The 57671-nt window shown below is 69.0% G+C and carries 48 protein-coding genes (1 of these 48 running past the window's edge); 25 read left to right on the top strand and 23 right to left on the bottom strand.

Translation table 11 applies throughout. The features are described from left to right. Both BJEO58_RS08255 and BJEO58_RS08250 read left to right on the top strand, forming a co-directional pair. Window positions 1–1170: the 3' portion of an ABC transporter ATP-binding protein gene (locus BJEO58_RS08255; RefSeq protein WP_101589001.1), read on the top strand. Its footprint begins 588 nt before the window's first position; only the last 1170 of its 1758 coding nucleotides appear in the window; its start codon lies off the left edge, out of view; its stop codon occupies window positions 1168–1170. Beyond that, entirely contained in the window at window positions 1167–3197 is a 2031-nt protein-coding gene (locus BJEO58_RS08250; protein ID WP_101589000.1) for an ABC transporter ATP-binding protein, read from the top strand. The genes BJEO58_RS08255 and BJEO58_RS08250 overlap by 4 nt, the downstream gene beginning before the upstream one ends. Here BJEO58_RS08250 and BJEO58_RS08245 read toward each other — a convergent pair. Then, on the bottom strand, window positions 3178–5118 hold the full coding sequence (locus BJEO58_RS08245) for an acetate--CoA ligase (RefSeq protein WP_373270413.1): 1941 nt from the start codon (window positions 5116–5118) through the stop codon (window positions 3178–3180). The two genes, BJEO58_RS08250 and BJEO58_RS08245, sit on opposite strands and share 20 nt — an antisense overlap. A 185-nt stretch (window positions 5119–5303) precedes the next feature. Between BJEO58_RS08245 and BJEO58_RS08240 the strand changes: the two genes are divergently transcribed. Further along, a complete protein-coding gene (locus tag BJEO58_RS08240; protein WP_219617094.1) occupies window positions 5304–6929 on the top strand; it encodes an AMP-binding protein in 1626 nt (541 codons plus the stop codon). A 229-nt stretch (window positions 6930–7158) separates the two neighbouring features. Here the strand turns inward: BJEO58_RS08240 and BJEO58_RS08235 are convergent, their stop codons facing one another. Together BJEO58_RS08235 and BJEO58_RS08230 are read right to left on the bottom strand one after the other, a co-directional pair. After that, window positions 7159–8823 carry an AMP-binding protein gene (locus BJEO58_RS08235; RefSeq protein ID WP_219617093.1) on the bottom strand — a complete coding sequence of 555 codons (1665 nt, stop codon included), beginning with the start codon at window positions 8821–8823 and terminating at the stop codon, window positions 7159–7161. A gap of 63 nt (window positions 8824–8886) precedes the next feature. Continuing rightward, a complete protein-coding gene (locus tag BJEO58_RS08230) occupies window positions 8887–10155 on the bottom strand; it encodes a type 2 periplasmic-binding domain-containing protein (protein ID WP_180951884.1) in 1269 nt (422 codons plus the stop codon). Window positions 10156–10535: 380 nt separating this feature from the next. On the opposite strand from BJEO58_RS08230, the gene BJEO58_RS08225 reads away from it, so the two are divergent. Continuing rightward, on the top strand, window positions 10536–11807 hold the full coding sequence (locus BJEO58_RS08225; RefSeq protein ID WP_180951883.1) for a type 2 periplasmic-binding domain-containing protein: 1272 nt from the start codon (window positions 10536–10538) through the stop codon (window positions 11805–11807). Between the two features lie 102 nt (window positions 11808–11909). Here the strand turns inward: BJEO58_RS08225 and BJEO58_RS08220 are convergent, their stop codons facing one another. The 4 genes from BJEO58_RS08220 to BJEO58_RS08205 all read right to left on the bottom strand — a co-directional run bounded on the left by BJEO58_RS08220 (window position 11910) and on the right by BJEO58_RS08205 (window position 17734). Beyond that, window positions 11910–12923 carry an NAD-dependent epimerase/dehydratase family protein gene (locus tag BJEO58_RS08220; RefSeq protein WP_101589097.1) on the bottom strand — a complete coding sequence of 338 codons (1014 nt, stop codon included), beginning with the start codon at window positions 12921–12923 and terminating at the stop codon, window positions 11910–11912. 8 nt (window positions 12924–12931) lie between these two features. Beyond that, a complete protein-coding gene (locus BJEO58_RS08215; protein ID WP_246076113.1) occupies window positions 12932–15832 on the bottom strand; it encodes an alpha/beta fold hydrolase in 2901 nt (966 codons plus the stop codon). 7 nt (window positions 15833–15839) lie between these two features. Beyond that, the gene (locus BJEO58_RS08210; RefSeq protein WP_101588997.1) at window positions 15840–16874 is read right to left on the bottom strand and encodes a 3-oxoacyl-ACP synthase III; all 1035 of its coding nucleotides are present in this window, start codon (window positions 16872–16874) and stop codon (window positions 15840–15842) included. Between the two features lie 281 nt (window positions 16875–17155). Continuing rightward, entirely contained in the window at window positions 17156–17734 is a 579-nt protein-coding gene (locus tag BJEO58_RS08205) for a dienelactone hydrolase family protein (protein ID WP_101588996.1), read from the bottom strand. Window positions 17735–17790: 56 nt separating this feature from the next. Between BJEO58_RS08205 and BJEO58_RS08200 the strand changes: the two genes are divergently transcribed. Further along, entirely contained in the window at window positions 17791–18552 is a 762-nt protein-coding gene (locus BJEO58_RS08200) for a sulfite exporter TauE/SafE family protein (RefSeq protein WP_101588995.1), read from the top strand. A 21-nt stretch (window positions 18553–18573) separates the two neighbouring features. On the opposite strand, the gene BJEO58_RS08195 is transcribed toward BJEO58_RS08200, so the two are convergent. Then, window positions 18574–19164, bottom strand: a complete 591-nt coding sequence (locus BJEO58_RS08195) for a TM2 domain-containing protein (RefSeq protein WP_101588994.1) — start codon at window positions 19162–19164, stop codon at window positions 18574–18576. Between the two features lie 253 nt (window positions 19165–19417). Between BJEO58_RS08195 and BJEO58_RS08190 the strand changes: the two genes are divergently transcribed. Continuing rightward, window positions 19418–20263, top strand: coding sequence for an enoyl-CoA hydratase-related protein (locus BJEO58_RS08190; RefSeq protein WP_101588993.1), 846 nt, complete (start codon window positions 19418–19420; stop codon window positions 20261–20263). A gap of 73 nt (window positions 20264–20336) precedes the next feature. Here the strand turns inward: BJEO58_RS08190 and BJEO58_RS08185 are convergent, their stop codons facing one another. Next, the gene (locus BJEO58_RS08185) at window positions 20337–20828 is read right to left on the bottom strand and encodes a MarR family winged helix-turn-helix transcriptional regulator (RefSeq protein ID WP_101588992.1); all 492 of its coding nucleotides are present in this window, start codon (window positions 20826–20828) and stop codon (window positions 20337–20339) included. 149 nt (window positions 20829–20977) lie between these two features. Between BJEO58_RS08185 and BJEO58_RS08180 the strand changes: the two genes are divergently transcribed. Both BJEO58_RS08180 and BJEO58_RS08170 read left to right on the top strand, forming a co-directional pair. Then, entirely contained in the window at window positions 20978–21880 is a 903-nt protein-coding gene (locus BJEO58_RS08180) for a polysaccharide deacetylase family protein (protein WP_101588991.1), read from the top strand. Window positions 21881–21952: 72 nt separating this feature from the next. Then, window positions 21953–22909, top strand: a complete 957-nt coding sequence (locus tag BJEO58_RS08170; protein ID WP_180951882.1) for an MBL fold metallo-hydrolase — start codon at window positions 21953–21955, stop codon at window positions 22907–22909. 40 nt (window positions 22910–22949) lie between these two features. Here the strand turns inward: BJEO58_RS08170 and BJEO58_RS08165 are convergent, their stop codons facing one another. After that, window positions 22950–23912 (bottom strand): NUDIX hydrolase, encoded by a 963-nt coding sequence (locus tag BJEO58_RS08165; RefSeq protein WP_246076114.1) that lies wholly within the window; start codon window positions 23910–23912, stop codon window positions 22950–22952. Window positions 23913–24148: 236 nt separating this feature from the next. On the opposite strand from BJEO58_RS08165, the gene BJEO58_RS08160 reads away from it, so the two are divergent. The 5 genes from BJEO58_RS08160 (at window position 24149) to cls (ending at window position 28922) form a co-directional block, all read left to right on the top strand. Then, on the top strand, window positions 24149–24610 hold the full coding sequence (locus BJEO58_RS08160; protein WP_101588989.1) for a MaoC family dehydratase: 462 nt from the start codon (window positions 24149–24151) through the stop codon (window positions 24608–24610). Window positions 24611–24638: 28 nt separating this feature from the next. Further along, entirely contained in the window at window positions 24639–25829 is a 1191-nt protein-coding gene (locus tag BJEO58_RS08155; RefSeq protein ID WP_101588988.1) for an acyl-CoA dehydrogenase family protein, read from the top strand. A 35-nt stretch (window positions 25830–25864) separates the two neighbouring features. Then, complete coding sequence (gene fabG / locus BJEO58_RS08150; RefSeq protein WP_101588987.1) at window positions 25865–26608, top strand: 3-oxoacyl-ACP reductase FabG; 744 nt, start codon at window positions 25865–25867, stop codon at window positions 26606–26608. A gap of 107 nt (window positions 26609–26715) precedes the next feature. After that, window positions 26716–27345, top strand: a complete 630-nt coding sequence (locus tag BJEO58_RS08145; protein ID WP_246076115.1) for a protein-L-isoaspartate O-methyltransferase family protein — start codon at window positions 26716–26718, stop codon at window positions 27343–27345. An 83-nt stretch (window positions 27346–27428) separates the two neighbouring features. Beyond that, window positions 27429–28922 (top strand): cardiolipin synthase, encoded by a 1494-nt coding sequence (gene cls / locus BJEO58_RS08140; RefSeq protein ID WP_101588986.1) that lies wholly within the window; start codon window positions 27429–27431, stop codon window positions 28920–28922. Window positions 28923–29052: 130 nt separating this feature from the next. Here the strand turns inward: cls and BJEO58_RS08135 are convergent, their stop codons facing one another. Continuing rightward, entirely contained in the window at window positions 29053–29541 is a 489-nt protein-coding gene (locus BJEO58_RS08135) for a hypothetical protein (RefSeq protein ID WP_180951881.1), read from the bottom strand. A 140-nt stretch (window positions 29542–29681) separates the two neighbouring features. Here BJEO58_RS08135 and BJEO58_RS08130 point away from each other — a divergent pair, with 140 nt between their 5' ends. Further along, the gene (locus BJEO58_RS08130; protein ID WP_180951880.1) at window positions 29682–31136 is read left to right on the top strand and encodes an FGGY family carbohydrate kinase; all 1455 of its coding nucleotides are present in this window, start codon (window positions 29682–29684) and stop codon (window positions 31134–31136) included. 154 nt (window positions 31137–31290) lie between these two features. On the opposite strand, the gene BJEO58_RS08125 is transcribed toward BJEO58_RS08130, so the two are convergent. From BJEO58_RS08125 to BJEO58_RS08105, 5 genes are all read right to left on the bottom strand, one after another. Beyond that, window positions 31291–32241: an electron transfer flavoprotein subunit alpha/FixB family protein gene (locus BJEO58_RS08125; RefSeq protein ID WP_101588983.1), complete on the bottom strand. Its 951-nt coding sequence runs from the start codon at window positions 32239–32241 to the stop codon at window positions 31291–31293. Window positions 32242–32289: 48 nt separating this feature from the next. Next, window positions 32290–33078, bottom strand: coding sequence for an electron transfer flavoprotein subunit beta/FixA family protein (locus tag BJEO58_RS08120; RefSeq protein ID WP_101588982.1), 789 nt, complete (start codon window positions 33076–33078; stop codon window positions 32290–32292). Between the two features lie 87 nt (window positions 33079–33165). Continuing rightward, window positions 33166–34398, bottom strand: a complete 1233-nt coding sequence (locus BJEO58_RS08115) for a CoA transferase (protein WP_101588981.1) — start codon at window positions 34396–34398, stop codon at window positions 33166–33168. 2 nt (window positions 34399–34400) lie between these two features. Then, on the bottom strand, window positions 34401–35642 hold the full coding sequence (locus BJEO58_RS08110; protein WP_101588980.1) for an acetyl-CoA C-acetyltransferase: 1242 nt from the start codon (window positions 35640–35642) through the stop codon (window positions 34401–34403). A 50-nt stretch (window positions 35643–35692) separates the two neighbouring features. Next, window positions 35693–36595 carry a LysR substrate-binding domain-containing protein gene (locus BJEO58_RS08105; protein WP_101588979.1) on the bottom strand — a complete coding sequence of 301 codons (903 nt, stop codon included), beginning with the start codon at window positions 36593–36595 and terminating at the stop codon, window positions 35693–35695. A gap of 114 nt (window positions 36596–36709) precedes the next feature. Between BJEO58_RS08105 and BJEO58_RS08100 the strand changes: the two genes are divergently transcribed. The 5 genes from BJEO58_RS08100 (at window position 36710) to BJEO58_RS08080 (ending at window position 42780) form a co-directional block, all read left to right on the top strand. Beyond that, window positions 36710–37657, top strand: a complete 948-nt coding sequence (locus tag BJEO58_RS08100; protein ID WP_101588978.1) for a CoA transferase subunit A — start codon at window positions 36710–36712, stop codon at window positions 37655–37657. Beyond that, on the top strand, window positions 37657–38433 hold the full coding sequence (locus BJEO58_RS08095; protein WP_101588977.1) for a CoA-transferase subunit beta: 777 nt from the start codon (window positions 37657–37659) through the stop codon (window positions 38431–38433). The genes BJEO58_RS08100 and BJEO58_RS08095 overlap by 1 nt, the downstream gene beginning before the upstream one ends. A gap of 48 nt (window positions 38434–38481) precedes the next feature. After that, window positions 38482–39729, top strand: a complete 1248-nt coding sequence (locus BJEO58_RS08090; RefSeq protein ID WP_101588976.1) for a CaiB/BaiF CoA transferase family protein — start codon at window positions 38482–38484, stop codon at window positions 39727–39729. A gap of 6 nt (window positions 39730–39735) precedes the next feature. Then, window positions 39736–41151, top strand: a complete 1416-nt coding sequence (locus tag BJEO58_RS08085; protein WP_101588975.1) for an MFS transporter — start codon at window positions 39736–39738, stop codon at window positions 41149–41151. A 201-nt stretch (window positions 41152–41352) separates the two neighbouring features. Then, window positions 41353–42780, top strand: a complete 1428-nt coding sequence (locus tag BJEO58_RS08080; RefSeq protein ID WP_101588974.1) for an MFS transporter — start codon at window positions 41353–41355, stop codon at window positions 42778–42780. 55 nt (window positions 42781–42835) lie between these two features. Here the strand turns inward: BJEO58_RS08080 and BJEO58_RS08075 are convergent, their stop codons facing one another. Continuing rightward, a complete protein-coding gene (locus BJEO58_RS08075) occupies window positions 42836–43591 on the bottom strand; it encodes an SDR family oxidoreductase (RefSeq protein ID WP_101589094.1) in 756 nt (251 codons plus the stop codon). Window positions 43592–43787: 196 nt separating this feature from the next. Between BJEO58_RS08075 and BJEO58_RS08070 the strand changes: the two genes are divergently transcribed. Then, complete coding sequence (locus tag BJEO58_RS08070; protein ID WP_101588973.1) at window positions 43788–44378, top strand: SRPBCC domain-containing protein; 591 nt, start codon at window positions 43788–43790, stop codon at window positions 44376–44378. A gap of 86 nt (window positions 44379–44464) precedes the next feature. Here the strand turns inward: BJEO58_RS08070 and BJEO58_RS08065 are convergent, their stop codons facing one another. From BJEO58_RS08065 to BJEO58_RS08050, 4 genes are read right to left on the bottom strand one after another with little or no spacing between them, the layout of a single operon-like run. Continuing rightward, on the bottom strand, window positions 44465–45976 hold the full coding sequence (locus BJEO58_RS08065) for a sodium:solute symporter family protein (RefSeq protein WP_101588972.1): 1512 nt from the start codon (window positions 45974–45976) through the stop codon (window positions 44465–44467). After that, complete coding sequence (locus tag BJEO58_RS08060) at window positions 45973–46239, bottom strand: hypothetical protein (protein ID WP_101588971.1); 267 nt, start codon at window positions 46237–46239, stop codon at window positions 45973–45975. The genes BJEO58_RS08065 and BJEO58_RS08060 overlap by 4 nt, the downstream gene beginning before the upstream one ends. After that, entirely contained in the window at window positions 46230–47210 is a 981-nt protein-coding gene (locus tag BJEO58_RS08055; RefSeq protein ID WP_101588970.1) for a CobW family GTP-binding protein, read from the bottom strand. Before BJEO58_RS08055 ends, BJEO58_RS08060 begins: the two co-directional genes overlap by 10 nt. Beyond that, on the bottom strand, window positions 47210–48889 hold the full coding sequence (locus BJEO58_RS08050) for an amidohydrolase (protein WP_101588969.1): 1680 nt from the start codon (window positions 48887–48889) through the stop codon (window positions 47210–47212). Before BJEO58_RS08050 ends, BJEO58_RS08055 begins: the two co-directional genes overlap by 1 nt. A gap of 226 nt (window positions 48890–49115) precedes the next feature. Between BJEO58_RS08050 and BJEO58_RS08045 the strand changes: the two genes are divergently transcribed. From BJEO58_RS08045 to BJEO58_RS08030, 4 genes are read left to right on the top strand one after another with little or no spacing between them, the layout of a single operon-like run. Further along, entirely contained in the window at window positions 49116–50000 is an 885-nt protein-coding gene (locus tag BJEO58_RS08045) for a DUF5926 family protein (RefSeq protein WP_101588968.1), read from the top strand. Further along, complete coding sequence (locus BJEO58_RS08040; RefSeq protein WP_101588967.1) at window positions 49997–50812, top strand: glycosyltransferase family 2 protein; 816 nt, start codon at window positions 49997–49999, stop codon at window positions 50810–50812. Before BJEO58_RS08045 ends, BJEO58_RS08040 begins: the two co-directional genes overlap by 4 nt. After that, the gene (pheA, locus tag BJEO58_RS08035) at window positions 50809–51822 is read left to right on the top strand and encodes a prephenate dehydratase (RefSeq protein ID WP_101588966.1); all 1014 of its coding nucleotides are present in this window, start codon (window positions 50809–50811) and stop codon (window positions 51820–51822) included. Before BJEO58_RS08040 ends, pheA begins: the two co-directional genes overlap by 4 nt. A 38-nt stretch (window positions 51823–51860) precedes the next feature. Continuing rightward, a complete protein-coding gene (locus BJEO58_RS08030; protein WP_246076116.1) occupies window positions 51861–52937 on the top strand; it encodes an LCP family protein in 1077 nt (358 codons plus the stop codon). 22 nt (window positions 52938–52959) lie between these two features. On the opposite strand, the gene BJEO58_RS08025 is transcribed toward BJEO58_RS08030, so the two are convergent. Continuing rightward, entirely contained in the window at window positions 52960–53898 is a 939-nt protein-coding gene (locus tag BJEO58_RS08025) for an NAD-dependent epimerase/dehydratase family protein (protein WP_101588964.1), read from the bottom strand. 58 nt (window positions 53899–53956) lie between these two features. Continuing rightward, the gene (locus BJEO58_RS08020; RefSeq protein WP_101588963.1) at window positions 53957–54730 is read right to left on the bottom strand and encodes an enoyl-CoA hydratase; all 774 of its coding nucleotides are present in this window, start codon (window positions 54728–54730) and stop codon (window positions 53957–53959) included. A gap of 127 nt (window positions 54731–54857) precedes the next feature. On the opposite strand from BJEO58_RS08020, the gene clpB reads away from it, so the two are divergent. Then, entirely contained in the window at window positions 54858–57476 is a 2619-nt protein-coding gene (clpB, locus tag BJEO58_RS08015) for an ATP-dependent chaperone ClpB (RefSeq protein ID WP_101588962.1), read from the top strand. Window positions 57477–57671 lie beyond the last annotated feature (195 nt).

The raw sequence follows: 57671 nt of genomic DNA, 5'->3' as shown, positions 1-57671 counted from the left end.
ATGCGCGAGCAGATCATCGGCATCCGCGTCGTGCGCGCCTTCGTGCGGGAGCAGCACGAGACCGCTCGCTTCACCGACGCCAACGCCGCACTCACCAAGACGTCGATCAGCATCGGTCGCCTCTTCGTGCTCATGGGCCCGGTGATCACGCTCGTGTTGCACCTGGCCACCGCCGCAGTGCTGTGGTTCGGCGGCCTACGGGTCGACGACGGGCTCGTGGAGGTCGGCGCCCTCACCGCGTTCATGCAGTACCTCCTGCAGATCCTCATGGCGGTCATGATGGGCACGTTCATGTTCATGATGTTCCCGCGGGCGATCATCTCCGCCCGCCGCGTGGGCGAAGTGCTCACCACCACCGGATCGGTGCAGGAACCGGCATCTCCCACCACCCCGCAGCGGCGCGACGGCACCGTCGAGTTCCGCGGGGTGTCCTTCGCGTACCCGGGCGCCGACGCCCCGGTCCTCGACGACGTCTCCTTCACCGCCGAAGCGGGGAAGACCACCGCCATCATCGGTTCCACCGGGGCGGGCAAGACCACTCTGGTCAACCTCATCCCCCGCCTCTACGACGCGACCGCGGGCGAGGTCCTGGTCGACGGGGTGCCCGTCACACAGATGTCCCGGGAGACTCTGACCGAGGCGGTCGGGCTGGTCCCGCAGAAGCCGTACCTCTTCTCGGGATCCATAGCGGAGAACCTGCGCTTCGGTGACCCGGAGGCCACGGACAGCGAGCTGTGGGCGGCGCTTGACATCGCCCAGGCGACTGATTTCGTCGCAGACCGGACGACCGGTGACGGCGAGGGCGCCCGCAGCGGCTTGGAGTCCTCCGTCTCGCAGGGGGGCACGAACGTCTCGGGCGGGCAGCGGCAGCGACTGTGCATCGCCCGTGCTCTCGTGGCGAAGCCGCGCGTCTACCTGTTCGACGACTCCTTCTCCGCGCTGGACGTCACGACCGACGCGAACCTCCGGGCGGCGCTGCCCGGATACACCGACGGCGCCACCTCGATCATGGTGGCCCAGCGCGTCGCCTCGATCACGGAAGCGGACCAGATCCTCGTGCTGGATGAAGGGCGGGTCGTCGGCCGCGGCACGCACGCTGAACTGCTCGAGTCATCGCGAACCTACCGAGAGATCGTCGATTCCCAGGTGAGAGCGGAGGAGGTGTCATGAGAACCGGCCCGAACCGTCGAGCGCGGCCCGAGGACCTGTTCCCCGAGGTCCGCAGGCCCGCCTACCGCTCCCGCACCTCGGAAGCGCCCGATCGTCGTCGCAGAGACGTCGTGGTGTCCGAGGATGAGATCGCCGAACTCGAGGACAGCTTGGGTTCCGGCGAAGGAGGTGCCGCGCCGCGGAAGGCGAAGGCGTTCTGGCCGTCGCTGGGACGCCTGTTCGCGACGCTCACGGACCACAAGGCCGGGATCGCGATGGTGTTCCTCTTCGGCGCTGTCTCCACAGTGCTGTCCGTCTGGGCGCCCGCTGTGCTCGGCCGGGCGATGGACGTCATCTTCGACGGGTGGCTGGACGGCTCGATCGACTTCGTCGCGCTGGCGGAGATGCTGTTCTTCGTGCTCGGCATGTACCTGGTGGCGTCCGTGTTCGACTGGCTGCAGGGCTTCGTCCTCAACGAGATCGTCATGCGGGTCGTCTACCGGCTGCGCCAGAAGATCGAGGCCAAGGTCAATCGACTGCCGCTGAGCTACTTCGACACGCGCCAGCGCGGCGACCTGCTGTCGCGGACGACCAATGACGTCGACAACGTGCAGACAGCCATGCAGCAGGCCTTCGCGTCGCTGTTCTACGCGGTGCTCACCATCGTCGGCATCACGATCATGATGTTCGCCCTGTCCTGGCAGCTCGCACTCATCGCCCTCGTGGCGCTTCCGATCGCCGCGCTCGTGGTGGGTCTCGTCGGGTCGAAGTCGCAGAAGCTGTTCGCCGCGCAGTGGAAGAACACCGGGCGCCTCAACGGTCACATCGAGGAGTCCTTCACCGGCCATGACCTCGTGACGGTCTTCGGCCGTCAGGAGACGATGCGCGGGACGTTCGACGAGAGGAACGAGGACCTCTACGAGGCGTCCTTCCGCGCCCAGTTCTACTCCGGCATGATCATGCCGATCATGCAGTGGGTGACGTACCTGGGCTACGTGGGGATCGCACTGGTCGGCGGTCTGCGCGTGGCCTCCGGGCAGATGTCGTTGGGTCAGGTCACCGCCTTCATCCAGTACTCGCGCGAATTCAACGCACCGCTCGGGGAGATGGCGGGCATGGCCAACATGCTCATCTCCGGTGTCGCATCTGCTGAGCGGATCTTCGAGCTGCTCGATGCTGATGAACAGGAGGATGACCTCTCCTCACAGGCGGAGGCGGGCCTGCTCGATCCGTCCGGCCCGCAGCCGGGCGAACTGGTCCGCCCGGTGCAGGGCAGGGTCGAGTTCGAGCACGTCGCGTTCTCCTACACCGCGGAGAAGCCGCTCATCACGGATCTGTCGATCGTGGCAGAACCCGGTCAGACGGTTGCGATCGTCGGGCCCACCGGCGCGGGCAAGACCACGCTCGTGAACCTGCTCATGCGCTTCTACGACATCGATGCGGGCAGGATCCTGCTGGACGGCGTCGATATCAGCACGCTCGACCGCGGGACGCTGCGCGGTCAGGTGGGCATGGTGCTGCAGGATGCGGTGCTGTTCGGCGGGACTATCCGGGACAACATCCGGTACGGGCGACTGGACGCCACGGACGACGAGGTCGCGGTTGCGGCGAAGGCCACGTTCGTCGACCGCTTCGTGCAGACGCTTCCGGACGGCTACGACACCGAGGTCGAGGACGGCGGGGCGAACGTGTCCGCCGGCGAACGCCAACTCATCACCATCGCCCGCGCATTCCTCGCCCAGCCCGCCCTGCTCATCCTCGATGAGGCGACGTCTTCGGTGGACACCCGTACGGAGATGCTCGTGCAGGAGGCGATGGCCGCGCTGCGGACCGACCGCACATCGTTCGTGATCGCCCACCGGTTGTCGACGATCCGCGATGCGGACACCATCCTCGTGATGGAGGACGGCGACATCGTCGAGCAGGGCGACCATGAGGAGCTGCTGGCCGCCGAAGGCGCCTACTACCGCCTCTACATGTCCCAGTTCACGCAGGGCGTGGACCTGGACGTCGGCGAGGAGCCGGCTGTCACCCCGTCTGCCGGCTGAGGGCCGTGCGCATCGCGTCGAGCACGGACGGGTCCTCGATCGTCGACGGGACGACCACGTCGGCCTCGCCGTCGGAGATCTGGCGCATCGTCTTCCGCAGGATCTTCCCCGACCGGGTCTTCGGCAGGGCATCGACGACGTCGACCCGCCTGAGGGCGGCGACGGGCCCCACCTCCCTGCGGACCAGCGCGACGAGCTCCTGGGGGACCATCTCCGGATCAGCGCTCGGCGACAGCACGACGAACGCACGGGGCGACTGTCCTGAGGTCTCATCGTGGACGCCGATGACCGCGCACTCGGTGACGGCCGGGTGCGAAGCGATCGCGGCCTCGAGCACGCCGGTGCTGAGGCGGTGCCCCGACACGTTGATGACGTCATCGGTGCGTCCCATGACGAAGACGTAGCCGTCCTCGTCGAGGTAGCCGGAGTCGCCTGTGAGGTACGTGCCCTCGAAGGTGGACAGGTAGGTGGAGACGAAGCGCTCGTCGTCGCCCCAGATGGACGCCATCGTTCCGGGAGGCAGAGGAAGGTCCGCGAGGATCAGCCCCTCCGTACCGGCGCGCACGTCGTTGCCGGCCGGATCGACGACGCGCAGGCGGTACCCCGGTGTCGGCACGGTCGGCGAGCCCGCCTTGAGCGGCAGGCGCTCGATCCCCAGCGGGTTCGCGGCGATCGGCCAGCCCGTCTCCGTCTGCCACCAGTTGTCGACGACCGGGATGTCCCGCCCGGTCGCTTCCGCCATGGTCGCCGTCGTCCACTCATAGGTGTCCGGATCGAGGCGCTCCCCCGCGAGGAACACGGCGCGGAGGGCGGAGAGGTCCGCGGCTCGCGCGTGCTCGGCGTCCGGGTCCTCCTTGCGGATGACCCGCATCGCCGTGGGCGCGGTGAAGAAGACGTTCACGTCGTGTTGGTCCATGACGCGGTAGAACGCGCTGGCGTCGGGAGTGCCGACGGGCTTGCCCTCGTAGAGGACGGTGGTGACCCCGGCGAGGAGGGGCGCGTAGACGATGTAGGAGTGCCCGACGACCCAGCCGACGTCCGACGCGGTGAACATCGTGTCTCCGGGCTGCAAGCCGAAGAGATTGCCCATCGACCACTGCAGGGCGACCGCATAGCCGCCGGCATCGCGCAGGATGCCCTTGGGCCTGCCGGTCGTCCCGGACGTGTAGAGCACGTAGAGCGGGTCTGTCGCCTGCACGGTTACCGGGTCGATCCCGTCGGGCGTGGAGGCCAACAGGTCGGCGTAGTCGAGGTCGAAGCCCTCCTGCAGCTCCGCGCGATGCTGTTCCCGCTGCACCACGACGCTGAACTCCGGCCCTGCTGTGGCGATCCGCAGGGCTTCGTCGAGCAGCGGCTTGTACTCGATGATGCGGGTCTTCTCGATGCCGCAGGAGGAGCTGATGACGGCCTTGGGCTGCAGGTCGTCGATGCGCACGGCCAGCTCGTTGGCGGCGAAGCCGCCGAAGACGACCGAATGCACGGCACCCAGTCGCGCACACGCGAGCATCGCGATCGTGGCTTCCGGCACCATGGGCATGTAGATGACGACGCGGTCGCCCTTCGTGATCCCGCGGTCGGCGAGTGCCCTGGCGAAGCGGGAGACCTCGTCGCGGAGCGCGGTGAACGTGTACTCGCGCACCGTGTCGGTCACGGGCGAGTCGTAGACGAGCGCCACGCGGTCACCGCTGCCCATCTCCACGTGTCGGTCGAGAGCGTTCGCGCAGACGTTGAGGGTCCCATCGGGGAACCACCGGTAGATGGGCGCGTTCGCGTCGTCGAGGGCTCGAGAAGGAGGTGTCACCCAGTCGATCGCCTGCGCTGCGCCCAGCCAGAACGACGCGGGGTCGTCTGCAGCGCTTCGCGCGACCGCTGCATAGGTGCGCGGTGCTTCATCGTGTGCGGCGGATGTGCTGTGCATCATGCCTCTCACTGTACGCTCGGCCATCCTGTGCGTGCCGCGCATCGCGTTGCCCGAGCGTTGCGGGGTCTGGCGCCGCGCGAGGGAGAGGTGGGAGAGGTGCGGAATACTGTTGTCTGAGATCGGCGGACCCTCTAGTCTTGTGGCACAGGCAATACTGAACAATCGTTCAAGGGAGAGCGACCACCATGATGCAGAACCCGCAGCGAGCCGTCAGCACCGCAGTGCCCACTGAGGTGTCCTCCGGAACAGCAGCGACGGCACTCGACGCACTGAGCCCCGAAGAGCAGCTTGGAGCCAGTCGACGACTGCACTGGATGAACATGCTCAGCCTGCACGCGCACAGTCGCACCGATGACGTCGCGCTCACGGGCGCGGAGGGCGCCGTGACCTGGGGGCAGCTCGATGCCCGCGTGAGCGCCGTCGCCGCAGACCTGCAGGAGCGCGGGGTGGTCCCGGGCGACCGCGTCTTCATCCTGAGCCTCAACAGCGTGTCCTATGCGACGGCGCTCCTCGCGATCAACTCCGTGGGCGGGATCGCCGTGCCGCTCAACATCCGATCGGTCGCCGCGGAGATCGACTACCTCGTCACCGACAGCGGTGCGAAGGTGGGCTTCGCGGACCAGATGGGTGCGGGCATCCTCGCGGACGCCCCGGAGGCGGCGAAGATCCCCCTCATCGGCTTCGGCGAGCAGTTCGAGCAGATCGCCTCGTCCGGGAAGGCGCACCGCTTCGTCGATGTCGCAGAGTCGGACACCGCGCTCATCGTCTACACCTCGGGCACGACGTCGGCGCCCAAGGGCGTGATGCTCACGCACCTGAACTTCGCGGCGCAGGCGATCAACACGAACCGCCTCGGGCCGGCCGGGACGGAGCACGAGGTGGCGATGATCGTCGTCCCGCTCTTCCACATCGCAGGGCTGGGCTTCCTCTACCCCGCGTTCTTCAACGGGACGAAGGTCGTCATCGCGCCGCCGCAGGCCCTCATGAAGATGGAGGCACTGGCGGATCTCATCGAATCGGAGCGGGTGACCAAGCTGTTCCTCGTGCCCACGCTGTGGCAGGCGCTGTGCTCCCTGCCGGGCATCCGGGAGCGCAGCCTGCCTCTCGACGCGATCTCGTGGGGCGCGTCCCCGGCCAGCAGGGAGACTCTCCAGCTCATGGCCGACACGTTCCCGGACGCGGTCATCTCCGCAGCGTTCGGCCAGACGGAGATGGCGCCGACCACCTGCGCGCTCACCGGTGAGGACTCGTTCCGGAAGATGGGGTCGGTGGGCAAGCCGATCGGCATGGTCGCCGCACGGGTCATCGATGCGATGGGTGACGATGTGGCGCAGGGGGAGACGGGTGAGATCGTCTACCGCGGCCCCGGCTACATGCAGGGCTACTGGAACAAGCCGGAGGAGACTGTGAAGTCGTCAGCGGGCGGCTGGTTCCACTCCGGTGACCTCGTGCAGGTGGACGACGAGGGCTTCCACTACGTGGTCGACCGCGCGAAGGACATCATCATCTCCGGTGGCGAGAACATCTCCTCCGTTGAGGTCGAACAGGCCGTCGCCGCCCACCCGAAGGTCGCGGACGCGAGCGTCATCGGCGTCCCGGACGCCAAGTGGGTCGAGACCCCGCTGGCGATCGTGGCCGCGGCGGATCCGGCCGATCCGCCCACGCTCGAGGAGATCCAGGCATTCATCTCCGACCGGATCGCGTCGTTCAAGAAGCCCACCCGGCTCGAGATCGTCGAGGAGCTGCCCCGCAATGCCTCGGGCAAGCTGCAGAAGCACCTGCTGCGCAAGGAGTTCGCCCCGGAGGAGTGAGGCACGCGCCCACCCCGCCGCGCCCACTCTCGTCGGGCCCACCCCGCCGGGCCCACTCTCGCGAGGGACGGGCTGAGTGTTCGAAGGACCGTCGAGTACGGCTGTCCCTCGGACACTTAGCCCGTCCCTCGCGATCGTCGGTGCCGGCGGTGTGCACAGCGCGCGGCGTCAGGTGCTCCGTCTGCGTCCTGCCGCCGGGGCCGACGTGCTCGTCGCGCCGGTGTGCTCGTCACACGGATCCCCGCAGGGCCGTCTTGTGGATCTTGCCCATGCCGGTGCGGGGCAGCTGGTCGAGCAGGACGAGGTCCTTCGGATGCTTGTACCGGGCCAGCCGATCATTGAGGAACCCGCGGAGGTCCTCCAGCGTCGGTGTCGCAGCGCCTTCTGCCGGGACGATGCAGGCGACGGGCACCTCGCCCCAGACGTCGTCCGGGCGCCCCACGACTGTCACCTCCGCCACGTCGGGATGCCAGCTGAGAGCGTTCTCGATCTCTGCGCAGTAGATGTTCTCGCCGCCGGAGATGATCATGTCCTTGATGCGGTCGACCACGTAGAGGAAGCCATCCTCGTCGCGACGGACCAGATCACCGGAGTGGAACCATCCGCCGGCGAAGGCCTCGGCAGTGGCGGCCGGATCGTCCCAGTAGCGGTTCATGACGCACGTGCCGCGGTAGACGATCTCGCCCACCTCGTCGACGCCCACATCATTCATGCTCGGGTCGACGATGCGGATCCACGTCTCCGCCGTGGGGCGGCCGACGGAGCCGATCTTCGTGAGCGAGTCCTCGAACGACAGGCTCACTGCGGTCCCGCAGGTCTCGGTCTGTCCGAACACGGCGGTGATCTGTGCCCTCGGCATGCAGGAGGCCATGCGGCGCAGAAGCTTCTCCGTGGCCGGTGCGCCGCCCCACGAGGCGTGGGTGAGGGAGAGGCCGGAGTCGCCTCGGCGCTCGATCTCGTCGCACAGGAGGTGCCACTGCTGAGGGACCATGAATGCGGAGGTGACGTCCTCGTCTCGCATCGTGGTGAGTGTCGTCGCGGCGTCGAACCCGGCGCTGGGGATGACGAGCGACGCCGCTCCGGCCGCCAGAGCGGCGTGGGAGGACATGAACGAGCCCACATGGAAGAGGGGCGGTGCGAGCATGACGGTGCTCGAGTCGTCCGCACCCCAGCGGAGGCCGTTCTGCACTCCCCCGTTGTAGATGTTCAGGTGCGAGAGGACTGCCCCTTTGGGCCGGCCGGTCGTCCCGGACGTGTAGAGGATCGCGTAGTCGTCGTCATCGTGGGGCACGTGGACGTCGTCCACGGCGAGCGCCGTGCCGGCCGCGATCACCGGTGCGAGCCACTCATCGGTGCAGTCGAGCAGGGTGGGGCCGGAAGCGGGGGACTCCGTGGAGGCGGGACCGGTCGGGTCGGTGCGATGTGCCGCCGCGCCTTCAGCCAGGGAGCGGGTCTGCGGCTCTGTGACGAGGACGCGCGGCGTCGAATGCCCGAGGATGAAGGAGACCTCCTCCGCTGTGAGGCGGAAGTTCACCGGAACCGTGATCGCACCGATCGCGGCTGCGGCATGAGTGACAGTGAGGAATTCGGGTCGGTTCGTGAGGAGGAGGGCCACGCGGTCGCCGGGCACCACTCCTCGGTCGCGGAGATCGCGAGCCGTCCTCAGCACCGCATCGCGATGCTCCGCCCATGACGTCGCCACACCCTGGAAGCGCAGTGCCGGGCGGTCGGGGACCTCGTGCGCGTGTCGCAGCAGGCGGGCGACGAGGGATGGTGACCGACTCAGTCGCGATACCCCCGTCGCAGCCGGGTGCGGGGTGCGCGACGCGCCGGGCGGCGCCTGCTCTGCCGAGTCTGCGGTCGGGTGCGGGGCCGGGGTCTGTGCAGTGGGCACCGATCCTCCTCAGGGGTCGTGGACTGTCGGCCGTGGCCTTCTTCGCGGCCACGGCCGGGTGCGTCAGCTGGGGCGGTGGGGGAGGTAGACGTCCTCGAAGACCCGCTGGGCGAAGTCCTCGACGGTGAACGGCTCCTCGTCGAACGTCCGCGCGAACTCGCGGTAGTCACCGCTGGGGGCGTAGCCGAGCTCCTCAGCGATACCCTCCCACTTGTCGAGTGCTGCATTGAAGTCGGCGTTGAGCGCCTCGCCGTCGAGCGCGTCGGTCTCGAGGGTCTGCTGCCGCAACCCGTCGAGGGCGGAGGAGAGGTCCTCCTCCGCGCCGGCGTCCAGCTGCATCACGTCGCCGCCGTGCTCGTCGATGTCCGCGATCGCTTCGCTGTTGTACTTCGCCTTCGCCTCGTGATGTCCGGTGAAGTACACCAGAGCCTGGTCGAAGATCAGCTGCTGCGCGGCCACGGGAAGCGCTTCGATCTGCTGCCCCATGAGGATCGAGGTGGGGTTCCGGGAGAACGAGGACTCCGTGGGGAACGCGACGTAGGGTGCGACCTCGAGGAAGCCCGAGCCGGTCTGGATCTTCAGAGCGCCGAACGTGCAGTCGATCGTGTTGCGCTGCAGCGCCTCGTACGTCTCCACGTACTGCATCGAGACCGGGGTGGCGCCCAGCTCTTCTGCAATCGCGAAGTCTGCGGCGGATGCGACGCGGAGCTGCTTGCCGTCGAGTTCCTCCGAGGATGTCACCGGCTCCGTGCACGCGAGCGCACCGGAGTACTCGAACTCCAGCGGCACGAGCACGTTCGCGCCCTTGTCCCGGTAGTCGTCGAGGATCTCCTCCGTGTTCCACGCGACGTCCTGCGCCGCAGCGGTCGTCACCATCTCGTAGAAGTACGGATCTGCGGGTGCGGTGGGGGCGATGTTGATGAGGGAGGTGATCGCGGGGTACTTGCTGGGAGTGTAGATGGGGATCTCCAGTCCGATGTCTATGCGCCCGTCTGCCACGGCCTCCGTCACCTCGTCGTACGGGGCGATGGGCTGTCCCCAGACCGTGTTGATGGTGATCTTCCCGCCGGAGATCTCCTCGATCGCGTCGGCGAAGTCCTGCTCCCGCAGTCCGGTGTGATCGGTGCCGTTTCTGCTTCCCGCCTGGAAGGTGAGCTCGACGGGGTCCATGTCGGCGAGGGCTTCCTGGAACTCCTGGGGGTCGGAGCCGAATTCGACGGAGTCTCCGCTGCTGTCGTCGGATGAGCTCACACCGCCCGCGCAGCCGCTCACCAGTGCGAGTCCGGCCAGTGAAGCGCCCAGTGCGAAGAAGTGTCGTGTTCGTGCCGCCATCGCCATTCTCCTTTGAATGAGGGGTACTGATTGAACATTCGTTCGATCCTGGTGGACAGTACGCTACCGGGTGCGGAGGCGCTTGTCACGGGTTGCGTCGTCAGGCGGGATGCCGGCTGGTGGGACGGCCGAGGGGCGACCGGTGGGGCGACCTGTGGGGCGGCCGAGGGCGGCCGGCCGGGGGAGTGCCCGGCGATGGCGGCGCCCGCGCGAATTGAACGTTCGTTCTTCGGGTTGATCAGACAAGGGTGTCTGCATTAGTGTTCTGAGTAACGAAATGCTTGCCGAACGATCGGTCAGTGCTTCGGGGGTCGTGCCGTCATCGGCTCAGGAGCCTCGGGTCGAGCCACGACCGCATTCAACGAAGAATGGAGAACTCATTGCAGATCCCTCTCACGCGAACGCTTGCCGTCCTGAGTGTCGTCGCACTGTCCGGTCTCGCCGGCTGTGCCGGCGCCGCGGGAAGTCAGACCGCAGAATCGGAGTCCGGGACCGGAGTCGACTTCGGAGCGTCCCCGGAGCAGTACCAGGAAGCGCTCGCCGACATGGAGCCCGTCACCCTGACCTATCAGCCAGGTGCCCAGTCGGCACAGGGGCACACGGGTGAGGCAGAACAGCAGTTCATCGACCACGTCGCGGAGATGTCCGGCGGCAAGGTCACTCTGGAGCCGGTGTGGGGACAGGCGATCGCGGCATTCGACGAAGTCACCGAAGCTGCTGCGGACGGCCGCATCGACATCGGAGTCGAGATCCCGATCTACACTCCCAGCAAGTACGAGGCGGTCAACGAGCTGATCAACCTCGCGCCGGCCCCTCCCGCAAGTCCGTATGTCACGGAGGTCTCCACGACCGCGGCGATGATGGAGGTCGCGTGGAACACTCCGGAGATCATGGACAACTACGAATCCCTGGGCGTGTCCGTCCTGCGTCCGGTGATGTTCGAGACGTCGAACGCGCTCATGTGCTCCGAACCGGTCACGAGCCTCGATGACTTCTCCGGCAAGCAGATCCGTGTGGGCTCCGCTGCCGACCTCGCGATCGCGGAGGGCATGGGGGCCTCGCCGGTCTCCATGCCGTTCGTGGAGGCGTACGAGGCACTGCAGCGCAACACCATCGACTGCACGCTCGGCGGCCTGCGGATCGGCGCCGAGTACGGATTCCTGGAAGTGGCACCGCACGTGACGCTGCCGAATGACGCAGCGTGGGGTCGGAGTCCGACCGCGGTCGTGGCCGGCCCCGGTTATCGGAATCTGCCGGTGGCGGCGCAGCAGGTCGTCTTCGACGCCTATGCGCAGAGCAATGCGCGGAGTCTGGAAGCGGCGGTGGCGTTCTCCGCAGACGCCATCAACATGGTCGGGGAGAACGGTGGTGAGATCAGCCGACTCGGAGACGATGCGGAAGAGGCTCTGCAGGGGGCCGTCGAGGGTCTGCGTGAGGAGACCATCGGTTCGAGCGCACTGGACGGTGCGGACGCCGCGGAGCGACTCGACGCGTCCTTCGACCGGTGGTTGGCGATCGCTGAGGAAGAGGGCCATACGGACACCGGGGACTACGTCGGGTTCGCAGAGGGCTTCTCGTCCGATCCGGTGGACCTGAGCACGTTCAGTGAGCGGATGTTCGAGGAGATCTACCTGCCTCACCGTCCGAGCTGACCCAGAGCCTCCTCGCGCGGTGCGACCGGGCGGGGAGGGGTGACGAGTGGGAGCCGGGTGCGGCGCGCCGTCGTGGCGATGCCGCACCCGGCTCCGTCGTGCTCAGACTGTGACGCCGCCGTAGTGCGCGGCGAGGCGCTCGAAGCCCTCCTCCATGGACACGCGCGGCGTCCACCGGAGCACGTCACGCGTGCGCCGCTGGTCGAACCAGTGCGCCGTCGACAGCTGCTCCGCGAGGAAGCGGGTGAGCGGCGGCTCCCCGTCGCCCGCGTCCTTCGCGGACTGCGGAAGGCGCGTCCAGATCGCCTCGACCGCAGTGCCCGCTGACAGTCCGACGCCGGTCGGCACGCGCAGTGCGGGTGGCTGCGCCCCGCCCGCCAGGGCCAGCCGGCTGAGCAGCTCGCCGATCATCCGCGGCTGCCCGTTCGTCACGACCAGTGCTTCGCCGTGCACGCGCTCCAGTGCGGGGAGTGCCGCCAGGATCGCGTCGACGGCGTTCTCCACGTACAGCATGTCGACGAGTGCGCCCCCGTCGCCCAGGATCGGCATCCGCCCCGCACGTGCGCGGTCGATGATCCGCTCCGTGAGCTGGGCGTCTCGGGGTCCGAACATGAGGTGCGGGCGCAGTGCGAGCACCCGGAAGTCGTCCGCGTCCGCGTCCAGTGCCAGGAGCTCGCCGGCGGCCTTGGTCCGCGCGTAGTCGCCGCGCGCCCGGGTGGGGCTCGCCGGGCTCGCCCCGTCGCCCATGAGTGCCGAGCCCGCATGCGCGACCGACGGCGAGGAGATGTGCACCCATCGCGTCACTCCCGCCTGCTTCGCCGCGGTGAGCAGCGTGCGCGTTCCCTCGATGTTGATCGCATCGAACTCAGACGGATCGCCGGCCATCGACACCTTCGCGGCCAGATGGATCACCGCGTCGACCGACGGCAGCTCCGCCCCGCCGCTGAGTGCATCGCCGACCGCATCGGCGTCTGTGACGGACCCCTGGACGTCACGGGCCCCGTCGACCCCGGAGGGCCTGCGCTGCAGTGTCGTCACGGTGTGCCCGAGTTCGACGAGCCCTCGGGCGACCGAGGATCCCAGGAGGCCCGAGGCCCCGGTCACCAGCACATGCAGGGGGTTCGTCACGGCGTGCCCGCCTTTCCTCCGGCCAATGCGCGTTCAGCCCAGCGGGCCAGGCGGGTCCGGTCGATCTTCGAATTGTGGCGGATATCGGTGGGGAACGTCTTCGTCACGAGCACCGCCGCGACGTCGGCTCCGGTCCGCTCCGCGACGATGTCCCGCACCAGCGAGCTCAGGGCGAGTGACGCGGGCCCCTCCTTCACCTGCGCGGCGACGTCCGCGGACGGCTCGACGACGATCACGAGCGCCTGCGTGCCGGACGGCCCCACTCCCACGGCCGCTGAGCGGTAGACGTGGGGCAGCGTGTCGACGACGGCCTCGGGCCCGCCGGGTCCCAGAGGTCCCGCGGGAGGGGTGATGAGGTGCTGGACGCGGCCCTCGAGCCACACCCGCCCTGCGGCGTCGATGTGGCCGATATCGTTCGTGCGGTGCCAGAGGAGCCCGTCGAGGGTGTCCCGGGCGGACTCGCGGTCCGTCTTCCACAGCCGGTCGTAGCCCGCCTTGGAATGCGCTGCGTGGACGACGAACTCGCCCAGGATCCCGCGGGCCTCTGCGCCTTCGAGCAGCTCCTCTGACGGCGTGCCCGATGCGTCGATGGGGGCCAGGGCGACCCGCACGCCGTCCACCGGACAGCCGACGCACACACCCTGGGCGCCGCCCGGGCCGCCGTCGCTGTCCGTCAGCGCGTCCGCGACCTCGGCCCGTTCGATGTCCGTGAGCAGCAGACCCTCGGTCATGCCGTAGGGGGAGCGGATCGCAGCGTTCGGGAAGAGCTTCGCCAGCTCGTCCATGAGGGCCAGCGGCACGGGTGCGCCGGCGGACAGGGCGAGCGTGATGCGGGAGAGCGACTCGCGCTGGACGGATGTGAGCTCATCCGCTGTGGCGACGATGTTGTGATATGCGGCCGGCGAGGCGAAGACCATCGTCGCCTCCCCGTCGATGACGGCGTTCGCCAGCGCGTTCGCGGTGAGCGTGCGCGGCTTGGTGACCTCCATGTCAGGAGTGATCGACACGGTCGAGATGCCCGGTCCCAACAGGGCGAACGGCGCGAAGCCGGCGACCAGCGAAGTCCCCGGGCGCACCTGGAAGAAGTCCCTCAGCACGCCCATGAGCGCAGCCATGCGAGCGTGCGTGTACCGCACGCCCTTGGCCGGGCCCGTGGATCCGGAGGTGAAGAGGATGGCGGCGTCCGCGTCCGGGTCCGGCAGCGGCACCCGGTCGGGGGAGACGACCGTCCCCGATGCTGATGCCGGGGTGCCGCTCGCAACGAGTTCCTCGATGCTCGTCTCCACAGCCAGGAGCCGACGCTGGGCGCTGCCCAGCGCGTCGACACTGATGCGGCGCCCGGGCCAGCCGGCGACGCGCGAGAGGGTGAGGCCGGGGACGGCCCCGATGATCCACTGCGGATCCGCGGCCTTCACAGCGCGGGTCATCCCCTTCGGCCCCAGCCCGGCGTCCGCGACGACGGCGACGCCGCCGGCGCGCAGGACCGCGTAGAGCACGATCGTGAGGTCGTTGCCCGGGGGCACGAGCATCGAGACGCGGTCACCGGGCTGCAGGCCGCGGTCGTGGAGCCCCTCCGCGAGCGCGCGGACGCGGTCGTTCACCTCGCGCCATGTGAGCTTCGCGGGCGGATTCTGAGACATGTCGACGCTGGCGAGGTCGTCGGAGGCGGCGTTCTCCTCGAGCGCGGTGAACATGTAGCGCGGCGTGGAGGCCGCGGAGGAGTCCGCAGATCCTGAGCCGGCCGCAGTGGTCGGTGCCGCGTCCGCGGGAGTCGCTGCGGCCTCGGCGGCGGTGGCGTCGACGGTGTCGTCCGACACGGTGCCGCCGGGGAACTGCCGGGCGAGCCAGTCCAGGGCGACTCCGTGGACGTCCTCCTGCTCGCTGAGCATGTGACCGGACTTCTCGAAACGGTGCAGATCAGCCTGCGGCAGGCGCTGCCGCAGGTCGCGCAGGAACCTCTCGATGAACACGGGGTCCTTGGGGCCCCACAGGACGAGGGCCGGCTTGCGGAAGCCGGCGATGTCCTCGCCCAGCTGCACGAGCTCCGAGTACGACGGGTGCGTGTCCGGGTGCGGGATGTCCGCGACGAATCCGCCGATCCCTCCGCGACGTGCGGCGGAGAGGTAGGGGGCGCGGAACCCGGTCCGGGCGGCCGGCGTCAGCGAGTCGCCCGCCAGTGCGAGGGTGGCCCGGAGGAACAGGTCCGTGTGCACCGTGGAGGTGGGCAGCGCGGGGCCTGCGAGCACGGCGGCGAGCGACGCGGGCAGGGGCTTGTCCGCCGCCTGGTGCACGGCCGTGTTCAGCGTGATCGCCGCAGCGACGCGCTCCTGGTTGCGAGCGGCCCACGTGAGCGACATGACCCCGCCCCAGTCGTGGCCGATCGTCACGACCCGGTGGGATGCGCCCTCCGCCAGCAGTGCGGTGACGACGGCGTCGAAGTCGGCGACCCGATCGGCGATCCGGCGGAGGCCCGCGTCCGCCGGGCGCGGTGCGCGGTCGTGGGGGAGGCGCTCGGAGAAGCCCATGTCCAGATGGTCCGGGGCGATGACGCGCCAGCCGCGCTCGAGCGCCTCGGCCGCGAGGTGCCGCCACAGGTAGGACCAGGTGGGGTTGCCGTGCGCGGCGACGATGGTGCCGACGGGGGACGTGCCCGCCTCCTGCAGAGCGGGACCGGTGTCCAGGACGTGGAAGGTGCGGGGACCGTCGAGGGTGTCGACGGTGAGCAGCCGCGACCACGCCGGGTCGAGTCCGTCGAGGGGAGCGCCCACGGCCTCGTGCGGCAGCTGCGCCTCCGCCGCCGGGATCCCCGATCGGGCCGATGAGGGGAGGGCGGGGCGCGGGGTGGGCAGGCTGGGGAGGCCGCTGCGGGCAATGGGGCTGGAGGCGCTCGGATTCACGGAGGGGTCACCACTCGATCTCTGTCAGTGCGGCGTTGAGGCCGCTGCCCACGCCGATCGTGAGGACGCTGTCGCCCTTCTGCAGGGTCTCCGCCTGCCGCGCCAGGGTGATCGGCAGGGCCGCCGGGCCCACATTGCCGAGCGTGGGGTAGCTGACGGGGACGCGGTTCATCGGCAGGTCGAGAGCCTTGACGAGCGCGCTCGTGTGGCTGGAGGACACCTGGTGTGTGACGTAGCTGGTCATGTCATCCCAGTTCCATCCATCCTGCGCGGCCTCCGTCCAGGCGTCCATGACGAGGGCGACGCCGTTGTCCATGAGGGCCTTGGAATCGGTGTACATGCCGTCCCAGCCGCCCACGCACAGGTCGTGGTTCCAGGTGGCCGCACGAGTGACACCACCCTTGATCCGGTGGCCCTCCGGGTGTGCGTCCGCACGTCCCAGGACGGCGCCGACCGCGCCGGAGCCCAGAGTCAGCGAGGCGAACTCCTCGAGGTACTCGGCGCGCGTGATCCCCTCGCGGTGCAGGTGGCGGACGGTGTTCTCCCGCAGGCGGGAGGTCTCCTCTGCCGCGACGACCATCGCATAGTCGGTCTGGCCCGAATCGATGAGTGTGGCCGCCATCGTCATGCCGTTGACGAAGCCCAGGCACGCGTTCGTGATGTCGAAGTTCATGGCGTGGGTGCCCAGACCCAGCTCGTTGTGGACCGACACCGCGACGGACGGCTCCATCGATGCCCGCGACACGGACCCGTTGATCATCAGCCCGATCTGCTCGCGCTCGATGCCCGCCTGCTCCAGGGCGAGACGACCGGCTTCAGCGCTCCCCTTGATGAATCCGTCCGGAGAGTCCCACTGGCGGCGGGATTCGACGCCCGCGACGCGCTGGAACAGTCCGGTGGGCAGCCCCAGCTTCGTGAGCACATCACCGAGTTCCGCATCGAGCTCGTCGGACGTGACCACGACGGGTGCTTCGACCTCTGCGATTCCCAGGAGCGCGACGTTCTGGTGCCGGAAGGTGGTGTTGCCGTTCATCTGGTTCATGCCGTTCAAGAGGTCCGTTCCGTGTCGGGTCTGTGCTGAGCGGCCCGAGAGGTGTGCTTCCGGTGCCGATCGCGACGGTGCTGCGACCAGCGAGGACGCCGGGGCCGAGGGGGCAACGGCGGTGCTTCGGCCGGCGGGGCAGAGGGATGCTGCTGATGCACGGTCGGCTGAAACGAGGTCGTGGCCCGGATACATCTTAGTATCCGAGCGGTCGTGCGCGTGTCAGCGGTCTATCAGGTGTGACTGGACGAACAGCCGGGTCGTGGTCCTCGGCGGCGTCGTCAGCTCTCGTCGAGGTGGGTCAGCAGGCCCAGCACGCGATCCCACATGAGGTCTGCCGATTCCTTCACGTAGTCGGACGTCGTCGGATCCGCGAACAGGTGCGAGGCGCCCGGGTACAGGTAGTGCTCCGTGCGCGCGCCGGCCCGCGCCGCGGAGCGGAGCAGGTGCTCCGGCATGCCCTCGTCGATCCACGGGTCATCGACCGAGTAGTGCATCTGCAGGGCGCAGTCCGGGGGCCACTCGACCGGCTTGGCCTCCCCGCCGGCATGCAGGAGGATCGCGGCCCGCACGCGGGGGTCCTTCTTCCCCAGCCGCTGAGCCATCGCGGAGCCCAGAGAGATCCCTGCCGCCACGACGGGTCCGTCGATGCCGTCGACCGACTCGTTCACGCGGTCGACGAGCGTGCGGAACCCCACCTCGTCGCGGTAGGCGATCCCCTGCTCCGCCGATTCGAAGGTGCGGCCGTCGTAGTAGTCGGGCGTCGTGACGGTGTGGCCGGCGTCGCGCAGCGTCTGGGCCATCGCGTGGACGCCGTCGTCCAGGCCGACTGCGGAGTGGAAGAAGAGGATGTGGCTCATGCCACTATCCGACCACAGGTGGGGTCAGAGGTCCACCGAGGTCTAGTCTCGGAGGTGTGGACATCGGCATCGTAGTGATCGCATTCCTCGCGGTCCTGGTCGGCGCGACGCTGCAGCGGCTGTCCGGCACCGGCGTCGGGCTGGTCGTCGCGCCCTGCCTCGCGCTGGCGATGGGCCCGCATGTGGGGGTCTTCGTCGCGAATTCGACGACGGTGGTGTCCGGATTCCTCATCATGTTCGCGGTGCTGCAGGATGTGGACTGGCGGCGCTGGGGAGTGTTCGTCTCGGTGGGGGTCGCGGGCGCGCTTCCGGGAGCGCTGCTGGTGCGCGAGCTGTCTGCGGGATGGCTCGACGTCATGATCGGCGGCGTCGTCCTCCTCGCGCTGGTCCTCACGTTCTCCGTGCCGCGGGTGCCGCACGTCACCGGTGCGCGCCGGCCGGCCCTCACGGCAGCGACGGGCGCGGCGGGAGGGTTCCTGAACACGGCCTCGGGCGTGGCCGCTCCAGCGATGGTGATGTACTCCCAGTTCACCCGCTGGCCGCAGCGGGACTTCGCGGCGACGATGCAGCCCACCTTCATGATGTTCGGCATCATGTCCGTCCTCATGAAGCTGTTCACCGGCGCGACGTCGGTGGATCAGCTGCCGCATGCGGGGCTGTTCGGTGCGATCGTCCTGGCGGTCATCGCCGGCATCCGCTTGGGCGGACTGCTGGCACGGAGGGTGAGCGCGGACAGGGCGCGGCGGGTCGCGATCGCGCTCGCCGGCGCGGGTGCGCTCAGCGCGCTGGTGCGCGGCGTGCTCACCCTCGTGGGATGAGCCGGTCGGCCGCGCGGTCGGTCAGCCGATCGTCGAGGACCCTGCCGCACCGGCCACCCCGATGAGCGTCGCGAACACCGCCGCGATCAGCGCGAAGAGCAGCAGGTAGACGACCACGACCAGCACGATCTGCGCGATGATGATGCAGACGGTCACCCAGATCGCCATCGTCTTGTTCTGCTCGTAGCCGGCGAGTGGTCGGCCCAGGGAATCCCGCATGCTCCCGGCCAGGATCATGATGAGGTCGATGAGGGCCCAGATGCCGAATCCGCCGCCGGTGAGGAGTTTGACGATGCCCAGGCCGGGCTGGCCCAGGTAGAAGCGGTCGACGCCCCAGCCGCCGAGGAAGAGGGAGAGCAGCCAGGTGGTGACGAACGACTTCAGCGGCGCGGCGAACGGCGTGGGCCCGCCGGGGCCGCCGACTGTCCCGTGCTGGGCGTATGCGGGGCGTCCGTAGCTCGTCTGCGGGACCGAGGCGGGTGCCGGGGCCGAGGCGGGTGCCGGGGCCGGAGGCCGGTGGCCACTGGCCCGTGCCCCGTAGTGGATCGTGCCCTGCGGGCCGGCGCCGCGATCTGCCGTGTACGGACCGGAGCCGAACTGCTGCTGCGTCATGGAGGCTCCCTGGGGTGTGCGGGCGAGTGGGCTGTGCTCCTATCGAACCACAGGCTCGACCGGTGCGGGCAGGCCTGCCGCTGCAGGGCCGCAGCGCGGGCGTGTCCGCGGGGACGGGTAGTGTGATGGACGACTCGATCGTTCGTTCGGTCCGCGGGGAGTGCGACGCCTCTCTGCGCCTCCGTGCGAGGAATGATCGTGCGATCTGCAGCGGCGTCCCCGCGGGGACGCGACCTCGAACTTTGGGAGAGCCATGTCAGACACTGTCGTCCCCACTCCGGACTCCTCCGCCTCGATGCCGCACGGGACCGTGCGGTTGGAGAGGTACGGCTCCGTCGCGCACGTCGTGCTCGACCGGCCCGACTCGCTCAATTCGATCACGCCGGACATGTTCTACGACCTGCTGGATGCGGGTCGCGGACTGGTCGAGGATGACAGCGTGAACGCCGTCGTCATGCGGGGCGAGGGCCGTGCCTTCTGCGCCGGGCTGGACATGGGGCAGTTCAAGCGGATCCTCGAGGGGACCATGGCCGGGGAACCGATCGACATGCCCGGGGCTTCTGCGGCGCTCGCCCAGCAGGCCGTCGAGGTCTGGTCGTTGGTGCCGGTCCCCGTCATCGCCGCGATCCACGGGCCCGCGCTGGGCGGCGGCTTCCAGTTCGCACTGGGAGCGGATATCCGCATCAGCACCCCGGATGCCTCGCTGTCCGCGATGGAGATCGCGTGGGGCCTCATCCCGGACATGATGGGCACGCAGCTGCTGCCCCGGCTCGTCGGGGCCTCGCGTGCCAAGCAGCTGATCTTCACGGCGGAGACGTTCAGCGGCGAGCGGGCGCTCGAGTGGGGCGTCGTCGACGAACTCGCGGATGATTCCGTCGCGCGTGCGCACCAGCTCGCCGCAGAGATCGCGGACAAGTCACGCTCCGCGCTCGTGTGGTCGAAGAAGCTGATCGACATGGCGGGCGTCGAGAGCCTCGACGAGGGGCTCGCGGCGGAGCAGCGGGCGCTGAGCGAGCTGCGCGGCACGGATGAGCAGAAGCTCGCCGTGCAGAAGCGCATGGAGGTCCTCGCGGCGCGGAAGGCCGCGAAGCAGGTGTGATGCCTGTGCCGCGGCCGTGCGGGGGCGATGCGGTCGCGCGGCACGGTTCGGGGCGTCGGCGGGGCGGGACTGCTCAGATGGGGTCGGCGCGTCCGATGCGCGAGGGGACCAGCGCCTCGACGATGGAGGCGACCGAGTCGCCCAGTGCCTGCTTCTGCTCCTCGTCCAGTCCGTCGAAGACGTAGTGCCGCACTGCCTCCACGTGACCGGGGGCGGCCGCGACGACGCGGTCGTACCCGGAATCGGTGAGGACTGCGAGTGTGTAGCGGCCGTCCGCGGGGTCCGGGGTGCGGCGGACCAGCCCCGCCTTCTCCATGCGTGACACGACCCGTGACAGGTGCGAGAGCGTCATGTTCGTGACTGCGGCCAGTTCGCTCATGCGGAGTGTGCGGTCCGGGGCCATGGAGATCTGGGACAGCGAGTGGTATTCGGCGAGGCTGATGCCCGCATCCTGTCGCAGCTGGGCGTCCAGCCGGGAGGGGAGCCACACGGTCATCGTCCACACTGACAGCCATGTCGAGGATTCGTCCGGCTCCAGCCAGCGGGTGTCATCGCGATTCGCCATGGGCTCAGAGTAGCAATTGCTTGACGTGGAAACCTGTAGGAGATGCGGCTCACCTTCTGAGAAGTCGATGACCGCGTGGACTGTCGACACGTACCGTGGGATGCGCCCCCGTGAGGGGCGATGAGTCTGTGACTGTGAGGAGCGGAATCGTGGCGAAGAAGGTATACGCATCATTCGGAGTGGACATCGACGCCGTCGGCGGCTGGCTGGGCTCGTACGGCGGTGAGGATTCGATCAACGACATCCAGCGCGGGATCTACGCCGGAGAGCTGGGTGTCCCCCGGCTTCTGAAGATGTTCCAGCGCGAGGACATCCGGGCGACCTGGTTCACGCCGGGGCACTCGGCGGAGACGTTCCCCGACCAGCTGAAGATGATCGTCGACGCGGGCCATGAGGTCGGCGCTCACGGCTATTCGCACGAGAACCCCAAGGACATGACGGCGCAGCAGGAGCGGGACGTGCTGGAACGCTCCGTCGAGGTGCTCGAGAAGGCCACCGGTGCCGCCCCGCGCGGGTACGTCGCACCATGGTGGGAGATGTCGCCGCGAACGGCGGGCCTGCTGCAGGAGTTCGGCTTCGACTACGACCACTCCCAGTCCCATGCTGATTTCATCCCGTACTACGTGCGCCTCGGCGAGACGTGGACCGCCATCGACTACTCCAAGGACGCGGCGGAGTGGATGAAGCCGCTGGAGTTCGGCGAGTCGATCGACATGGTGGAGATCGCGGCGAACTGGTACGTCGACGATCTCCCGCCGATGATGTTCATCAAGGCCAGCGCGAACTCCCACGGCTTCGTAAACCCCCGCGACATCGAACAGCTGTGGAAGGACCAGTTCGACTGGGTCTACCGCGAGCTGGACTACGGCGTCTTCCCGATCACGATCCACCCGGATGTGGCGGGCCGTCCCCAGGTGCTGCTGATGCTCGAACGGCTCATCGAGTACATCGGTGGTCATGAAGGGGTCGAGTGGGTGACCATGGGCGAGATCGCCGACGACTTCAGAAAGCGCTACCCGTTCCAGGGTGCAGCGCGGCCGCCGATGTACTGAGGGCACGGGGGCCGACGCACGGAGAGCACGGGGAGACGTGCGGAAGACGAGTGGAAGACGAACGGAGGCGACGTGGCGACAGAGACTGGGGCTGGAGACGGCACAGCTGCCGGGGCCGAGGCCGGGGCTGGTGCGGCGACTGAGGCTGGGGCTGAAGCTGGGACCGAGGTCGTGCGGCTGGGGCCGCACACCGTGCAGCTGAGACCGGAGAACGGCGGCAAGTACCCCTATGGGAACCCGCTCGTCGTGCAGGGGACCGAGCGCACGGCGATGCTCGATGCCTGCCTCCATGCGGCGCCGGTCGACGTGGACCTCCTGCTCATCAGCCACTACCACGAGGACCACACGGCCGATGCGGGGCGCTGTGCGGGCGAGGTGTGGGCCCACGAGCGCGATGTGGAGGCCGTGCGCTCAGAGGCCGCTTTCGCGCATGCGATGGCGGTGCCGGAAGCGCAGATGGGAACGATGCGCGACGAGTTCCGCTGGTCGCCCGTCCCGGATGCGCGGGCCTTCGCGGACGGCCACGTCTTCGAGCTCGGCGGCGGGGTGCGGATCACGGCGCTCCATCTCCCCGGCCACACCCCGGGGCACTCCGGATTCTTCATCGAACCGGACGGGGTCGTGTTCCTGGGCGATGTGGACCTCTCCTCCTTCGGGCCGCTGTACAGCGACGCGGAATCGCGCATCGCGGACTTCCGGGAGACGCTCGAGCGCTGCGCACAGATCGATGCGTCGGTCTATGCGGCGGCCCACCACAAGGGCCCGTACTGGGACCGTGAGGAGTACCGTGCGGCACTGCGCGTCTACGCGGGGGTGATCGAGGAGCGCGAGCGGAAGGTCCTGGACCTCGTGCGAGCCGGTGTGACGACGGCCGAGGAGATGGTGGGGCGGGGCGTCGTCTACCGCCCGGGCAGACGGCCGGCGTTCGCAGATCAGGTCGAGGTCAGTACGTGTGCCAAGCATCTGGACGACCTGGTGCAGCGCGGAATCCTCGCGGCGGAGGCGGGCGGCGCGCACACGACCGTGTGAGTGCCCCTCGGCCGTCCGCCGAGCACGGAGGGAGCGGGGCTCAGTGGACCCCGCGGATCACCGGGCGGATCGACTCGATCGTGCGCGATCCGTCGGCGGCATGCGCGAGCACGGCGTCGAGCGACCCCAGCGACTGCAGCTCGGTCAGCAGTGCGAGCGTCGGCCGCATGAGCCGGTAGCGTCCCTCGGTCTCCCCGGTGAGCAGCGCATCGACGCCCAGCCACTCGGAGTTCGTCGCCTCCGTCGTCTGGTGGGTCAGCTCCACCAGTTCCTCGCCCGCGGCCAGGAAGAAGTACGTGTCGAACCGCTTGGTCCTGCCGGGAGGAGTCACGAGGTTCGCCCAGGGGTGCAGCAGCGCAGGGTCGATCCGCTGCCCGGTCTCCTCCTCGACCTCGCGGATGGCGCACGCGAGCAGAGTCCGGACGCCCTGTGTGGCCTGCGTGTCCGAGGCATCCCCGGGGGCGGGCTGCGTGTCCGGTGCGACGAGGCTGTCGCCCAGCCCCACCGTCGATGCATCGGTCTGTCCCCACGCGCGCAGCTGCGACGCGAGGAGCTCTTCGTCCAGCCGCAGGCCGTCGGAGAGCTTCACATCCTCGGGGTCGACGCGTCCGCCGGGGAACACGACGACGCCGGCTGCGAAGTCCATCGTCGTCACGCGGTGCTGGACGAAGACCTCGAGGCCCGCCGACGCGGTCTCGCGCAGCATGATGACGCTCGTCGCCGGCCGTACCGGGACGCTCTGCGAGTAGTCGAGCGGCGCTCCCGTGGAGGAATGCGTGGGTCGGCCCTCGGCGTCGGTGCCGACCCTGCCCGATGCCTCCGCGTGCGTCTTCACGGCTCCGCCGGACGTCCCGTCGGTGTCGTGTCCGTCTCCGTTCGAGGCCGCCTGCGCATCCGCGCGGAGCTTGTCATGGTCCGCAGGGGCGGACAGATCCGCACGATCGTCGCCGTGGACGAGTGCGGCGAGGTTGAAGCCGTTCGTCGGCGCTGACTCGGAACTCATGGGTTCTCCTCCGTTCACGGCCCGCTTCCATGAGGGCCCTGGGGCCGATGCTATCCCCAGCGGGACGGTCGTTCGTTCAGTGTCCACGATCCGTCCGCAGGCAGCGGGGCGCCACCGCTGACAAACCGGTAGCCCAAACGGTACACTGTTGCTGAAACAGTCTTAGGCAATATCGCATTTGTGCCCCAATGGAAAACAATCGAGCGGGTCGTCCGCGCGAGGAAACGGAGTACGCAATGGCGCGAGTCATCAATGGAGCAGCGGAGCTGGAGCAGCTGGTCGGCCAGGAGCTGGGTGCCAGCGAATGGATCCAGATCGACCAGGAGCGGGTCAACCTCTTCGCGGACGCGACGGGCGACCACCAGTGGATCCACATCGACGAGGAGAAGGCCGCGGACGGCCCCTTCGGCGCGACGATCGCCCACGGGTTCCTCACGCTGAGCCTGCTGCCGATGCTGGGTGCGCAGGTCACCGACGTGACCGGCATGAAGATGAAGATCAACTACGGCCTGAACAAGGTGCGCTTCCCCAACCCGGTGACGGTGGGGTCGAAGGTCCGCGACGTGGTGAGCCTCAAGGAGGTCGCGCGGAAGGACTCCGGCATCCAGGTCGTCATGAGCCATGTCCTCGAGATCGAGGGACAGGACCGCCCCGCCGCGATCGTGGAGGCCGTCACGCTGATGGTCGAAGAGGGCTGAGACGGAAGAGCAGGCAGGAAGAACGAGCATGGCAAACACGAACCCGTATCCCGTGACCGATGGCGTCGACGAGGAGACGCTGCAGGAGATCCTCGCGACCGTCCGCGCCTACGTGCGCGAGAAGGTCGTTCCGCGAGAGCTGGAGATCGAGGACACCGACGAGATCCCGCAGGTCGTCCGCGACGAATCGGCGGAGATGGGACTGTTCGGCTGGGCCATCCCGGAGGAGTTCGGCGGTCTGGGGCTCAACGCGCGCCAGGATGCACTCCTGTCCTTCGAGCTGGGATACACGACACCGTCCTACCGCTCCCTGTTCGGCACGAACAACGGGATCGCCGGTCAGGTGCTGGTCAACTACGGCACGGATGAGCAGAAGCAGGAATGGCTGCCGAAGATCGCATCCGGCGAGGCGATCGCCTCCTTCGCCCTCACGGAGGCGGATGCGGGTTCGGACCCGTCGGGGCTGACGACCAAGGCCGTCAAGGACGGTGACGACTACGTCATCAACGGTGCGAAGCGCTTCATCACCAACGCCGCGATGTCCGATGTCCTCATGGTCTTCGCACGTACGGACCCGAACGCCACGGGCTCCAAGGGGATCTCCGTCTTCCTCGTCCCGACGAAGGCCGAAGGCGTCACCGTCGGGCCCAAGGACAAGAAGATGGGACAGGCCGGCGCCTGGACCTCGGAGATCTTCTTCGACGATGTCCGCGTCCCGTCCGCCTCCCTGGTGGGCGGCGAGGAGGAAGTGGGCTTCAGGGCCGCGATGGCCTCGCTCAACAAGGGCCGCCTCCACATCGGCGCGATCTGCGTCGGACAGGCCACCCGGATCCTCGACGACACCATCGAGCACGCGAAGAACGCCCAGCAGGGCGGTCGTCCCATCGCGGACTTCCAGCTGGTGCAGGCCATGCTGGCGGACATGTACGCGGACCTGCAGTCCGCGCGCGCACTCGTGCTCGCCTCCGCTCAGCGCTGGGACGAGGGCACCGACCGCAAGCTCGGACCGTCGTCCTCCAAGCTCGTCGCGTCGGAGATGCTCGGCCGAGTCGCCGACCTGGGTGTCCAGGTCCACGGCGGTATGGGCTACATGCGCGAGACCAGCGTGGAGCGCTTCTACCGCCACGCTCGCCTCTTCCGGATCTACGAGGGCACGTCGGAGATCCAGAAGCTCGTCATCGCCCGGCAGCTTCTCAAGGGCGCGCACAAGCAGAAGTGACGCCACCCCTCACACATCCTCAGAAGGAGACACACATGGCACTTCTCGAAGGCCGCACGGCCGTCATCACCGGAGCCGCCCAGGGACTGGGCCTCGCGATCGCAGAGGCGTTCGTCGCCGAAGGCGCGAACGTCGTCCTGGGCGACCTCAACGAGGAAGCGGTCGTCGAGGCCGCGACGGGCCTCGGGGTCGGCGACCGGGCGATCGGCATGGCCTGCAACGTCGTCGAACTCGAGCAGGTCGACGCGCTCGCCCAGAAGGCCGTCGAGGTCTTCGGCAGCCTCGACATCATGGTCAACAACGCCGGCATCACCCGTGACGCGACGATGCGGAAGATGACGGAGGAGCAGTTCGACCAGGTCATCGCCGTGCACCTGCGGGGCACCTGGAACGGGCTGAAGTCCGCGTCGGGCATCATGCGCGAGCAGGAGCAGGGCGGCTCGATCATCAACGTGTCGTCGATCTCCGGCAAGGTCGGAATGCTCGGACAGACGAACTACTCCGCGGCGAAGGCCGGCATCGTCGGCATGACGAAGGCCGCCGCGAAGGAGGTCGGCTTCAAGAACGTCCGCGTCAACGCGGTCCAGCCGGGCTTCATCAAGACGGCGATGACCGCGGCCATGCGCCAGGACGTCATCGACTCGAAGCTCGCGGAGATCCCGATGGGTCGTGCGGGCGAAGCGTCCGAGGTCGCCTCCGTGGTCGTGTTCCTCGCCTCCGACATGTCCTCGTACATGTCCGGCACCGTCCAGGAGATCGCGGGCGGCCGCCACATCTGATCGGCGCTCCTCCGGGAATCGCTTCGGCGTTCTCCCCGGGGACCGCTGTAGACACCGGCTCTCATCAGGCTGACAATGAAGGAAGTCCGTCGGCCGGATGAGAGCCGGTGTCGTCTGCCCGTGTGGGGGTGAGCAGCGTGGTCGCTGTGTCCGAGCGCATCCGCGGGGCCATGTCCCGCCGCGTGCGCACGGACTTCCTGCCGCCGGAGGCGCACCGCGGTGCGGCGGACGACCGTCCACTGCCGATCGGCCACGGTCAGACGAACTCGCAGCCCAGCACCGTCGCCGCCATGCTGGAGCTGCTCGACGTGCGGACCGGTCAGCGGGTGCTCGACGTGGGCTCCGGCTCCGGCTGGACGACGGCGGTCCTCGCAGACCTGGTCGGGCCCGACGGCACCGTGACGGGCGTCGAGCGCGTTCCCGCGCTGGTGCGCAGATCCCAGCACGCACTCGCCGCGCAGCAATCGTCCGGCGGTCCGATGCAGTGGGCGGAGATCCGGCAGGCGACCGCGGACGTCCTCGGTGCGCCGGACCTCGGGCCGTTCGACAGGATCCTGGTCTCTGCGGAGGCTGCCGAGGTCCCGGCCGACCTGGTCGGCCAGCTCGCGCCCGATGGGGTGATGGTCGTACCCGTGCGCGGGGAGATGCTGCGCATCGCGCGCAGCGGTCCGCGCACGGAGGACCATGACATCACCCGCCACGGTTCCTTCCGCTTCGTCCCGCTCATCGAGCACTGACACTCCGCAATCCCCATTGCCGATAGGATTCCGGACAGCGGTGCAGGTGATCGCGGCTGTCGTTCGGGGGAGGAGGCTGCGCGGTGGACCCGAGCGGGATATTCCTGTGGATCCAGTCCCAGCTCCCGGGGTGGCTGGCTCTCGGGCTGCTCATCATCGACTTCTGCGTCCGGGTCGTCGCGCTCGGCACGATCCCGTATCGACGGAAGGCGTCCGTCGCGCTCGGATGGCTGATCCTCATCTTCATGCTGCCGTTCGTCGGCATCCTCATCTTCCTGGTCTTCGGGTCGCCGAAGCTGCCGGCCCGCAGGCGGGAGAAGCAGCATGAGATCAATCAGCGGGTGAAGGCGGCGACAGGGCACCGGGCGATCATCGGGGAGTCGAGCCACCTCGCCGAACCGCTCAGCACCGCAGCCCAGCTCAACTACGAGCTGGGCGCCCTGCCGATGGTGCACGGCAACGAGTTCGGGCTGATCACCGATTCCGTGCACTGCGTCGACCGGATGGCCGAAGAAGTCGCGAAGGCGCGGCGCTACGTCCACTTCGAGTTCTACATCGTCGCGATCGACGACACCACGCGGCCTCTGATCGAAGCACTCATCGCAGCGCACGAGCGCGGCGTCGTGGTCCGCATCCTCATCGACCACGTGGGCTCCATCGGCTATCCCGGGTATCGGAGCCTCGTGAAGCTGCTCGACGAATCCGGGCTCATGTGGCGACGCAGCCTTCCGATCCGCCCCTGGAAGGGCGAGTATCAGCGGCCCGACCTCCGGAACCACCGGAAGATCCTCGTCGTCGACGGGCAGACCGCCTTCACCGGCTCGCAGAACATCATCCACCCCTCGTACAACACGAGGAGGAATCGGAAGCGCGGTCTGGTGTGGAAAGACCTCATGGTCCGGTGCACGGGCCCGATCGTCGACGAGCTCGACGCGGTGTTCGCCTCCGACTGGTACTCGGAGACGGATGACGCACTGTTCGGCGAGTTCGACGAGGAGCTCGACGCGCCGCCCGAATCGGCGGGGATCATGGCCCAGGTCGTACCGTCCGGCCCGGGATTCGACCACGAGAACAACCTGCAGCTGTTCACCCATCTCATCTACAACGCGAACCGCACGGTGGTGGTCTCGTCACCGTACTTCGTGCCGGACAACGCCCTGCTGACGGCGCTGAAGACGGAATCGCAGTCCGGAGTGGACGTCCGGCTGTACGTGGGGGCGACGAACGACCACTGGGTCGTGGGGAAGGCGCAGGAGTCCTACTACGATGAGCTCGTCGAAGCGGGCGTCACGATCTACCAGTACCGCGCACCGACCGTGCTCCATTCGAAGTTCATCCTCGTGGACGATCACGTGACGGTCATCGGCTCCTCGAACATGGATGAACGGTCGTTCGCGATGAACCACGAGGTCTCGCTCTTCATCGTCGATGAGGAGTTCACGCGGCAGATGTACGCGCTGGAGCGGGAGGACTATCAGGCGCACTCCGCTCCGCTCGACGCCGCACGGTGGCGGGAGCGCTCCTGGGTGCGCAAGTACGTCGAGAACGTCTGCAGGCTCGGCTCCTCACTCCTGTGACAGCCGTCCGACCGCGGTCGCTCTGACCACCGCCCGCCGCTCCCGGACATGCCGGAGGCGCGCACCTGCGGACGGCGCGCGCCTTCGGTGAGCGGGATCCGCTTGCGTGCGGAATCTCAGACCCGGTGGTTCAGCGGGTCTGCGCCGGTCCCTCGTCCGCGGGGTCCGTGGACGGATCGGACACGATGTCCGGATCTGCGCTGTCGGTGGAGAGCGCCTCGTCCTCCGGGGCGTCCAGGCCCGCCTCGTCGACACCGTCGGCATCCGCCGCACCGGCTGCGGCGGCAGCAGACGCCGCGTTCTCCGGCTGGACCCGGTCCTCGTCGTCCTCACCGTGCGCGAGGTCCTCGAACTTCTCCCGACCTGCGGAGACGGCATCCGCGGCAGCGCTCTGCACCCCGGCAGCGACCTCGGGTGCCCTGTCCCTGACCGCCTGAGCGACTTCCGGCCCCTTCTCGCGGACCGTGTCGCCGGCCTTCTGGAACTGCTCCTGCACGCGAGGATCCGACCACAGCTGGTCGACCTGTGCGCGCAGCTTCTCGTAGCTGGAGCGTCCGGAGTACGAGCCCAGCACGAATCCCGCACCCAGGCCTGCCAGCAGAATCAACCGCTTCTTCATGCGTTCCTCCCCATGGTCCCTGCGTTCACGATCAGTCTATCCCTCCGCGTGACCTGCGCCATAGCGGTGAGCGACTTCTGCCCGGCACACGTGCTCGACACTCGTGCTCGCAAGCGCCGCACGCTCACTACGATGAAGCAGTGACCTTCCACGCAGCGCCCGCGCTCCATGCTTCGCCCGCGGTCCGCACTCCGTCGCGAGCGCACCCGGGAGCGAACCCGTCCGGCAGTCCGGTCCTCGCGATCGACCTCGGAAGCAGCCACGTCAAAGCCGCTCTGATCGGTCGTGACGGCTGCGTCGTCGGCGAAGCGGAGGCGCCGCTGACGACTGACCGGGGGCCGCACGGCGTGAGGCAGCAGTCCATCGGCGAGTGGCGCAGTGCGCTGCGCGAGGTGATCCTCGCGTGCACCGCGGCTGGGCCCGACGTCTCCTCACGGTCGTCAGGACCCGCAGCACAGCCACTCGCAGCGATCGCGCTCACGGGGCAGATGCAGGACCTCATCCTGCTCGATGACCACGGTGACCCCACCCATCCGGTCGTCCTCTACTCGGACACGCGGGCACGTCGTGAGCTCACCGAACTGCTCGCGGCGAACCCGTCGTGGGCACCCGGCATCGCTGTCGCGCCGCACCCCGACTGCGACTCCGTCCCGCCCAAGCTGCTCCATCTGGCGCGCACGGAGCCGCAGGCCGTCGCAGCCTCGTCCACGGCCCACTTCTCCGCCGCGGGCTGGGCTGCGCACGCACTGTGCGGCGCGCACGTGTGCGACCGGTTGACCGCGAGCACGACCTCGGCGTACGACCCGCGGACCGACGAGTGGCTTCGTCTGCGGACTGCTGAGGGGCGTCCGCTCGTCCCCGCACATCTGAGCCTGCCGCGTCGTGTGGACCCCGGGACGGTGGGACACGCGTCCGCTGCGGCCGCGCGCACCTTCGGCGTCCCCGCGGGGACGCCCGTGGTCATGGCGCTGGGCGACGCCGGATCCGCGACGGACGGGATGGTCGGCAGCGCAGCCGGCAGCGTCTACCTGCACCTGGGCACGACCGGGTGGGTCGCCTACGTCGATCCGGAGCCCGCAGAGGATCTCCAGCGGCCTGCGGACACGGGTGAGCTGGTCGACCGACATCGTCTCGCGCACCCTGCGGGGCATCTGGTGATAGCGCGGCTCCCCGAGGCGGGTGAGGCGCTCGAACGCGCACGTCGCACTCTGCCCGGCACCGCGGCACCGCATTCGCCCGCAGCCCACGATCTCGCGGAGGCGGCTCTCGCAGCGGCCGCTGACGATGACGGCGCCGGGCAGGCCAACGCGCGGGACTACGCTGACGCGGTCGCATCCATGGCGTCTGCTGTGGCCGGGCTGCTCGAGCGCCTGGGCGTCAGGCCGTCCCGTCTGCCCGCGACCGGGGGAGTGGTGCGCTCACCGGGCGTCCGCAGGATGCTCGAAGACGCGGTCGGCGTGCCGCTCGACCTGATCCCCGATGCCGAAGCCGGGCTGGTCTCCTGCGCACGCACCGCCTTCGACGCGCTCGGAATCCGCCACAGCGTCCTTCCGCTGGTCGACCGGGCCGACGAGGCCGACCGCTGGACGTGCTGAAGGCCCGGGCGGCGGGGACGCACCGACCCCTGAGGGGAGATGCGGACCCGACGCCCGGGCCTTCACGACTGAACAAGTGTAGGAAGGGCCGCCGTCTACTTCAAGCCGACGACGGCACCGCCCACCGCCGGGTCACACGGGCCCGGCGTGCGGCTCACTTGCGCGCGTTGACCGCGTCGGTGGCCTGGGGGAGGACCTGGAACAGGTCGCCCACGACACCGAAGTCGGCGAGCTCGAAGATCGGCGCTTCGTCGTCCTTGTTGATGGCGACGATGTTCTTCGAGGTCTGCATGCCGGCGCGGTGCTGGATCGCACCGGAGATGCCGGCTGCCACGTAGAGCTGCGGCGACACGGCCTTGCCCGTCTGACCCACCTGGTGGGAGTGCGGGTACCAGCCGGCGTCCACTGCGGCGCGGGACGCGCCCACGGCAGCACCGAGCGAATCGGCGAGTGCCTCGACGGCGGCGAAATCGCCACCGGTGCCGCGTCCGCCGGACACGACGATCGCCGCTTCGGTGAGGTTCGGCCGGCCGGAGGCCGCCTTCTCCTCGACCTTGACGATGCGTGCGGTCTTCGCCGCGTCGGTCGGTGCGAACGACACTGCTTCGACGGCACCGGCGGCCGCAGCGGGTTCCGGCGCGGTCGAGTTGGGCTTCACGGCGATGAACGGAACGCCCTGCGCCACCTTGCTGGTGACGTTGTAGGACGCGGCGAACACCTGCTGCGAGACGGAGCCGTCCGCAGCGACGTCGACGGCGTCGGTGAGGATACCGGATCCGGTCTTGATCGCCGCGCGGGCGGCGATCTCACGGTCCTCCGAACCGGCGGTCACCAGGACCGCGGCCGGCTGACGCTCCTGCACGAGTGCTGCGAGCAGCTCTGCGTGTGCGGAGACGAGGTACTCCCCGTAGACCGGGTCAGAGGCCACGAGGACCTTCTCTGCGCCGTGCTCGCCCAGTGCGGCGGCTGCGGCTTCGCCCGCAGCCGCGTCGCCGACGAAGACGGCGACGGGTGTGCCGATGCGGCGGGCGAACGTGAGCAGTTCGAGCGTGGACTTCCGGACCTTGCCGTCCGCGTGGTCGACGAGAACGAGAACTTCAGACATAGTGCGCTTCTCTTCCTTCGCGTATGTGGTCGATGGTGGGCGGACGGCTCAGACGAGCTTCTTGGATGCGAGCCAGTCGACGAGCTTCTGCCCGCCGTCGCCCTCATCCGACACGACCTCGCCGGCAGTGCGGCCGGGGGCCGGTGCCAGCTCGACGATCTGCGTGAGCGCACCCGCACCGCCGGCGGACGCATCGAGGCCCAGGTCGCTCAGGTCGTACTGCGCGACGGGCTTCTTCTTCGCCTTCATGATCCCCTTGAACGAGGGGTAGCGGGGCTCGTTGATCTGGTCCGTGACGGACACGAGCGCCGGCAGGGACACCTCGACGAACTGCGAAGCGGCGTCGCCATCGCGACGGACGGTCGCGGTGGTGTCCGTGACCTCGAGCGTGGAGCCCTGCGTCGCCGCGGGGCGGCCGAGCAGCTCCGCCACCATTGCAGGCACGACGGACATCTGGCCGTCAGTGGAGGCCAGGCCGGTGATGACGAGATCGACGGGACCTTCGTCCTCCTCGACCTTCTTGACGGTCGCGGCGAGGATCTTCGCGGTGCCCACTGCGTCGGCGCCGGAGATGGCGTCGTCGTTCACGTGCACGCCCTTGTCGGCGCCCATCTGCAGGGCCTTCCGAACGGCATCCTTCGCGTCGTCGGGGCCGACGGTGACCGCGATGGTCTCCGCGCCCTTGTCCTTGTCGGTGAGGCTCAGAGCCTCTTCGATGGCGTATTCATCGAGCTCGGACAGCAGGCCGTCGGTCTCACGATCGACGGTGTTGTCCGATTCGAAGGAGCGGTCGCCGGCGGCGTCCGGGACGTACTTGACAAAAGTGACAATCCGCATGGGGGTGATAAATCCTTCCTGGGAACCGCGTTTCCCCTTCCACGGCGCTGTGGCGCACCGCACTTCCGGGTCGGTCCCCTTACGTTATCAACTGTTCAGGACACCGGAGTCGGAGAGTCTTCCCAGGTCCGTCTGTGAGAGTCCCAGCTTCTCGCTGAGCACCTCGTGGGTCGCTTCGCCCAGCACCGTGGGCTTCTCGCCGGAGAGGTACTCTCCATCGAACCTGATGGGGTTCGCGCCGACGAGCATGTCGCCCAGCTGCTCGGACGCCAGCCCCCGGATCGCTCCGGTCCCAGCACCGTCCGAACCCGCCGAGGTCCCGGCCGCCTCGCGGGCGACCTCCCCGATGCTGCGGTACGGCGCCCACAGGACGCCGGAGCCGGCCAGCTCCGCGGACACCTGGTCGAGAGTCCGCGCGGCGAACCACGGCTTGAACAGCGCTTCGAGGGTCTCACGCTGCGCGTACCGGGCCTCCTCCTGCGACAGGTCGATGCCCAGCGCAGACTGGAGCGCTTCGACGACGGCGGTCATGCCGGTCGAATCGACGAGCGCCTGCCACTGGCGTCGCGTGATCGCGGTGATCATGACGGAGCGGTCGTCGGACGTCGTGAAGTCCGTGCCGAAGGTGCCGAAGATGTGGTTGCCGTGCTTCGTGCGCTCACCGGCGGGCTGGAGGGCCTCCGTGTACCAGCCCAGGTTGGCGACGGCGGACAGCGCGATGTCCTGGAGCGCGATCTCCGCGTAGGTGCCCTGTCCGGTCGTCGACCGCTGGAGGAGGCCGGAGACGACAGCGGTGACCGCAGCCTGTCCGCACAGCAGGTCCCACGCGGGCAGCGCGTGGTTGGCCGGCCGCGGCGATTCCGCGGGTCCGGTGATGCCGGGGATGCCGGTCTCCGCGTTGACGGTGTAGTCCACGCCCGGTCCGCCGTCGGCGGAGCCCTGGACCTTCACGTGGATGAGGTCGTCGCGCTTGGCGCGCAGGACGTCGTCCGCGAGGAAGGAGCGGCCCACGTTGTTCGTCATGAAGATGCCGGTCTTGGCAGGCTCGTCACCGGTGGCGGTGATGAGTGCCTGCGCGAGCTCCCGGCCCTCGTCGCTGCGGAGATCGATGGCCACGGAGCGCTTCCCCCGGTTGAGGGTGCCCCAGTAGATCGACCTCCCCTCCGCCGTGATGGGCCAGCGGTCGATGTCCGGTCCGCCCTTCAGCGGATCGATCTTGATGATCTCCGCGCCCATCTGGCTGAGCGCCAGGCAGGCGGACGGCGCGGCGACGAAGGAGTCGTTCTCGACGACGGTGAAGCCGGACAGAGGCTGCGTCATGCTCAGGCCTCCACGCGCTCGAAGATCGCAGCGAGCCCCTGGCCACCGCCGATGCACATGGTCTCGAGGCCGTAGCGGGCGCCGCGGCGATCCATCTCACGCGCGAGCGTGGTGAGGATGCGCACGCCGGTCGCGCCGACGGGGTGGCCCAGCGAGATGCCGGAGCCGTGGACGTTCGTGCGCTCGAAGTCGGACTCGCCGAAGCCCCATTCGCGGGTGACTGCCAGTGCCTGCGCCGCGAACGCCTCGTTGAGCTCGATGAGGTCGAGGTCCTTGATCTCCAGTCCGGCGCGCTCCAGGGCGACCTTGGTCGCGGGCACCGGGCCGATGCCCATCGTGCGCGGCGGAACGCCGGCCACACCCCAGCTGACGATGCGGACGAGCGGCTTGAGGCCCAGTTCGTCGGCCTTCGCGCGGGTCGTGACGATCGTGGCGGCGGCGCCGTCGTTCTGGCCGGAGGCATTGCCCGCGGTGACGGTGGAGTTCTCATCGAGCTTCGCGCGCATCGCCTTGAGCTTCCCCAGCGATTCGAGGCTGGCGCTCGGGCGGATGTGCTCGTCGAGGGTGATCTGCTGCTCCGGCTGCTTGCGCGTCGCGGGGAGTGTGATCGGCGCGATCTCCTCTGCGAACACGCCGCTGTCCGTGGCAGCGGTCGCGCGACGGTGCGATTCGACGGCGAGGCGGTCCTGCTCCTCGCGACCGATCGAGTACTCCTCGCGGAGGTTCTCCGCCGTCTCGATCATGCCGCCGGGGACGGGGTGGTTCTTGCCGCCGGCCGTGAGGCGGCCGCGCACCAGTCCGTCCTTGAGCTCGACGTTGCCTCCGCGGATGCCCCAGCGGATGTCCTCGTTGAAGAACGGTGCGCGGGACATCGACTCGGCGCCGCCGGCGACGACGACCTGGGCGCCGCCGGTCGCGATCGCGCCCATGCCGTCGAGGACGGCCTGCAGGCCGGAGCCGCAGCGGCGGTCGACCTGGCGACCGGGGACGGTCACCGGCAGGCCGGAGTCCAGGGCGACGACGCGGCCGATGGCCGGTGCCTCCATGTGCGGGTAGCACTGGCCGAAGATGACGTCGTCGATGGCCTCGGGGCGGATGCCGGACTTCTCGATGAGAGCGGTGACGACCTGTCGGCCGAGCTCCTCGGGAGCGATGTCCTTGAACTGTCCGCCGAAGGCGCCCACGGGTGAACGGAGCGGTTCGCAGATGACGATGTCGTTCGCGGATGCGGGTGTCTGGGTCACAGTGACTCCTCGTTGGGTTGTGAGCGGTGTTCTGCGTGTGTGGTCGGTGGTCATGTCCTGGTCGCGGTCGGGACGACGGCCTCGGCCGCGGCGACGACTTCTCGGAGCGCCGGTTCCAGTTCGCCCTCGCGGTGCGCCAGGTAGACGGTGATCGGATCGTGCTCGACGGAGAGCGGCACGGCGACGAGGTCGGGGTCGTGGATGTTGGCCATGACCGAGTCGTACGTGATGGTGATGCCCATCTCCGCAGAGACCAGCGCGCCGACGAGCTGGGTGTCCGGCGCCTCCTGGACGACGCGGGGGGTGAACCCTGCGGCGTAGCACCACTGGAGCGTGAGGTCGCGCATCGTCGACCCGGGATCGGCCGGGAGGAGGATGAAGGCCTCATCGCGCAGCTCGTCGACGGTGACGGACGAGCGGCCCGCCAGGCGGTGGTCGGCGTGGACGGCGACCATCGGCCGTTCGATGATCACCGGGCGGCCGATGACTCCGGGCGGCTGCGCCTGCCAGCGGACCAGGGCGAGGTCGAGCGTCCCGTCGTGCAGGCGGGCGATCGCCTCCTCCGAGTAGACGTTGCTCTCCATCTCCACGGTGATGCCGGGCTTGCGGCGGTGCGTCGCGGCGACCATCCGGGAGGCCGCGCGGTGGGAGGACAGCGTCCCCAGCCCCAGGCGCACGCGGCCGATGTCCCCCGCGGACGCCATCTGCACGGACTGCTCTGCGGTCTCCGCCGCTGTGAGCAGGGCCCGGGCGGGGCTCAGGAGCGCGGTGCCCGCAGGCGCGAGTGCGACCTGCCGTGTCGTCCGGTGGAAGAGCTCGGTGCCCAGTTCGTGCTCGAACTGTCGGATCGCACGGCTGAGCGGCGGCTGCGCGATGCCCAATCGCTCTGCCGCGCGTCCGAAGTGCAGTTCCTCTGCAACGGCGAGGAACGCACGTACCTGCTGGAGCTCCATGGGGCGATTATGCCACGATTCATGCCCACTTGGTAAGTATTACCACTGGATTCCCCGTCGAATCTGACTTAATCTGATGGAGTCACAGTTGACCGATGAGGGGTGGAAGAACACATGGCGAAGGACAGAGTCCTGCCGCTGCCGGAAGCGATCGCTTCGCTGGTGCGCGACGGCGACACGATCGCGCTCGAGGGGTTCAGCCACCTCATCCCGTTCGCGGCGGGCCACGAGATCATCCGACAGCAGCGCCGCGGGCTGACCTTCTGCCGGATGACGCCGGACCTCATCGCGGACATGATGATCGCCGCCGGGTGCGTCGACCGGCTGGTCTGCTCCTTCTTCGCGTCGGGATCCGCAGGCAGCCTCTATGAGATCCGCCGCCGGCTCGAGGACCACGATCCCGCACCCCTGGCGGTCGAGGAGTACAGCCACCATGCGATGGTCCTGCGCTACCACGCCGGCGCCTCCCGCCTGCCGTTCATCCCGATCCGGTCGTTCGCAGGCTCGGACCTGCCGAAGGTGAACCCGGACATCCGACTCGTCGACGACCCGTACGGCGACGGCACGACGTACGTCGTGCCGCCGCTCAACCCCGACGTGACGATCATCCACGCGCAGCGCGCGGACCGCCGCGGCAACGCGCAGATCTGGGGCATCACGGGAGTCCAGCAGGAAGCCGTCTACGCGGCCGAGCGCGTCATCGTGACGGTCGAGGAGATCGTCGACGACGAGGTCATCCGCTCCGACCCCAACCGCACGCTCATCCCGGCGCACGCGGTCGACGCCGTCTGCGTCGTGCCGCGCGGCGCGCACCCGTCGTACGTGCAGGGCTCGTACGACCGGGACAACGCGTTCTACCGCATGTGGCCGAAGATGGCGAAGGACCCCCAGCGCCTGCGGGAGTGGCTCGAGGAGCACATCCACGGCACGGCCGACCACGAGGAGTACCTCGCAGCGATCGGCGAAGAGCAGCTGGACTCGCTGCGGGTCGCCTCGAAGCCGTCCCAGCCGGTCGACTACGGCAGGCGCCTGCTCGCGGCTGCGAACGAAGGAGAAGCGTGATGACGACCTCCCCCGATTACTCCCAGACAGAACTCATCGTGTGCGCGGCCTCGAAGATGCTGGCGGACAAGCGCACGGTGTTCGCCGGGATCGGCCTGCCGACCCTCGCGGTGGACCTCGCGCACCGCACCCTGAACCGCGACATCGAGCTCATCTACGAATCGGGCGTCGCCGGGGCCCACCCGGAGGCGATGGCCGAGGGCATCGCCGACTCCGTCGTGGTGTCCGGCTCGGAGTCCGTCGTGAGCATGCAGGCCCTGTTCGGCTACGTCCTGCAGGGCGGCAACGTCGACGTGGGCTTCCTGGGCGCCGCGCAGATCGACCGCCACGGGTCGCTCAACACGACCGTGATCGGCGAGTGGGAGAAGCCCACCGTGCGGCTCCCCGGCTCCGGCGGCGCGGCGGACATCATGGCGAACTCCGGTGAGATCTTCGTGATCATCCGCCGCCACGACCCTGCGTCGTTCCCTGCGGAAGTGGACTTCATCACCTCAGCCTCACCCGTCGCGGCGGCGCAGTCCGGCGACGGCATCCAGCCGCAGGGCCACGGCGTGAGCGTGGTGATCACCCCGCTGGGCGTCCTGCAGCGGGCCGACAGATTCGGCGAGCTCGTCCTCACGCACACCCATCCCGGAGTCACCGTCGACCAGGTGAAGGAGGCGACCGGCTGGGATCTGCAGGTCGCCGACGAGGTGCGCTCGACGATGGAGCCCACCGTCGAAGAGGTGCGCCTGCTGCGCGACGAGATCGACACCGTCCGCCTCTACCTCCGCTGATCCTCAGACGACGACGCGCATCACCACGAGCAAGGAGCACCCACGCACATGAGCACTGAGGACCTCCACGAGATCTTCGACCGGAAGGGCAGCGGTCCGCTGTCCGGGATCGTGGTCGCGGACTTCTCCCGCGTGCTCGCGGGCCCCTACGCGACGATGATGCTCGCGGATCTGGGCGCCACCGTCATCAAGGTGGAGGGTCCGGGCGGTGACGACACCCGGATGTGGCGGCCACCGGTGCGGGACGAGGACGCGACCTACTACCTGTCGATCAACCGCAACAAGTACGACGTGGTGCTGGACTTCAAGGACTCCGGTGACCTGGAGCTCGCACGTGAGCTGGCGCGCCGCGCGGACGTCGTCGTGGAGAACTTCAAGCCCGGCGGCCTCGTGAAGTTCGGGCTCGACTACGACGCGGTGGCGAAGGACAACCCGAACGTCGTCTACTCGTCGGTCACCGGCTTCGGCCCGTCGAACCCCCAGCCCGGCTACGACCTGCTGGTGCAGGGGCTGTCCGGCTTCATGAGCCTGACGGGCGACGCGGACGGGCCCCCCTTCCGTGCGGGTGTCGCGATCTTCGACGTCATCACCGGCCTGCACACGACGATCGGCATCCTCGCCTCCCTGCAGCACCGGCTCACGACGGGCGAGGGGCAGAAGGTCGACACGAACCTCCTGTCGTCGGCGCTGTCCGGGCTTGTCAACCAGACGTCCGGGTACGTCGCGGCGGGCAGCGTCCCGCACCGGATGGGCAATGAGCACCCCAGCCTGTACCCGTACCAGCCGATGCCCACGAAGGACGGCGACCTCATCATCGCCTGCGGCAACGACCGCCAGTTCGGCATGCTGTCGAACGGTGTGGGGCGGCCGGAATGGCTGGAGGACGACCGGTTCGCCACCGCGTTTCCCCGCAACAGGCACCGGAAGGACCTCGAACCGCTGCTCACCGAGGCGCTGTCGCACAGGACGGCGCAGGAATGGTACGAGATCCTCTCTGCCGCTGGCCTGCCGTGCGCCCCGATCAATACGATCGAGCAGGGCGTTCAGCTCGCCGAGTCGATGGGGCTGGACCCCGTCGCCGAGGCCGGATCCGGTGACCGCGTCATTCCCACCGTCCGCAATCCGATCACGATGTCGAAGACGCAGGTCTCCTACGATCTGGCGCCGCCCACACTGGGGCAGGACTCCGAACGTGTCCGGGCGTGGCTGAGCACTCCGGCGGGGGAGCGGGACGCATCTGCGGCCGCTGGGGATTCCGCCGGCGACGCGGCGACCGATTCCGCGCAGGGGGCCTGACCCGGCATGAGCAGACCGCCGGGACGTGGAGACGGGGCACCCGGCGACCCTCCGGACGATGCGGACGGGCGCGGGCCGTCACGGGTGCCGGGGCGGGCGGCGTACCTCGCGCTCTTGGGGACGACCACGGCGGGCACCGTCGGCGGCACGATCATCAACGCGCCGCTGGACTGGATCAAGGAGGACTTCGGGGCGTCCGACAGCCGTGTGGTCCTGAGCATCGCCGCCTACACCGTCGCGATGGCCGTCTTCGTCCCGCTGGCCGGCTGGCTGTGCGACCGCCTGGGCGCCATCCGCGTCGTCGCGCTGGGGCTGGGCCTGCTGTCGGTCGCGCAGCTCGCCGCAGTGTTCTCGACGAGCCTCGAGATGCTGATCGTGCTGCGTGCGGTCCAGGGGATCGCCTGTGCGACGTTCCCGCCGGGTGTGCAGAGGTCCCTGCCCGCTCTGTGGCCTGCCAAGGGCGCCTCTGCGCTGGCCGCGTGGGCGGCCGCGATCGGTGTGGGCCAGGCGATGGGTCCGCCCGTGGGCGGCCTCGTCGCGCAGTTCTTCGGATGGCGCGGCGTCTTCGGCTTCGCCGGGGTCTTCTCCGCGATCCTCCTGGTCGCCGTGCTCGTGACGGTGCCGCACATCCCGGGGCGCAAGGTGCCGATCCATGCGCCGGGCGTCGTCGTCCTCATGCTGTCGATCGGGCTCTTCGTCGTGGCCGCCACGATGGTCGGTCAGCGCGTCGCCTGGGGGCCGGATGTGGTGGTCGGTCTCGCCGCGCTGGTGAGCGGCGTGGTCTTCCTCGTGATCGCGGCGAAGCGACCGGATCGGCTCCTGCCGCCGCGGTCCCTGCTGGAGCGCAGGTACGCGCGGGCGACTGCGATGGCGGCGACGATGATGTTCATCATGGGCATCGTGCTGTCCTCGCTGCCACTGTGGATCGCGCAGGAGCTGCGTCTGGGGCCCGGCCCGGTGGGCGTCATCGTCTTCGCGATGGCGGCTGCGATGGCGACGTCGTCGCGGCTGACATCCGCACTGCGGACGAGGCTGGGCGGCTGGAAGGCTTCGATCACTGTGCTGAGCGCCCTCATCGCCGTCCCGCTGCTCCTGGGCGCGTGGATGGACTGGGGTCCGGACGCCGCGCTCGCCGGCGTGCAGTCGGTGGGCATCATCGTCGCTCTGCTGCTCATGGGAGTCGCGATCAATGCCGGGCAGAGCCTCTCGGCGTTCTCCGTGTCGCTGTCGCAGACGGGGAAGAACTCCCTGGCGTTCGGCATGCACAACACGGCGCGCTTCATGGGGCTCGCGACCGGTTTCGCCTGGACGGCACTCTTCTACCCGCTCGGGTCGATGATGCTGCTGTTCGCCGGTGCCGCGGTCGCTGCTGCTGCGTCGATGTCGCTGGTGATGTCCGGGGGCCCGCTCGCGGATCGGTGAGACGACGACGTCCGACCAGTCGGTGCGAGAGCGCCGCGGTGGTCTAGAGTGACGAGGGGACGCCGATTCTATCGAGTGTTCGACAACGATCGAGTCAGCTCCCGCGCGCTGCATGCCGCGCCACGGTTCCCCATCCCCACGACGAAGGAGTCGTAGTGTTCCTGCAGGTGCCGCGCCCGTCGTGGACGGTGGTCTGACGCGATGACGCAGGAGTCCGCGCGCCCCACCGTCTGGCCGCTCTACGTCGTCACGTTCCTGGCCACGTACACGATCGCCGTGGCCGCGATCTCCGCTCCCGGAATCCAGCAGGGGCTGCAGATCACCGAATCCGGCACGTCGCTGGTGGTCGGGGCGTACTCCGCGACGTTCGCGGCGGGCCTCATCTTCTTCGGTCGGCTGGGGGACCGGTGGGGACGCCGGCGCATGTTCCGCGTGGGCACCCTGGCACTGGCGATCACAGCACTGCTCACGGCCAGCGCCCCGACGGTGGAGTTCCTCGTCGCGGCGCGACTGGTGCAGGGGTGTGCCGCGGCGGTCACCACGCCGCAGGTGCTCGCGAGCATCCAGTCGATCCTCCGGGGGAGTGCGCGTCTGCGCGCGGTGGGGCTCTACAGTGTCTTCGCCGGCAGCGGCACCGTGGCCGGACAGGTGATCGGCGGGCTGGTCAACAGCGCCTTCGGCCCAGACCTGGGATGGCGGGCCGCATTCGCCTCCGTGGGCGTGCTCTCCGTCATCGCGTGGGTGGGCGCGAGACACCTCACGGAGACCCGGTCGCCGAGGCCGCTGGGACTCGACGCCCGCGGCTCCGTGCTCGTGGCGCTGGCGCTGCTGCTCCTCATCGCAGGGCTCACGCATGTCGCCGCGATCGACCTGGTCGCCCCGCTGTCTCCGCCGGGACCCCTGCTGTGGACAGCGGGGCTGCTGGGGGCCTCGGCAGGGTGCTTCGGCCTCCTGGCCCTGCACGCGCTGATGCGGGAGCGCTCGCGGCGGCCCTCGATCCTGCCGCTGGAGGTCATGCGGGAGCCCGCGGTGCGCACCGGGATGGCGCTCGCCTGCCTGCTGTTCATGATGATCGGCGGATTCGCCTACAACTACGCGATCCTCAGCCAGCAGGGATACGGCCTGGCGCCCTGGGAATCGGGACTGGCGACCGCGACGCTGGCGCTCGCCTTCGTCGTCGCATCCGCTCTGGCTCCGCGGATCGTGGTGCGGTGGGGCGGCACGGTGCACGGCGGGCGGCGGACGCTGCTCATGGCATCGGTGATCCAGGGCGTCGGACTCGTCGGGCTGGGCGTCGTCGCCCTCGTGGGGGTCGATCACTTCTTCGTCTGGTACCAGGTCGCCGGGGTGCTGATCGGCGGGGGTCAGGGACTCATGATGGGACCGTTGGTGTCCGTCGTCATGGCTGCGGTGCCAGACGAGGCGGCGGGGCTGACCGGCGGGCTGGTGGCCACGGCCCAGCAGACGGGCATCGGCCTGGGGATCGCCGTGCTGTCGACGGTCTTCGCGGGGCTGACTCAGCTGCTGCCGATGACGACCGCCTATGGGTGGACGACCCTGGCGACCGTGCTTCTCACGGTGTCGTTCGCCCTGTTCGCCGCGCGGATCGTGGAACAGGCCGAGGGGTAGGGGGCCTTCCCGCCTCCCCTGCCCCTCGGCCTGCACGTGCTTCAGCGGAACTCGTTCAGGCGCCTCCGCCCAGGGTCACACCGCCGTCCGCGACGATCAGCTCTCCCGTGATCCACGAGGCCTCGTCCGACAGGAGGAAGGCTGCCAGCGCCGCGATGTCCTCGGGGACGCCGAGCCGCTTGAGGGGGTAGGACGCCGCGACCTTCTCCTCACCCTCCTCGTAGAGCTTCTCCGCGAACTTCGTCTTCACGACGGCCGGTGCGATCGCGTTGACGCGGATGTCCGGGCCGAGCTCCATCGCGTACTGCTTGGTGATGTGCGTGATCATCGACTTCGTCGCGCCGTAGAACCCGATCATGTTGGGCTGGCGGACTGCGGCGACCGAGGACAGGTTCACGATCGACCCGCCGCGCTCCTTCATCGACGCCTCGTAGACCTTGCGGGTCCACTGCATGGTCGAGAGGACGTTCACATCGAACAGCTTCGTGATCGCACGGTCCTCCATCTCGATGAGGGGGCCGTACACGGGGTTGATCCCGGTGTTGTTCACGAGGATGTCGACGGGCCCGAAGGCCTCGGTCGCCTGGGCGATCGCCTCGTCCTGGTGGTCGGCGCTGTCGCCCTTCCCTGCGGCGTAGATGGCCTTGTCGGGTCCGCCCAGCTGGTCGACGGCCTCTGTGAGCGCGTCTTCGCCGCGGGCGGTGAGGAGGACGCGGGCGCCCTCGTCGACGAGACGCTGGGCGATCCCCAGTCCGATCCCTCGCGAAGCGCCGGTGACGATCGCGACCTTGTCCTGGAAACGTGCTGACATGTTCTCTCCTTCGAGCCGGGTCAGATGGAGTGCTGGGAGCGTGTCCCACACTTCTTATCGTTCGTTCAGAATCTTTCACACCTGTGTCGACGGGTCAACGGAATTGAGGACGATCTCAAGTGACGGGACCCGCGCCTGCTGCTCGGATAGGGTCGGACGGAAGACGCGCCCCGCGCACGCACAGAAGGAGTTCCGCATGCCGCTGTCCGACCAGACCGTTGCCGCCGTCACCGGTGCCCTCACCTCCCTTCCGGTGTCTGCGGAGTCGCAGTCGCTGTCGCACGGGACGACGCTGCTGACGCTGGGTCTGACGATCGATGCTCCTGCGTCGCGGGTCTGGGACCACCTCACGCAGCCGGAGCTGCTGGCGCGCTGGTCGCCGATCGTCCCTGACCGTCCCCTCACCGAGGTCGGTCCGGCCCAGTCCCACGAGTCCCCCGACGCACCCGCGGCCGAGGCCCGGGTCATCGAGATCGAGCCGGGCACCGTCCTGCGCCATGCTTGGGGCATGGGCGAGGTGCTGTGGGAGCTCTCGGAGTCCGAGGCCCACGTCGGCGCCGAGGCTGCCGAGGGATCCACCGGGTCGACGCACCTCGCGCTGACCCAGACCTTCGCACAGCAGGAGCTGGTGCCGATGACGGCGGCAGGCTGGCACGTGTGCTTCACGGTCCTCTCGCTGGTGCTCGACGGACAGGACGTCGAGCGGGTCGTCGGTGAGGACGCGATGGAGGTGGGCTGGGACGCCCTGCGCGACGCCTACGTCCGCAACTTCGACCTCACCGACTGACGGCTGCGCGGGCGCGGCGCCTCCCGCACGGCTCGCCTCGGGTCCGCAGAGGACCGGTTCCTGAGGGCCCCGGGGCCGCGAGTGCCTCAGGCGGTCGGTGCGGGCCCCGCGTCGGCAGCGGGTCCTGCGTCCGTGGTCTTCGTCTTCCGCGATGTCGTGAAGTACCTGGCCAGCGTCTCCTGCGACGCAGGCTTCGTGAGCAGCGAGAACACGATGAAGCACGGGATGTTGACCGCGAAGCCCCAGATTCCGGCGTGGATGCCCAGCGGATGCGCGAACACGAAGGAGAAGAGGATCGTCACGATGGAACCGGCCGCCAGACCGATGAGCGCTCCGGTCTTCGTGGCCCGCGGCCAGAAGAAGATCCCCACCATGATCGGGAACGCCTGCCCCGTGAAGCCGTACCCGATCAGCAGGATGTAGACGAGGCTGGCGGGCTCCATGATCGAGATGGGGGCGATGATCAGGCCCATGATCGGGAAGATGAGCCACCGGGTCAGTCTCCCCGTCCTCTCGTCGGACAGTTTGAAGACCGGCTGGAGGATGTCCTTGCTGTAGGTCAGGGCCGTCGCGTGGATATTGGGCTCGCTCGACGACATGGACGCGGCGAGGGTCCCCGCTCCCAGCAGGCCCGCAATGATGACGGGCATGTTGTCCACCGCCATCTGGATGGCGACCTGATCCGATGCGGCGATGTCCGTGTACTCGAAGACTCCGATGAAGCCCACGATGATCATGGGGATGAGCACCAGGTAGTAGAGCGGCAGGTACGTCGTCGCCTGCTTGAGACTCCTCGCCGACTTCGCGCCCATCCACGACACCCAGTGCGACTGCCAGATGGAGAAGAACGAGATGAGGATCGACGTCGTCCAGAACGCGTAGTTCATATCGCCCAGAGCACCGGGCAGCGTGAGGAACTCCGGGGCTTCCTGCTGCAGGCGCTCGAAGATCGGGGTGGCGTCGAACCCTCCCGTGAACCAGTTCATCGCCCACAGGCCGACCATCCACGCCACGACGAACATGAGCGCGCCCTGGAACGCGTTCGTGAAGCCGATCGCGCGCAGTCCGCTGCGGAACAGGTAGATCGAGATGACCGCGAGGGTGATGAGGACGCCCGCCCAGGTGGGGACGAGGCCGAAGCTCATGACGTTGAGGATGTAGGCGGAGCCGATCGTCTGGAGCACCGCGTAGGCCAGTCCGCCCACGGACACGACGAGGGACGTGAGTCCTCCGAGCAGGGGGGACTCGTACCGGTCCGTGATGGTGGTCGACTGGGTGGCGTGGCCGAACCTGCGGCCGAAGTTCCACACCTTCGGTCCGATGTACCAGGCGACGAGCGCCATGAATGCGAGGTACACGACGACGTAGAGCGCGGGCACGCCCTTGTCATGAGCCCATCCCGGCGATCCCATGAAGGTGTAGGCGCTCACCCCGCCGGCGGCGACGAGCAGGTACACGACGACCGGCCCCATGCTGCGACTGCCCACGCCCCAGCCCTCGACGGTCCGCATGTTGTGGCCGCGACCGGCGCTCACGCCGATCACCACGGCGACGACGAGGTACGCGGCGGTGATGACGAAGGGGATGTACTGCATCATGCTTCCTCACCTGCGTCCGCTGCGGCGTCCAGAGGGTCGACGTCACCCATGTCGCCGGTGATCCGGTTGATGACCACCATCGCTGCGGTCGTGATGAAGAGGACTGCGATCGACCACACCATGAGGAGGGGGAGGCCGAATGCCAGCGTGTTCGCGTCGAAGAGGGCGATGACCGGCCAGATGCCCGAGAGCAGGACGAGGACGATGATGCCGATGCTGATCCACCCCTTCGCCGTGGTCGGGGCGCGGAAGCTCATGTCCATGGGTGTCTCCTCGTCGAGTCGGTCTGCCGTGTCGGCGATGTGTCGTCGGCCGGCAGCGTGCGGAGCGCCTGCGCGACGGTCGAGAGGGAGCGCGCGGCCTGCGGGCCGGCGGAGATGAGCACGACCTCGGCGTGCGGGCGCGCAGGGGCCGGAGCGGTCGTCGCCGTGCCGCCGGCGAGGTGGACCTGCAGCCATGCACCGTCTGCTCGCTGCACGAACCCCTTGGCGCGCACCAGCAGGTGAGCGTGCGCTGTGAGGACCGATGTGACGGACTCGGCGGGCACGCCGACCGCGAGCCGCACCGTCTCCGTGCTGTGGACGTCGGCATGAGGCGGCGGATCGGCCCGCGCCTCGTCCGGACGGGCGCCCACGTCCTCATCGGCAGCGGCCCATCGCCGGATCGCCTCCGACACCGCTGTGGGATCCCCGCTGCTCGATACCTGTATGTCTGCCCCAGGATTGATCCGCCGACACACGTCCTGAGTGCCCTCGATCTGCGCCGGCTCCGCCAGGTCCCCCTTCGTCACGAGGATGATGTCTGCGGCCGCGAGCTGGCGGCGGACCACGTCGCCCACGTACTCGTCGCGTGCACGGCGCGGAGTCGTGAGAGCGTCGGCGCAGACGATCGTCGGCCCGGGGCGGAAGCCGGGGTATGTGCGCCACGTCCCCAGCTGCGAGGGGTCGCCGATCCCGCTGACCTCGCACATGACGTGCTCCAGGTCATCGCGTGCGGCGAGGCCCGACATCGTGCGCTGGACGTCGTCCGTGACCAGGCAGCAGATGCAGCCGTTCGTGAGCTCCAGCGTGTCCGCGCCGCGGGCCGCGACGAGGGCGGCGTCGATGTTCACGTCACCGAAGTCGTTGACGACGACAGCCACCCTGCCCGCATCCGGGGACGACAGCACCCGGTTGATGAGGGTCGTCTTCCCGGAGCCCAGGTATCCGCCGATCACCGTGAGGGGAACCGGCATCACGGGTTCCGCTGGACGTTGCTCCCGAAATGGCGCCCGCCGACGACGGTGCCCAGGATGCGGATGCCGGCCCAGTCCTCGGGCGCGGTGTCGAGCGGGTCCTCCGCGAGCACGGCGAGGTCCGCCAGCTTCCCGGGCTCGATCGATCCGACCTCTGCGTCCCGCTTGAGCATGTACGCGCCGCCGATCGTCACTGCGGTCAGGGCCGTCTCCGCGTCGATGCGCTCGTGCTCGCCCATGACTCGACCGGTCAGAGTGCGGCGGGTGACGCCGTGCATCGCGGTGGTGAGCGGTCCCAGCGGTGTGACGGGGGAGTCCGAGTGCAGGCTGATCGGAACGCCCAGGCGCGTCGCGGTCGCGGCGGCGTTGTTCCTGCGAGCGCGGTCCGGACCCATCGTGAGGTCCATGTGCTGGTCGCCCCACTGGTGGATGTGGTTGGAGAAGATGTTCGCGCACGCCCCCAGCGCGGCCATGCGCCGGTACTGCGCCGGTGTCGCCATCTGTGCGTGGGTGCACGTGTGGCGATGGTCCGGGCGGGGGTGGTCGGTGAGGATCCGCTCCAGCGTGTCGAGGAAGAGCTGCGAGGCCTGGTCGCCGTTGCAGTGGACGTGGACCAGCAGGCCCGCGATGTGGAAGGTCTCGAAGGCTCGGTGGAACTCCTCCGGGGTGACGTTCCAGATCCCGTTGGACTGGTCGCCGTAGTAGCCCGGTGCCCTGACCCGGGCGGTGAAGCCCTGCAGAGTGCCGTCGAGCATGAGCTTGACGTTGCCGAACCGCAGGCTGTCCGTCGACGACTCCTGCAGTGTGATCAGGCGCTTCGCGTCCTCTGCGAGCGTCTTCGACACCGGACCGACCCCGGCGGCGAAATGGAAGACGTCGACGCGGGCGGGGAACCCCTCACCCACCGCGTCGCGGTAGAGCGCGACCCCGGCGTCGTCCATGAGGAGCTTGGAGCCCAGATCCGTCACCGTCGTCGTCCCCGTGTTGACGGCGTTCTGACCGAAGTTCTCCAGGGCCGTCGCGTCGACGCTGAGGAGGTCGTTGCCCGCGGCGATGTCGCTCACGAGCGCCATCGCAGTGAACTCGTGGAGCTCGCCGGTGAGCCGGCCGTCCGCGCCACGGCCGACGCCCTCCGTCGTGGAGTCGTCGTCCACGCCGCAGCGTTCGAGGGCGGCGGTGTTGACGGTGTAGGCGTGTCCGCTCGCGTGATTCACGCACAGCGGACGCGTCGTCGAGACGCGGTCGAGGTGGGCGGCCGTGAGCGCCTCCTCCCGGAAGTAGATCGGATCGAGTCCCCACGCGATGAGCGGTGCTGCGGGGTCCTCTGCCGCAGCGTCCGCTTCCTGGAGGCGGGAGACGACGTCGTCGATCGACGTGCACCCCGGCCAGTGGGCGCCGTGGGGGTCGACGCGGTCGACGTACCCCACGTAGACGCCCTTCCACACATTGCCGGTGCCGGCGTGGGAGTGTGCTTCGACGAAGCCGGGGAGGAGCACCGACTCCGCATAGCGCTCGTCGAGCACGGCACCCGGGTACTGCATGAGCTCTTCGACCGTCCCCACGGCGCGGAACCGGTCGCCGCGGACGGCGACGGCCGCCGCGGTCGGTGCGGCGGGATCCATCGTGCGCACGAGCCGAGCGGGATAGACGACGGTGGGTTCCGCGGAAGCGGCGGTCATGAGAGATCTCCTTCAGCCCGGGTGCAGTGCCGATCAGGTTGCGCGATCACGGCGGCGGCGCGCCCCGGACACCAGGACGAAGGCCCCCATTCCGAGTGATGCGCGACACATGTCGACCTAACCAGCCGTGTCGACGCAGGGCAATGGTCGTCCGCTGTCTGAGACCTCCGCCGCCCCGGCCCGTCCTATACGGAGCCGGCCCCGCGGTCCACGTAGACTCATCCGCATGGGAAAGAAGTCCAAGAAGTCCAAGGAAGAGATCATCGCCAAGCGCCTCGCGAAGGCGAATGCCGGCGCATGGGTGCCCCGGCCGTTCGAGGGCCTGCCGTTCGAGGCGGACCTCGTCTGCCTGCGTGAGCTGGTCCCCGCCGCGACCGCCACCGCGAAGCTGACGGAGGAGTACGGGGGCCACGACGTCACCTTCGCCTCGCTGCTGCCCGCTGCCTGGCAGGCGCTGCACCGTCAGGACGGCCTCCTCATGGCGGGCCTGCAGGTGCCGTTCTCGTCGCCTGATCCGTCCCGCGACATCGCGGCCGCACTGCTGGCCGTCGCCGAGGGTGAGCCCGGCACATACCGCGAGGTCGACTCCCAGCCGGGCGAGGGCCCGCGTCTGCAGGACATCCTCGACCTGTCCGTGCCCTTCGACGTCACGGTCCACGAGACGTTCGACTTCTGGCTGCCGGAGGACGAATCGCAGCGTGATGAGGACGTCGTCGCCGCACTGGACCAGGCCAACGAGGCGATCAGCCCCACGGAGAAGCTCGTGTCCGCACCGGCCGCCTACTGGACCAGCATGGCCGGCCGCGTCTACGTCCGCTGGGCGCACACGGAGCAGGAGGACGTCGTCCTCAATGCCCTCGCCCGCCTCCATTCCGCCAGCGGCAACGACATGGGCGCGGACAGCGGCAAGTACCTGGGCTGCTTCCGCGCCCACGGCATCGCTGTCCCCGTCTGGGAGTTCGCCCCGGACACCCAGCCGGACGACCTCGAGGAGGGCCTCGCGGCCTTCGTCGCCCGGTTCGATGAGGCTGCCGCCGTCACCTCACCGCTCGATCACGAAGAGCGCCGAGCGAAGGCCGGCGTGGTGTCGCGCCAGCTGACCATCCGATGAGCCCCTCCGCGCCGAACCCCGCCGCCGATGCCCCGTCCGGCACCCCGCATGCCGTCGCCGTGATCATCCCGGCGAAGGATGAGGAGGATCGGATCGCGGCGACCGTCGCCTCGGCGAAGCGGATCCCGGGAGCGGACCTCGTGCTCGTCGTCGACGACGGGTCGTCGGACGACACGGGAGTGCATGCACGCGCCGCCGGCGCCGAGGTCGTCACCCACCGCACCAACAAGGGCAAGGCCCAGGCGATGATGACGGGATCGTTCGCCGTGCGGAACCGGGAGATCTCCGAGCTCGCGCCGGGGGAGCAGGTGCGTCATCGCGCTCTGCTGTTCATCGACGGTGACCTCGAGGACTCCGCGGAGAACACTGCACCGCTGGCAGGCCCGGTCCTCGCCGGTGAGGCCGACGCGACGATCGCGATCCTGCCCGCCCAGAAGCGTGCGGGCGGCGGCTTCGGATTCGTCGTCGGGCTCGCGAAGAGGGGCATCGAGCGACTGTCCGGCTTCCAGGCCACCCAGCCGTTGTCCGGCATGCGCTGCATGACCCGCGAAGCGTTCACGGCGACCCAGCCGTTCGCCCGGGGATGGGGCGTCGAGACCGGTATGACGATCGATCTCGTCTGGGCCGGCATGCGCGTGCGCGAGGTCGAGTGCGACCTCCAGCACCGCGTGACGGGCCGCGATCTCAAGGCGCAGCTGCACCGCGCCGCCCAGTACCGGGACGTCGCCCGTGCGCTCGCCGTTCGTGAGCTGCGCGGTCGGGTGAGCGGCGGTCGACGTCCGGGTCGCGATGCCGGAGGCGCGCTCTCGTGACCGGACGGGCCAGCACGCGATACGCCTACCTGGGCCCCGCTGCGACCTTCACCGAAGCCGCTCTCATCGACCTCCTCGCCGAGCGCGGAGTGCTCGAGACCGCCGAACGCATTCCGATGCGCTCGGCAGAGGCGATGCTCGAGGCGGTGCGCGCGGGCGAGGTCGACGCGGCCGTCGCGCCGATCGAGAACTCGGTCGAGGGGGGAGTTCCGGCCACCCTCGATGCGCTCACCCGGTCCGGCCGGCTGCAGATCGTCGCCGAGGCGGTCGTCCCCGTCCGCTTCGTGCTCGCGGCACTGCCGGGGACGGTCACGCGCCAGACGCTCCGGGCCTACGGCACCCATCCGCATGCGGAGGCGCAGACGCGACGCTGGATGCAGCGGAACGCGCCGCAGGCCGAGTTTCGGGTCACGTCCTCGACGGCGGCGGCCGCGCAGGAACTGGCGGCCTCTGCAGAGCCGGCTGGGAGCTCGGCGGATGGAGCGGGCACGTCAGACGTGCCCTACCAGGCGGTCGTCGGACCGATGCTGGCAGCCCAGACGTACGGCCTCGAGGTGCTGGCCGATGACATCGGCGAGCACACGCTGGCGGAGACGCGGTTCATCTGCGTCGAGCGCCCGGGTGCGATCCCGGAGCCCACCGGCTGGGACCGCTCGACGATCGTCGTGGGGCTGGCGAGCGACCGAGCCGGTGCCCTGCTGGAGATGCTCGAGCAGCTGTCCGCTCGCGGCGTGAACATGTCGCGCATCGAATCACGGCCCACCGGCGACGGGCTGGGCCTCTACCAGTTCTCGATCGATCTGCTGGGCCACGTGGCGGAGGCGCGCGTGGCCGAGGCGCTGCGCGGCATCCACCGGGTGGCGGGATCCGTGCAGTTCCTGGGCTCGTACCCGATGGCGTCGGCCACCCGCACGGAGCTGAACGGCTCGAAGAAGGCAGTCGACCCGCGGGTCGCGGACGACGCGTTCGACAGGGCGCAGGCGTGGCTCGACGACGTGGCGGGTGGGTAGAATGCGCTGGATCAATGCTCCGACCCGCGAGGACGCCTGTGTCTCAGAATCCTGACTTCGATTCGCTCTTCGGCTCCGACGATGCGGGGACCGCACCGGGCGCGGCCGCCGCGACGCGGACCACAGCCCGCCCTCGTCGGAAGAAGACCGGGAGGAATGTGCTCGCAGTCCTCCTCGTCCTGGTGCTCCTCGTCGTCGCAGCCGTCGTCGGCTATGTGGTCTACCTGGGCAGTCTGTGGAACGACAACTCGCATCAGATGGGTGACGACGAGGTGTTCGGCGGTCAGCAGCCGATCTCTGAGGACGACGGGGCACTGAACATCCTCCTGCTGGGCTCCGACGCCCGCGACGAGGACGTCGACTACTCCGGCGACTCCCGCGGCAACCGGTCGGACACGATCATGGTCATGCACGTGAGCGGCGACCGTCAGGGCGTGCAGCTCCTGTCGATCCCGCGGGACACGTGGGTGGACATCGAAGGCCATGGTCAGGCGAAGATCAATGCGGCCATGAGCCACGGTGGACTTCCGCTCGCCACGCAGACCGTCAGCGACTTCATCGGGGCTCCCATCCACCACGTCGCGATCATGGACTTCGAGGGCTTCACAGCACTGACCGACAGCGTGGGCGGTGTGACGGTGGAGTCGGAGAGCTCCTTCGAGTCCGGCGGCCATTCCTTCACCGAAGGCGAGAATGATCTGTCCGGCGAGGAAGCGCTGGCGTTCGTCCGGGCGCGCAAGGACTTCGCGGACGGCGACCTCCAGCGCATCCGCAACCAGCAGGCCTTCCTCTCCGGGCTCATGGACGAGATCATCTCGGCCGGCACTCTGGGCAACCCCGTGAAGGTCGCGGGCATGGTGCGCGACTTCTCGCCGTACATGACGGTGGACGACTCGCTGGACTCCTCGAAGATCGCGTCGCTCGCCTACGAGCTGCGCAGCATGCGGTCGGGGGACATGCAGTTCTTCTCCGCGCCGATCGTCGGAGCCGGCCGGTCGAGCGACGGGCAGGCGATCCTCAACGTCGATGAGGACGAGCTGGGGAAGATCCGGGACGCTTTCGAGGACGACACAGTGGACGACTACGCGGAGCACGCGGAGACGGTCAACCTCTGACGAGTGGCCGCCTGTTCCCCGTTCAGTCCTGCGGCGAGAGGTGCTGGACCGGTTCGATGTCCAGCAGGGAGCGCAGTCGCGACAGGTCGTAGGTCCGCTCCTTCACGTACGCGTCGATCTCCGTGATCGTGTGCGGAGGGCGGTTCCCGGCATGCGGTGCCTTGATGCGCTTCTGGGCGATCCAGGCCCGCGCCTTCGCCAGGTCGGCCGGGCGCGCGTCGAGTGTCATGTGCGGATGATCCGTCCGCGCGATGTACGTGTTGATCGCTTCGTGGAGCACGTACGGGTGCGGGTCCGCGATGTTCACCGGCCCATGGATGCGGGGACGTTCCAGCCCTGCGATCACGGCGGCGACGACGGTGTCCACGTGCGCGAGCATCGTCCGGTTCTTCGCACCGTCCGGCAGGGTGAGGCCGCCCCGCCGTGAGAAGCGGGTGAGCGCCTCGATCACGCCGTCGTCCCCGCCGGGGGAGTAGAGCCGTGCGGGGCGCAGCACCAGGGCATCGGGGCGCACGCGGGTGAGCACGCCCTCTGCGAGCGCCGTGGTCCGGGCGAACTCATCGCGGTACTCGTCGACGTCGAGCGGACCGGCCTCCTCGTAGAGCCGGGCATGATCCCGGTGCAGTCCGTAGACGGCGGTCGAGGACAGGTGGACGATCCGTGCGCGGGGGAAGGCGTCGAGCACCTTCCGCGTGCCCGCGACGTTGATGTCGTGGAAGTCCTGCGGTGCACCCCAGTCTGCGCTCATCCGGGCGCAGTGGACGACCGCGGTCACGCGCGGTGCGAGTGCCGTGACGTCAACGGGCGCGTCCTCGCGGAGATCCCAGTCGACATGGTGGACGTGCGACGGGAGGTCGGGGTTCGGTCGGCCGACGGTGAGGACGGGGGTGCCGCGTGCGAGCAGATCGCGCACGACGGCCTCTCCGACCAGTCCGGCAGCGCCGGTGACGATGACGGTCATGGGGTGGCGGGCTCCTCATTCCACGGGGGACGGCATCAGGCTAGCCTGTGGGACGGATTCAGCGGCCCTTCCACTCCGGTGCGCGCTTGGTGAGGAACGCGTCGATGCCTTCCTGCGCGTCATCGATCACCGCGTTCGCCGCCATCGTCTTCGACATCTCCCCGTACGCGTCCTCGACCGACATGCTGACCTGGCGGTAGAACGCCTCCTTGCCGATCGCCACGGTGGCGGAGGACGCCTGCGCGATCTTCACGGCGAGTTCGTTCGTGGCGCGGATCAGCTGATCATCGTCCACGACGTCCGACACCATCCCCAGCTCCAGCGCTCGCGAGGCGCTGACGGGGTCTCCGGTCAGCAGCATGCGCATGGCCTGCTTGGTCGGCAGGGCGCGGGCTATGGCCACGCCCGGGGTGGAGCAGAACAGCCCGATCTTCACCCCCGGGGTGGCGAACGCGGCGGACTTCGCCGCGACCACCAGGTCGCACGTCGCCGCCAGCTGGGCCCCCGCGGCGGTCGCCAGTCCATGGACCCGGGCGATGACGGGCTGGGGGATCTGCTGGATCGTGAGCATGAGGTCCGTGCAGACGTCGAAGATCTCCTGCTGGCGCGCGTGATCCGCCCCCCGGACCTCCTTGAGGTCGTGGCCGGAGGAGAAGACGGGTCCCTCTGCCGCGAGGACGACGACGTGGACGGACGTGTCCTCGCCGACCGCCGCGAGCTCATCGCGCAGCCGGCCCATGAGATCGGTCGACAGCGCGTTGCGGGTCTGCGGCGAGTTGAGGGTGAGCGTCGTGACGGTGCCCTGCGTGGAGGAGAGGATCAGATCAGCCATGCCGCCATGCTAGGCGTCACATCACCCCTATGACAGGCAGTCCCAGAAACTTCGCCTTGAGTGGAATAGGCTCAACTTTGATGATGTTCTTCTGGCATACACGTCATACCTGTGGGAAGAGGGACCTATGGAAGCGAAGTTCACCACCAAGAGTCAGGAAGTCCTGGGGGCAGCGGCGAAGGACGCCGTAGCGCGCGGTCACGGCCACATCGAGCCTGCCCACCTGCTCGCCCAGCTGGTCGCCCAGCCGGACAGCATCGCGGTGTCGCTGCTGGAGGCGGCGGGGGCCTCGGCGGCGGATGCGGCGAGTGCCGCGAAGCGGGTGCTCGACGGCCAGCCGACAGTCTCCGGATCCTCGGTGACCCAGCCGGGCCTCTCGCGGCCCTCCATGCAGCTCCTCAACGCAGCGGAGCAGGAGATGCAGGCACTGGGTGACCAGTTCGTCTCCACCGAGCACCTGCTGCTGGGTGCCGCTGCGGACACGGGCGAGCTCGGTCAGGCCCTGCAGCGGGCCGGCGCCGGCCGCGACGCGCTGCTGGCCGTGCTCGACCAGGTGCGCGGCGGGAAGACGGTCACCAGCGAGGACCCGGAATCCACGTTCCAGTCGCTGGAGAAGTTCGGCGTCGACCTCACCGCGGTCGCGCGGGAGGGCAAGCTGGACCCCGTGATCGGCCGCGATGCAGAGATCCGTCGCGTCGTGCAGGTGCTCAGCCGCCGGACGAAGAACAACCCGGTGCTCATCGGCGAGCCCGGCGTCGGCAAGACCGCCGTCGTCGAAGGACTCGCGCAGCGCATCATCGCCGGCGACGTGCCGGAGTCGCTGCGGAACAAGCAGCTCATCAGCCTGGATCTGTCCGCGATGGTCGCGGGCGCCAAGTACCGCGGCGAGTTCGAGGAGCGGCTCAAGGCCGTCCTCGAGGAGATCAAGCAGTCCGACGGAGAGATCGTCACGTTCATCGACGAGATCCACACGCTCGTGGGCGCGGGTGCCGGCGGCGATTCGTCGATGGACGCGGGCAACATGCTCAAGCCGATGCTGGCTCGCGGCGAGCTGCGGATGATCGGTGCCACGACCCTCGACGAGTACCGCGAGAACATCGAGAAGGACCCGGCGCTGGAGCGCCGCTTCCAGCAGGTGCTCGTCGGCGAGCCCAGCGTCGAGGACTCGGTCGCGATCCTCCGCGGGCTCAAGGAGCGCTACGAGGCGCACCACAAGGTGACGATCGCGGATTCCGCACTGGTCGCCGCCGCCTCCCTGTCGAACCGGTACATCGCGGATCGCCAGCTGCCGGACAAGGCGATCGACCTGGTCGACGAGGCCGCTTCTCGGCTGCGCATGGAGATCGACTCCGCCCCCATCGAGATCGACGAGCTGCAGCGCGCCGTCGACCGCCTCAAGATGGAGGAGATGGCGCTGTCGAACGAATCCGACACCGCGTCGAAGGAGCGTCTCGCGGTGCTCCAGCAGGAACTCGCCGACAAGCAGGAGGAACTCGCCGGTCTGAACGCAGTGTGGGAGCGCCAGCGTGCGGGCCTCAACCGCGTCGGCGACCTGAAGGAGAAGCTCGATGACCTGCGCAACCAGGCCGAGGTCGCCCGCCGCGACACGGACCTGGCGACCGCCTCCCGCCTGCTGTACGGCGAGATCCCGGCCGTGGAGAAGGAGATCGCCGCCGCCGAAGCCGCTGAGGCCGAGGACGCGGGCTCCGGCTCCGGGACGGGCACCGGCCGCCCCATGGTCGGCGACCACGTGACGGCGGATGACATCGCCGAGGTCGTCGCCGCCTGGACCGGCATCCCCGCCGGCCGCCTGCTGCAGGGGGAGCGGGAGAAGCTGCTCCACGCGGAGGACGAGATCGGTCAGCGGCTCATCGGCCAGCACGCGGCGGTCGAGACGGTGTCGGACGCGATCCGCCGTTCGCGGGCGGGAGTGTCCGATCCGGACAGGCCCACGGGTTCGTTCCTGTTCCTGGGCCCCACGGGCGTCGGCAAGACAGAGCTGGCAAAGTCCCTGGCCGACTTCCTCTTCGACGACGAGCGCGCGATGATCCGCGTCGACATGAGCGAGTACGGGGAGAAGCACTCCGTGTCCCGCCTGGTCGGGGCGCCTCCGGGGTACGTGGGCTACGAGTCCGGCGGCCAGCTCACCGAGGCCGTCCGCAGGCGTCCCTACTCCGTCGTCCTCCTGGACGAGGTCGAGAAGGCCCACCCGGACGTCTTCGACATCCTGCTGCAGGTCCTGGACGACGGCCGGCTCACCGACGGTCAGGGGCGGACCGTGGATTTCAGGAACACGATCCTCGTCCTCACGTCCAACCTGGGCTCGCAGTTCCTCGTGGATCAGAGCCTGGCCACGGACGAGCAGCGCGCGAAGGTCATGGACGTCGTGAACCTGTCCTTCAAGCCGGAGTTCCTCAACCGTCTGGATGACGTCGTCGTGTTCGATGCACTCAGCACGAAGGAGCTGTCCCGCATCGTCGACCTGCAGATCGCGGCGATGCAGAAGCGGCTCACGGAGAAGCGGATCACACTCTCCGCGACGGACTCGGCGAAGGACTGGCTGGCGATCGAGGGCTACGACCCCGCGTACGGTGCCCGCCCCCTGCGCCGGCTCGTGCAGCGCGAGATCGGCGACCGCCTGGCCAAGCAGATCCTGTCCGGCGAGGTCCACGACGGCGATGCCGTCACGGTGGATCGCCCCGCAGAGCTCGAGGAGAAGGGACTGAGGCTGACTGCCGTGCGGTGAGTGCCGGCCCCGGTGGCCGCAGAGCGTCGGCGGGTGCGTGAAGGGGCCCGGGGGAGTGTGACTCCTCCGGGCCCCTTCACGGCTCAGCTGGTGTGGGTCAGCTGGTGTGGGTCAGGCGCCTCCGAAGATTCCTTCGACTGCTGTCTGGAACTGGTCGGTGAGTGCGCCTTCTGCGCCCTGAGCGGCGGCGATGGC

This window comes from Brevibacterium jeotgali (assembly GCF_900169175.1).
GTDB classification, from domain to species: domain Bacteria; phylum Actinomycetota; class Actinomycetes; order Actinomycetales; family Brevibacteriaceae; genus Brevibacterium; species Brevibacterium jeotgali.
This window is presented reverse-complemented; position numbering and strand designations above follow the sequence as displayed.

Bases quoted from the DNA above. Each gene is read 5' to 3' on its own strand.
- BJEO58_RS08195 (WP_101588994.1), bottom strand. From the start codon at position 19,164: ATGACGCAGCAGCAGTTCGGCTCCGGTCCGTACACGGCAGATCGCGGC.
- BJEO58_RS08210 (WP_101588997.1), bottom strand. From the start codon at position 16,874: ATGAACCAGATGAACGGCAACACCACCTTCCGGCACCAGAACGTCGCG.
- BJEO58_RS08070 (WP_101588973.1), top strand. From the start codon at position 43,788: ATGCCGCTGTCCGACCAGACCGTTGCCGCCGTCACCGGTGCCCTCACC.
- BJEO58_RS08185 (WP_101588992.1), bottom strand. From the start codon at position 20,828: ATGGCGAATCGCGATGACACCCGCTGGCTGGAGCCGGACGAATCCTCG.
- BJEO58_RS08245 (WP_373270413.1), bottom strand. From the start codon at position 5,118: ATGATGCACAGCACATCCGCCGCACACGATGAAGCACCGCGCACCTAT.
- BJEO58_RS08160 (WP_101588989.1), top strand. From the start codon at position 24,149: ATGGCGCGAGTCATCAATGGAGCAGCGGAGCTGGAGCAGCTGGTCGGC.
- BJEO58_RS08240 (WP_219617094.1), top strand. From the start codon at position 5,304: ATGATGCAGAACCCGCAGCGAGCCGTCAGCACCGCAGTGCCCACTGAG.
- BJEO58_RS08250 (WP_101589000.1), top strand. From the start codon at position 1,167: ATGAGAACCGGCCCGAACCGTCGAGCGCGGCCCGAGGACCTGTTCCCC.
- BJEO58_RS08095 (WP_101588977.1), top strand. From the start codon at position 37,657: ATGACGACCTCCCCCGATTACTCCCAGACAGAACTCATCGTGTGCGCG.
- BJEO58_RS08045 (WP_101588968.1), top strand. From the start codon at position 49,116: ATGGGAAAGAAGTCCAAGAAGTCCAAGGAAGAGATCATCGCCAAGCGC.
- BJEO58_RS08135 (WP_180951881.1), bottom strand. From the start codon at position 29,541: ATGAAGAAGCGGTTGATTCTGCTGGCAGGCCTGGGTGCGGGATTCGTG.
- BJEO58_RS08055 (WP_101588970.1), bottom strand. From the start codon at position 47,210: ATGCCGGTTCCCCTCACGGTGATCGGCGGATACCTGGGCTCCGGGAAG.
- BJEO58_RS08060 (WP_101588971.1), bottom strand. From the start codon at position 46,239: ATGGACATGAGCTTCCGCGCCCCGACCACGGCGAAGGGGTGGATCAGC.
- BJEO58_RS08075 (WP_101589094.1), bottom strand. From the start codon at position 43,591: ATGTCAGCACGTTTCCAGGACAAGGTCGCGATCGTCACCGGCGCTTCG.
- BJEO58_RS08115 (WP_101588981.1), bottom strand. From the start codon at position 34,398: ATGACGCAGCCTCTGTCCGGCTTCACCGTCGTCGAGAACGACTCCTTC.
- BJEO58_RS08025 (WP_101588964.1), bottom strand. From the start codon at position 53,898: ATGACCGTCATCGTCACCGGCGCTGCCGGACTGGTCGGAGAGGCCGTC.
- clpB (WP_101588962.1), top strand. From the start codon at position 54,858: ATGGAAGCGAAGTTCACCACCAAGAGTCAGGAAGTCCTGGGGGCAGCG.
- BJEO58_RS08050 (WP_101588969.1), bottom strand. From the start codon at position 48,889: ATGACCGCCGCTTCCGCGGAACCCACCGTCGTCTATCCCGCTCGGCTC.
- BJEO58_RS08085 (WP_101588975.1), top strand. From the start codon at position 39,736: ATGAGCAGACCGCCGGGACGTGGAGACGGGGCACCCGGCGACCCTCCG.
- fabG (WP_101588987.1), top strand. From the start codon at position 25,865: ATGGCACTTCTCGAAGGCCGCACGGCCGTCATCACCGGAGCCGCCCAG.
- BJEO58_RS08125 (WP_101588983.1), bottom strand. From the start codon at position 32,241: ATGTCTGAAGTTCTCGTTCTCGTCGACCACGCGGACGGCAAGGTCCGG.
- BJEO58_RS08080 (WP_101588974.1), top strand. From the start codon at position 41,353: ATGACGCAGGAGTCCGCGCGCCCCACCGTCTGGCCGCTCTACGTCGTC.
- BJEO58_RS08230 (WP_180951884.1), bottom strand. From the start codon at position 10,155: ATGGCGGCACGAACACGACACTTCTTCGCACTGGGCGCTTCACTGGCC.
- BJEO58_RS08020 (WP_101588963.1), bottom strand. From the start codon at position 54,730: ATGGCTGATCTGATCCTCTCCTCCACGCAGGGCACCGTCACGACGCTC.
- BJEO58_RS08065 (WP_101588972.1), bottom strand. From the start codon at position 45,976: ATGATGCAGTACATCCCCTTCGTCATCACCGCCGCGTACCTCGTCGTC.
- BJEO58_RS08100 (WP_101588978.1), top strand. From the start codon at position 36,710: ATGGCGAAGGACAGAGTCCTGCCGCTGCCGGAAGCGATCGCTTCGCTG.
- BJEO58_RS08205 (WP_101588996.1), bottom strand. From the start codon at position 17,734: ATGAGCCACATCCTCTTCTTCCACTCCGCAGTCGGCCTGGACGACGGC.
- BJEO58_RS08190 (WP_101588993.1), top strand. From the start codon at position 19,418: ATGTCAGACACTGTCGTCCCCACTCCGGACTCCTCCGCCTCGATGCCG.
- BJEO58_RS08155 (WP_101588988.1), top strand. From the start codon at position 24,639: ATGGCAAACACGAACCCGTATCCCGTGACCGATGGCGTCGACGAGGAG.
- BJEO58_RS08090 (WP_101588976.1), top strand. From the start codon at position 38,482: ATGAGCACTGAGGACCTCCACGAGATCTTCGACCGGAAGGGCAGCGGT.
- BJEO58_RS08120 (WP_101588982.1), bottom strand. From the start codon at position 33,078: ATGCGGATTGTCACTTTTGTCAAGTACGTCCCGGACGCCGCCGGCGAC.
- BJEO58_RS08165 (WP_246076114.1), bottom strand. From the start codon at position 23,912: ATGAGTTCCGAGTCAGCGCCGACGAACGGCTTCAACCTCGCCGCACTC.
- BJEO58_RS08040 (WP_101588967.1), top strand. From the start codon at position 49,997: ATGAGCCCCTCCGCGCCGAACCCCGCCGCCGATGCCCCGTCCGGCACC.
- BJEO58_RS08105 (WP_101588979.1), bottom strand. From the start codon at position 36,595: ATGGAGCTCCAGCAGGTACGTGCGTTCCTCGCCGTTGCAGAGGAACTG.